The 57,671-nt window shown below is 54.2% G+C and carries 46 protein-coding genes, 1 tRNA gene and 1 pseudogene (1 of these 48 only partly in view); 18 read left to right on the top strand and 30 right to left on the bottom strand.

What is annotated here, in order from left to right:
* The 9 genes from ACR0LN_RS16260 to pdxR all read right to left on the bottom strand — a co-directional run.
* Positions 1 to 166, bottom strand: the beginning of a protein-coding gene (locus ACR0LN_RS16260; RefSeq protein ID WP_480431066.1) for a hypothetical protein. The gene continues 1,166 nt to the left of window position 1, outside the view; the window shows 166 of its 1,332 coding nt (coding positions 1-166); its start codon is at positions 164 to 166; the stop codon falls past the left edge of the window.
* Complete coding sequence (locus ACR0LN_RS16255) at positions 163 to 1,263, bottom strand: BtaA family protein (RefSeq protein ID WP_480431065.1); 1,101 nt, start codon at positions 1,261 to 1,263, stop codon at positions 163 to 165. Before ACR0LN_RS16255 ends, ACR0LN_RS16260 begins: the two co-directional genes overlap by 4 nt.
* Positions 1,256 to 3,712: a PEP/pyruvate-binding domain-containing protein gene (locus ACR0LN_RS16250; protein ID WP_480431063.1), complete on the bottom strand. Its 2,457-nt coding sequence runs from the start codon at positions 3,710 to 3,712 to the stop codon at positions 1,256 to 1,258. The genes ACR0LN_RS16255 and ACR0LN_RS16250 overlap by 8 nt, the downstream gene beginning before the upstream one ends.
* Positions 3,709 to 4,620 carry a UbiA family prenyltransferase gene (locus ACR0LN_RS16245; protein WP_480431062.1) on the bottom strand — a complete coding sequence of 304 codons (912 nt, stop codon included), beginning with the start codon at positions 4,618 to 4,620 and terminating at the stop codon, positions 3,709 to 3,711. Before ACR0LN_RS16245 ends, ACR0LN_RS16250 begins: the two co-directional genes overlap by 4 nt.
* The gene (locus ACR0LN_RS16240; RefSeq protein ID WP_480431061.1) at positions 4,617 to 5,855 is read right to left on the bottom strand and encodes a hydroxymethylglutaryl-CoA reductase; all 1,239 of its coding nucleotides are present in this window, start codon (positions 5,853 to 5,855) and stop codon (positions 4,617 to 4,619) included. Before ACR0LN_RS16240 ends, ACR0LN_RS16245 begins: the two co-directional genes overlap by 4 nt.
* 199 nt (positions 5,856 to 6,054) lie before the next feature.
* Positions 6,055 to 7,056 (bottom strand): HupE/UreJ family protein, encoded by a 1,002-nt coding sequence (locus tag ACR0LN_RS16235; RefSeq protein ID WP_480431059.1) that lies wholly within the window; start codon positions 7,054 to 7,056, stop codon positions 6,055 to 6,057.
* Complete coding sequence (locus tag ACR0LN_RS16230) at positions 7,053 to 7,874, bottom strand: peptidyl-prolyl cis-trans isomerase (RefSeq protein ID WP_480431058.1); 822 nt, start codon at positions 7,872 to 7,874, stop codon at positions 7,053 to 7,055. Before ACR0LN_RS16230 ends, ACR0LN_RS16235 begins: the two co-directional genes overlap by 4 nt.
* Before the next feature lie 158 nt (positions 7,875 to 8,032).
* Entirely contained in the window at positions 8,033 to 9,958 is a 1,926-nt protein-coding gene (locus tag ACR0LN_RS16225; RefSeq protein ID WP_480431057.1) for a DUF3604 domain-containing protein, read from the bottom strand.
* 132 nt (positions 9,959 to 10,090) lie between these two features.
* A complete protein-coding gene (gene pdxR, locus ACR0LN_RS16220) occupies positions 10,091 to 11,527 on the bottom strand; it encodes a MocR-like pyridoxine biosynthesis transcription factor PdxR (RefSeq protein WP_480431056.1) in 1,437 nt (478 codons plus the stop codon).
* A gap of 60 nt (positions 11,528 to 11,587) precedes the next feature.
* Here pdxR and ACR0LN_RS16215 point away from each other — a divergent pair, with 60 nt between their 5' ends.
* The 3 genes from ACR0LN_RS16215 to ACR0LN_RS16205 all read left to right on the top strand — a co-directional run bounded on the left by ACR0LN_RS16215 (position 11,588) and on the right by ACR0LN_RS16205 (position 16,296).
* Positions 11,588 to 12,238, top strand: a complete 651-nt coding sequence (locus tag ACR0LN_RS16215) for a pyridoxamine 5'-phosphate oxidase family protein (RefSeq protein WP_480431054.1) — start codon at positions 11,588 to 11,590, stop codon at positions 12,236 to 12,238.
* A 9-nt stretch (positions 12,239 to 12,247) separates the two neighbouring features.
* Positions 12,248 to 13,021 (top strand): pyridoxine 5'-phosphate synthase, encoded by a 774-nt coding sequence (locus ACR0LN_RS16210; protein WP_480431052.1) that lies wholly within the window; start codon positions 12,248 to 12,250, stop codon positions 13,019 to 13,021.
* Positions 13,022 to 13,110: 89 nt separating this feature from the next.
* Entirely contained in the window at positions 13,111 to 16,296 is a 3,186-nt protein-coding gene (locus ACR0LN_RS16205; RefSeq protein WP_480431050.1) for an ATP-binding protein, read from the top strand.
* Between the two features lie 33 nt (positions 16,297 to 16,329).
* On the opposite strand, the gene ACR0LN_RS16200 is transcribed toward ACR0LN_RS16205, so the two are convergent.
* The gene (locus tag ACR0LN_RS16200; protein WP_480431048.1) at positions 16,330 to 18,564 is read right to left on the bottom strand and encodes a CHASE2 domain-containing protein; all 2,235 of its coding nucleotides are present in this window, start codon (positions 18,562 to 18,564) and stop codon (positions 16,330 to 16,332) included.
* Between the two features lie 225 nt (positions 18,565 to 18,789).
* Here ACR0LN_RS16200 and ACR0LN_RS16195 point away from each other — a divergent pair, with 225 nt between their 5' ends.
* Complete coding sequence (locus ACR0LN_RS16195) at positions 18,790 to 18,966, top strand: hypothetical protein (protein ID WP_480431083.1); 177 nt, start codon at positions 18,790 to 18,792, stop codon at positions 18,964 to 18,966.
* Between the two features lie 304 nt (positions 18,967 to 19,270).
* Here the strand turns inward: ACR0LN_RS16195 and ACR0LN_RS16190 are convergent.
* A pseudogene (locus ACR0LN_RS16190) lies at positions 19,271 to 19,582 on the bottom strand (FecR family protein); the annotation flags it as partial.
* Between the two features lie 560 nt (positions 19,583 to 20,142).
* On the bottom strand, positions 20,143 to 21,225 hold the full coding sequence (locus tag ACR0LN_RS16185; RefSeq protein ID WP_480431046.1) for a tyrosine-type recombinase/integrase: 1,083 nt from the start codon (positions 21,223 to 21,225) through the stop codon (positions 20,143 to 20,145).
* A 1,494-nt stretch (positions 21,226 to 22,719) separates the two neighbouring features.
* Between ACR0LN_RS16185 and ACR0LN_RS16180 the strand changes: the two genes are divergently transcribed.
* Complete coding sequence (locus ACR0LN_RS16180; protein WP_480431044.1) at positions 22,720 to 24,111, top strand: hypothetical protein; 1,392 nt, start codon at positions 22,720 to 22,722, stop codon at positions 24,109 to 24,111.
* A 234-nt stretch (positions 24,112 to 24,345) separates the two neighbouring features.
* On the top strand, positions 24,346 to 24,900 hold the full coding sequence (locus ACR0LN_RS16175; protein WP_170483677.1) for a recombinase family protein: 555 nt from the start codon (positions 24,346 to 24,348) through the stop codon (positions 24,898 to 24,900).
* A 348-nt stretch (positions 24,901 to 25,248) separates the two neighbouring features.
* Here ACR0LN_RS16175 and ACR0LN_RS16170 read toward each other — a convergent pair whose 3' ends face one another.
* From ACR0LN_RS16170 to ACR0LN_RS16145, 6 genes are read right to left on the bottom strand one after another with little or no spacing between them, the layout of a single operon-like run.
* On the bottom strand, positions 25,249 to 26,187 hold the full coding sequence (locus ACR0LN_RS16170) for an HAD hydrolase-like protein (RefSeq protein WP_171212902.1): 939 nt from the start codon (positions 26,185 to 26,187) through the stop codon (positions 25,249 to 25,251).
* Positions 26,151 to 26,966 (bottom strand): phosphonate ABC transporter, permease protein PhnE, encoded by an 816-nt coding sequence (gene phnE / locus ACR0LN_RS16165; protein ID WP_170327399.1) that lies wholly within the window; start codon positions 26,964 to 26,966, stop codon positions 26,151 to 26,153. The genes ACR0LN_RS16170 and phnE (ACR0LN_RS16165) overlap by 37 nt, the downstream gene beginning before the upstream one ends.
* Positions 26,966 to 27,781, bottom strand: coding sequence for a phosphonate ABC transporter, permease protein PhnE (gene phnE / locus ACR0LN_RS16160; RefSeq protein ID WP_170375209.1), 816 nt, complete (start codon positions 27,779 to 27,781; stop codon positions 26,966 to 26,968). The genes phnE (ACR0LN_RS16165) and phnE (ACR0LN_RS16160) overlap by 1 nt, the downstream gene beginning before the upstream one ends.
* Positions 27,778 to 28,572 carry a phosphonate ABC transporter ATP-binding protein gene (gene phnC, locus ACR0LN_RS16155; protein WP_170353305.1) on the bottom strand — a complete coding sequence of 265 codons (795 nt, stop codon included), beginning with the start codon at positions 28,570 to 28,572 and terminating at the stop codon, positions 27,778 to 27,780. Before phnC ends, phnE (ACR0LN_RS16160) begins: the two co-directional genes overlap by 4 nt.
* A 60-nt stretch (positions 28,573 to 28,632) precedes the next feature.
* Positions 28,633 to 29,607, bottom strand: coding sequence for a phosphate/phosphite/phosphonate ABC transporter substrate-binding protein (gene phnD / locus ACR0LN_RS16150; protein WP_170353304.1), 975 nt, complete (start codon positions 29,605 to 29,607; stop codon positions 28,633 to 28,635).
* Positions 29,608 to 29,665: 58 nt separating this feature from the next.
* Positions 29,666 to 30,391, bottom strand: a complete 726-nt coding sequence (locus tag ACR0LN_RS16145) for a DeoR/GlpR family DNA-binding transcription regulator (RefSeq protein ID WP_480431041.1) — start codon at positions 30,389 to 30,391, stop codon at positions 29,666 to 29,668.
* Positions 30,392 to 30,719: 328 nt separating this feature from the next.
* Here ACR0LN_RS16145 and ACR0LN_RS16140 point away from each other — a divergent pair, with 328 nt between their 5' ends.
* From ACR0LN_RS16140 to ACR0LN_RS16120, 5 genes are read left to right on the top strand one after another with little or no spacing between them, the layout of a single operon-like run.
* Positions 30,720 to 31,184 carry an NUDIX hydrolase gene (locus ACR0LN_RS16140; protein ID WP_170375214.1) on the top strand — a complete coding sequence of 155 codons (465 nt, stop codon included), beginning with the start codon at positions 30,720 to 30,722 and terminating at the stop codon, positions 31,182 to 31,184.
* A 58-nt stretch (positions 31,185 to 31,242) separates the two neighbouring features.
* Positions 31,243 to 32,268, top strand: a complete 1,026-nt coding sequence (locus ACR0LN_RS16135; protein WP_170353301.1) for an ABC transporter substrate-binding protein — start codon at positions 31,243 to 31,245, stop codon at positions 32,266 to 32,268.
* Positions 32,269 to 34,485 carry an ABC transporter permease gene (locus ACR0LN_RS16130; RefSeq protein WP_171239143.1) on the top strand — a complete coding sequence of 739 codons (2,217 nt, stop codon included), beginning with the start codon at positions 32,269 to 32,271 and terminating at the stop codon, positions 34,483 to 34,485.
* Entirely contained in the window at positions 34,482 to 35,552 is a 1,071-nt protein-coding gene (locus ACR0LN_RS16125; protein WP_171239144.1) for an ABC transporter ATP-binding protein, read from the top strand. The genes ACR0LN_RS16130 and ACR0LN_RS16125 overlap by 4 nt, the downstream gene beginning before the upstream one ends.
* Positions 35,553 to 36,119 (top strand): histidine phosphatase family protein, encoded by a 567-nt coding sequence (locus ACR0LN_RS16120; protein ID WP_170375217.1) that lies wholly within the window; start codon positions 35,553 to 35,555, stop codon positions 36,117 to 36,119. It begins immediately after the preceding gene.
* 3 nt (positions 36,120 to 36,122) lie between these two features.
* On the opposite strand, the gene ACR0LN_RS16115 is transcribed toward ACR0LN_RS16120, so the two are convergent.
* A complete protein-coding gene (locus tag ACR0LN_RS16115) occupies positions 36,123 to 36,914 on the bottom strand; it encodes an inositol monophosphatase family protein (protein WP_171239145.1) in 792 nt (263 codons plus the stop codon).
* Between the two features lie 507 nt (positions 36,915 to 37,421).
* Between ACR0LN_RS16115 and ACR0LN_RS16110 the strand changes: the two genes are divergently transcribed.
* The 4 genes from ACR0LN_RS16110 (at position 37,422) to ACR0LN_RS16095 (ending at position 41,275) form a co-directional block, all read left to right on the top strand.
* Positions 37,422 to 37,811 (top strand): hypothetical protein, encoded by a 390-nt coding sequence (locus ACR0LN_RS16110; protein WP_170558232.1) that lies wholly within the window; start codon positions 37,422 to 37,424, stop codon positions 37,809 to 37,811.
* Positions 37,812 to 38,041: 230 nt separating this feature from the next.
* Positions 38,042 to 39,448 (top strand): AAA family ATPase, encoded by a 1,407-nt coding sequence (locus ACR0LN_RS16105; RefSeq protein ID WP_480431037.1) that lies wholly within the window; start codon positions 38,042 to 38,044, stop codon positions 39,446 to 39,448.
* Between the two features lie 325 nt (positions 39,449 to 39,773).
* Positions 39,774 to 39,863, top strand: a tRNA-Ser gene (locus tag ACR0LN_RS16100).
* Between the two features lie 140 nt (positions 39,864 to 40,003).
* Complete coding sequence (locus ACR0LN_RS16095) at positions 40,004 to 41,275, top strand: DUF6538 domain-containing protein (protein ID WP_170467186.1); 1,272 nt, start codon at positions 40,004 to 40,006, stop codon at positions 41,273 to 41,275.
* Here the strand turns inward: ACR0LN_RS16095 and ACR0LN_RS16090 are convergent.
* From ACR0LN_RS16090 to ACR0LN_RS16065, 6 genes are all read right to left on the bottom strand, one after another.
* Positions 41,254 to 41,577, bottom strand: a complete 324-nt coding sequence (locus ACR0LN_RS16090; RefSeq protein WP_170467184.1) for a hypothetical protein — start codon at positions 41,575 to 41,577, stop codon at positions 41,254 to 41,256. The genes ACR0LN_RS16095 and ACR0LN_RS16090 overlap by 22 nt on opposite strands.
* Before the next feature lie 137 nt (positions 41,578 to 41,714).
* Complete coding sequence (locus ACR0LN_RS16085) at positions 41,715 to 42,086, bottom strand: cupin domain-containing protein (RefSeq protein WP_170467182.1); 372 nt, start codon at positions 42,084 to 42,086, stop codon at positions 41,715 to 41,717.
* 70 nt (positions 42,087 to 42,156) lie between these two features.
* Positions 42,157 to 45,444, bottom strand: coding sequence for a hypothetical protein (locus tag ACR0LN_RS16080; RefSeq protein WP_170467180.1), 3,288 nt, complete (start codon positions 45,442 to 45,444; stop codon positions 42,157 to 42,159).
* Positions 45,445 to 46,025: 581 nt separating this feature from the next.
* On the bottom strand, positions 46,026 to 47,534 hold the full coding sequence (locus ACR0LN_RS16075; RefSeq protein WP_170352520.1) for a DUF1254 domain-containing protein: 1,509 nt from the start codon (positions 47,532 to 47,534) through the stop codon (positions 46,026 to 46,028).
* A gap of 169 nt (positions 47,535 to 47,703) precedes the next feature.
* On the bottom strand, positions 47,704 to 48,660 hold the full coding sequence (locus ACR0LN_RS16070) for a helix-turn-helix domain-containing protein (protein ID WP_480431035.1): 957 nt from the start codon (positions 48,658 to 48,660) through the stop codon (positions 47,704 to 47,706).
* 189 nt (positions 48,661 to 48,849) lie between these two features.
* Positions 48,850 to 50,201 (bottom strand): IS3 family transposase gene (locus tag ACR0LN_RS16065; protein WP_480431033.1). Its coding sequence is split into 2 segments (ribosomal slippage): positions 48,850 to 49,865 and positions 49,865 to 50,201, totalling 1,353 coding nucleotides; the frame shifts between segments, so codons are not numbered across the junction.
* Between the two features lie 69 nt (positions 50,202 to 50,270).
* Between ACR0LN_RS16065 and ACR0LN_RS16060 the strand changes: the two genes are divergently transcribed.
* Positions 50,271 to 50,420 (top strand): hypothetical protein, encoded by a 150-nt coding sequence (locus tag ACR0LN_RS16060; protein WP_170486479.1) that lies wholly within the window; start codon positions 50,271 to 50,273, stop codon positions 50,418 to 50,420.
* Between the two features lie 352 nt (positions 50,421 to 50,772).
* Here ACR0LN_RS16060 and ACR0LN_RS16055 read toward each other — a convergent pair whose 3' ends face one another.
* Positions 50,773 to 51,891 carry a mechanosensitive ion channel family protein gene (locus ACR0LN_RS16055; RefSeq protein WP_170486478.1) on the bottom strand — a complete coding sequence of 373 codons (1,119 nt, stop codon included), beginning with the start codon at positions 51,889 to 51,891 and terminating at the stop codon, positions 50,773 to 50,775.
* A gap of 302 nt (positions 51,892 to 52,193) precedes the next feature.
* Between ACR0LN_RS16055 and cls the strand changes: the two genes are divergently transcribed.
* Complete coding sequence (cls, locus tag ACR0LN_RS16050; protein ID WP_170486477.1) at positions 52,194 to 53,600, top strand: cardiolipin synthase; 1,407 nt, start codon at positions 52,194 to 52,196, stop codon at positions 53,598 to 53,600.
* Positions 53,601 to 53,603: 3 nt separating this feature from the next.
* Here cls and ACR0LN_RS16045 read toward each other — a convergent pair whose 3' ends face one another.
* Genes ACR0LN_RS16045 through ACR0LN_RS16035 form a run of 3 tightly spaced genes read right to left on the bottom strand, consistent with a single transcriptional unit; the run spans position 53,604 to position 55,243 of the window.
* Positions 53,604 to 54,500 (bottom strand): YegS/Rv2252/BmrU family lipid kinase, encoded by an 897-nt coding sequence (locus ACR0LN_RS16045; RefSeq protein WP_170486476.1) that lies wholly within the window; start codon positions 54,498 to 54,500, stop codon positions 53,604 to 53,606.
* Between the two features lie 16 nt (positions 54,501 to 54,516).
* Entirely contained in the window at positions 54,517 to 54,978 is a 462-nt protein-coding gene (locus ACR0LN_RS16040) for a phage holin family protein (RefSeq protein ID WP_170486475.1), read from the bottom strand.
* Positions 54,979 to 54,988: 10 nt separating this feature from the next.
* The gene (locus ACR0LN_RS16035; RefSeq protein ID WP_170486474.1) at positions 54,989 to 55,243 is read right to left on the bottom strand and encodes a hypothetical protein; all 255 of its coding nucleotides are present in this window, start codon (positions 55,241 to 55,243) and stop codon (positions 54,989 to 54,991) included.
* A gap of 534 nt (positions 55,244 to 55,777) precedes the next feature.
* Here ACR0LN_RS16035 and ACR0LN_RS16030 point away from each other — a divergent pair.
* Positions 55,778 to 56,605 carry a YihY/virulence factor BrkB family protein gene (locus tag ACR0LN_RS16030; protein ID WP_170486473.1) on the top strand — a complete coding sequence of 276 codons (828 nt, stop codon included), beginning with the start codon at positions 55,778 to 55,780 and terminating at the stop codon, positions 56,603 to 56,605.
* Between the two features lie 235 nt (positions 56,606 to 56,840).
* Here the strand turns inward: ACR0LN_RS16030 and ACR0LN_RS16025 are convergent, their stop codons facing one another.
* Positions 56,841 to 57,647 carry a hypothetical protein gene (locus ACR0LN_RS16025; protein WP_170469327.1) on the bottom strand — a complete coding sequence of 269 codons (807 nt, stop codon included), beginning with the start codon at positions 57,645 to 57,647 and terminating at the stop codon, positions 56,841 to 56,843.
* Positions 57,648 to 57,671 lie beyond the last annotated feature (24 nt).

Here is a 57,671-nt window from a genome sequence, read left to right as displayed (position 1 = left end):
GCCAGGGCAGCAGCAACGCAAAAAGGCCGGTGCTGACGTGCATCAGCTTGCGCTGCACTTCGGAACTCAGGCTTGCGGCTTTGGCCAGATGGCGGATGACCATCATCACACCAAGCAGAGCCGCCACCGCGCCCGCTGCCAGCAAGATCTGCAACAGAACGGTCAAGGTCGCACCTTTTCGACAACGAAATCCGAGTAGAAAAACGCCATGTCGCGGGCTTTCAGCTGTGTTTCGATGTCAGTCAGGGTTTCTATCCTGCCACGATATTCTGACGGAACGCGCCGGGGCGCCATCATGTTCCAATAGACCAGCCGGGCATTGGGCTCTGCGGCGGTCAGGATAGCACCGTAGACCTGTCTGAAGGTTTCAGGGGACATATATTCGAAGATGTCGGATAGGTTGAACCCGCTGGCTTTCTCGCCCGTCGCGACAAAAGCCTCCAGCGACCCAAGGCGGATATCCAGACGATCCAGCCGAGATCGGATCGTCTCATAATGCTCGGGGCGCCATGCCATGGGCAGCGCATCGCCGTGGTTTCCCTTGAGGATCCAGTGTAAATAGGGATTTTGCGATGGATCTGTGGCAACCCCTGCATGGCGGATGCGCCGGGCAACATGTTGGGCCGGGCTTCCCTCGACATGGTCAAAAAACGCGCTGTCGCGGCCCATGCGCCCCAAAACGAACCGTGAAAAAAAGATGTTCAGCAAAAGTCGCCATCGGAAGGTGTTGAACCGTGTCTCGAAGAACGTCTGCCGTGCTTCTACAGTGCGGGGCGTGAATACGTCGTTGAGTGTTTGACGTGAATGCACCAGCGGCAAAAGCCACGTTCGAAAGATACGAAAATACCGTTCGAACTTTCCTATGCCTCCGATGCCGTATCTTTCGACTTCCGGTGACAACGCTTGCCAGAACGCCCGCGTTTCGGCGTCTGTGGCGTCCATTGCGCGGGCTAACAACGCCCCACGTCGGTTGCTGGGACGGGAACCAGTGAGCTCGATAAACTCGGGATGGGACAGTACCCTGTAGGCCGCTATCCTGAGTTTGAGGCAGGCGATTTGGGCCGGGGACAAATCCAGTACCACGATACGCGCGGGATCGAGTGTCAGCATGGCCAGCGCGTTATCCCCTGCCGAGCAGATGGACACCAATGTCTGCCCTGCACAATCGCCCAAGGCGCTTGTCAGGACGTCCGCGTCTTCCCACAATTGGGCGTATCGGATGTGGTCGAAATCCGCCTTTTTCTCGATTTCGCTCCTACGCATCGCACCGTTCCACCGCGCCGCTTGCCCCGTCTACCGAGATCATTTCTCCATCTTCGATCCATTGTGTGGCCCCTTTAAGACCAACAACGCAGGGAATACCCAATTCCCGTGCGACGATTGCCGAATGGGACAACAGCGATCCTCGCTCGACAACAATGGCCGAAGCGTTAGAAAACACTGCAATCCAGCCCGGGTCCGTGTGGCGCGCCACCAGTATCTCGCCGGGGTTGAGGGCTTCGTTGCGTGGGTCTCGGATCACTCGTGCCTGCGCCGTGACCTGTCCTGCGGAACACCCCGTGCCGTGCTTCACCCGCGTTGTATTCACCTCAAGATCAGCATTCTCTGACCAGATCGGCGCGATGGCGGGGCCGCGGATTTCGATGCGTTCCGGAGGGTCAGGGCGTCGGGTTGAAGTCTCATCTTCCTGTTTACGCCGCGCAACGATGCCTTTCAGATCAGGCGACAGGCTGTAGCCTTCTACCGCTCCGAGCACCTCATGCGTGGTCAGGAAGAACACATCCCTTTCGGTTTCAAGCAATCCACGCGCGGCAAATTCCCTGCCAATTCCCAAAAATACGCGGCGTGCATAACCAAAAATGCGTGTGCGTTCAAAACGCAGATTCTCGCGGTCACGCACACGCGCCTTTGTCCAGCCCAAGAACCACTTTGCCACATGCCCTTTGATCGGGTTCGTTGGAAACAGCGCTTTCCAATCCGGTTCTACGCCTTCCTGACGCCCGCCTGCGGGACGATCCGCGCTGGCGGCGATGGCCAACAACAGGCTGGTCGGGTCATCGCACAGCGGGATGCTTTCCAGCTTTAGCTCTTCCGTGCAACGATCCCCGAACTTCTCAAGATACGCGTCGACCTCGGCTTCGATTTGCGGGTGGCCGGACAAAGTGGACACGAGTGGCTTGGCCCTCAACGGCTCGGCAAGACCGGTTTTCTGGACCAACGCACCCATCCGGGCAATGCGCTGTGCGGGTTCGGCCGACACGATGTCACCTTGCCCGATCATGAGGTCATTGTGCAGCGCCAAACCATCCTCACCCAACCACTTTTGCAGTAGGTTGCGCGAACCGCCAAAGGCGATCATGCACAGAAAGTCATTGATAAGCGGCGCGTCCCACCGATCCAGAAGGGTACTTTCGATACGGCGGTATTCGGCGGCCAGCTGCGTTGCGTTTGAGGTGTCTACCTCCAGCCCTGCCCGCAACACGCCGTTCAGCCTGCGGTAAAAATCGCGCCGGGTCCGCGGTAGTCGGATGGCCTGCCAGGTCAGGCCGCCCGCGACTTTGGCCAGTTTCGCGTATTCAACTGCCCTGCGCCAGCCAGCAGAATGGGCGGGGGCAAGGGCATCCGTGACCTCTCTCGGCATCGGCTCAGAGACGCCCATCATCGTTTCCATATAGTCGCGGTTAAGCGAGAACCCCGGCAACATTGCCAGCGCACGGTACCAGTTGATCAGATTGTAGTAGACACGCCCATCCACCCGCCCGAGCAAATTGTCGAATACGGTGGGGTTCCGGGCGACGGTCTTCTGGGACACGCCTAACAGCCTGACAAATGCTCGGTAAACCTGGGAATAAACATGCAGAGCAAAGGAATAGGTCAGCGGACTGACGACACCTGGATAGCTTTCAACGATGTTGGAGTTGTCGAAGATGGTGAGCGTCTTGTCGTCAATGGCTATGGGACGAAGGGCCGTTGTGATCGGTCGGGCCTGCAGAATATGAAGTCCCTGTGCATCAATGGCCCATTCGATGTCCTGAGGTGACCCGAACAAGGCCTCGGCCTTGCGTGCAAGGGCTGCGATGGATTGGGCATCACTTAGGGTCAAGTGCGCCGGTGCATCTGGCGCGCTTTCCGGTGTGCCATCCTCCCCGATGATCCAATCCTCTCCATCCGCCTCACCAGAAACAAGGTGTTCCGCAAGGCCATCAATGGCCGAGATCACAACCACGTTGCGTCGGCCGCTGACCGGATCGGCGGAAAATGCAACGCCGGCAGTTTTGGCATCGACCATGCGTTGCACGATGATCGCAGGAGCTTCGGCCCCGCCGCCGGATTTGACCGACCGATAGGTCTCGACCGTTTCAGAGAAACCGGATTGCCAAACTTTTTTAGCCGCCTTGATTACATTGCCGCCCGAAACATTCAGGACGCTGTCATACTGTCCGGCATGGCTGTGGTCCACGCCATCTTCGGTTCGGCCAGAGCTGCGAACCGCATAAGGCCCTGGCCCGAGCGTTCCAAGCGCGCTGATCACAGCTGATCGCAGGCCCTTTTGCGCGACGGGGCCGGATTGACCCATGCGAAATGCGTCATTGGTAATGACAAAGAACGCGGGCGGGGAAAAGCTGTGTTTCGTCAGATGCGACAGGGCTGCAGCTTTGCCTCCAACACGGGAAACATCCTTGGCTTCTGTTTGGGTCACTATGAAAGTCACGCAGTGGCTCCGATCAAGAAGGGCAGGAAACCAGCCGTAGCGTAGCAGAAGAACACCCAAAGCCCTGCAACGGTGTCCATCGTGGCCTGGGCTTTTTCAGTCGGCGCTTGAATGTAGCGATATGCGGCCAGCCCGCAGGGACCCAAGGCCAGTGCCCCGATCACGGCGCTTAGCCAGCCAACTCCGGTTGCAAAGCCCGTGCCGACAAGCAGCGCACAAGACAGCAAAACGCAACCAATCCAGACGAGCGCCGCCTGACGTGGCCCCCACAAAGCGGAGTATGTGTCGACCCCGGCAATTTCGTTTTCGGGTGCCCACAATTTACGCCCAATTTCAAGGACGCAGCCATTTACAAAGGATAGCGCCAGAAACAGCCATAAAGAGGGTGCGGCCCCTCCCGCTGGTAACCATTCAATGCCGGTCAGCATCAGATCAATCAGAGGCATGATCGCCATGTGGCTTAGCAGATACAGAACGGGTCGAGCCTTTAGCCAAACCGGGACGCCGAATTCACACGTCATCGCCGCAAGCCAGATCCAGACCACGCCCAACAACCACAAAAGCGGCGGATGCCAAAGCCAGGCGGCAGCCATTGCCAAGGGAATGGTCAACATCCCAAGACTCAGGACTTCCTTCTCGGATACCAGGCCGCGCGGGATTGGTCTGTCGGGTCGGTAACGCCGGTCGTCCTCGGCGTCCTTGAACTCGTCACAGACCCGCATCTGGAAGAACAGCGCCATCGCCAGCACAAACCCGGCGGCAAAACCGGACCATTCCGGCAACGGACGGTCCGCCAGGCGGGCGGATACGCAAATGCTGGCGGCAGAAAACACAAGCAAAAGCGGGACGGTTTTCTTCAGCGGAAATCGCTCGGATTGATAAACCCAGAATCGGTTCAGAAAACTCATCTTTGGCGGGCCAGACTTTCGTGGGCTCGGGTGAAATGGCCCGCTGCAATTGCTGCGACGATGGAAATCTCACCGCACAGGCACGTGGCTGCGGCGACCTCGGCCAAAGCAGTGCCGCATCCGCTGCCTCTGAGGCCAAGTATGTTCAGCGCCGCGGCCTGACTTGGCAAGCCGGTGCCACCACCAACCGAGCCCACCAGAATGTTCGGAAGCATCACCGAACAGAAAAGGTCGTCACCCCTTGGCTCCATCCTGGTGACGCCCATCGCACTTTCGGCGACGCATGCCGCGTCTTGGCCTGTTGCAATGTAGAACGCCGCCAGCCCGTTGGCGTAGTGGGCCTGCGCGCCAAACTGGCCTGAAAGGTGCGCCCCCAGATTGGCAACGCGCCCATAGGCCAGCATCGCCTCAACCGTTGTGCCCAGCGTCTTTTCCACAACGTCAGATGGAAGCGTCACCGAGGCGCTGACCTTGCGCCCACGCCCCGTCACAAGCCCCAGCGCCGAAGCTTTTTTGTCGCCCGAAAAATTGCCTTCGATATACCAGTCTTCAATTGCTATAGGGCAGTTTTTGGCGACCGTGTGACACAGAGCGTCAGTGGCGATGGTCACCATGTTCTGACCAGCTGCATCACCGGTTGTATAGCGGCAGATCAGGAAAACGACATTCGTGTCTATGAACGGCTCCAGCGATACAAGCTTGCCATGGCGGGTGGTCGCTTCGGCCGCAGATTTGAGCATGTCGACATGCGTGACAACCCAATCGACGAACTGACCAGCCTGCAGCAGGCTTTCGAATACAAACGCCGGTGTTCGTAGCACGCCTTCGTAAAGAACGGCGGTGCTGATACCACCTGACTTGGTGGCGGCGTATGCGCCGCGGGCATAAGAGGCGACCAGAGCGGCCTCGGTCGTTGCGAGGGGGACATGAAAGTCACCGTTTGCGTTCATTCCGTTTAAGCGCAAGGGACCAATGACCCCGACAGGCAGCTTAACCGTCCCAATGAAGTTCTCGATATTCGTGCCGTAGGTTTCTGCGGCCTCGATGGTTGCCGGGTCCGCGATCTGCGCTTGGTCCGCATCGCTGGCCGTGGGTTTCAACTTGTCCCAGAAACGGGCGACCATCTCTCTGGTCGGTTTGCGGGACGGGCGCAGTGTTGCGAACTCGGCATCGTTTGGCGCCATCTGCAGCGGTATTTGATCGGCGTCGAAACGTGCCTTTATGCGTTGAAGCATTTCCCGAACGTGAAACGGAATGATCAATAGTGCGCTCCAATAGATTTTCCGTAAAGAATGGTTGCAAGGTAACAACAGCTCGATTGATATCCAGCCATATTTTCTGCCATCAAGTATTTGAACCGAAACGGTCTCGCATTTGCCGCAGTCGATTTTGTTGTTCGCTTGGCGACACTATTAGGGCTTGCAGTGGCGCATGTCAGAAACCGCTGACACGCTCCACCAGCCAGTAGACGGACACGCAGCCAATGGCATAGCCGGTCGCAAGTCTAAGCAGCGTGTCTGATCCAGATTGTCCAAATCGCAAAACCTTACGACCCAGAAAAATAACAAGCGACAGGGCTGCGATGAAAGCAAGCTGACCGGCTTCTACGCCCAGGTTAAAGGCAAGAAGCGCGACGGGGATATCCTGAGAGGGCAGCCCGATCTCGGACAGAGCTCCGGCGAAACCAAGCCCGTGTAGCAGACCGAAACAAAAGCAGACGATCCATGGGAACTGCTCGGACAACCTGATCTGGCCTTCCTCGCGTTTAATGATTTCCAGCGACAGGAACACGATCGACAGGGCTATTACGGCCTCAACCGGCGCGGCGGGAATTCGCAGAACGCCAAACGTAGCCAGCGCCAACGTGATCGAATGCGCGACGGTAAAGGCCGTGATTGCTCCGACCAACCGCCACGGGTCGCGCACCAGTATGAAAAGTGCGAAGACAAACAGAAGGTGATCCCAACCTTCCAGGATATGTTCGAAACCAAGCTGGAAATAGCTGACGAACACGGACCATGTTGTCGCATTTTCGGGCAGGGTGAGGGTCGGTGTATCTGGTGTAAAGCGCAGTGTCGCGACCGCGGACTCCAAGGGTTGGAGGCGCAGCAGGACGTCGTTGTTTTGTCCCGCCAGCCCTTCTATCGAAACGGTATGGCCTGCAATTTCGGCGTCGCACTCGGCGACCCATGTGGCCACCCAGGCAATATTGTCAAAGACCGGCTGTGTCCCCTGCGATGGAGTGCAAATTTCGGGCAGGACCGCGTCGATACGCATCGGTTGACCGTTCACGTCCGGTATGCGCCAAAGCACCTGCCATGTGTTTGGTGTCAGTTGCCGAAGGTTCAGATACCCCGGATCAAGCGCGTGGGCCGCGCCAATTCGCGGACAGCAAAGCATCAAGACAAGCAACGCCAGGCTTAGAAGTGCCCTCATTCAGTGAACTCCGGCTTCTCAATGCGATATTGCGCTGCAAGGTGTTCAAATTGCGCTTGCGCCAAATCCTCGGCCATTTCGCGACGCCAAGCTATGACAGCCGCCTCTCGAATATCTGACAACGCTGGAACTGACCCGGCGCGGGCGTCCGTGACCCTGACCAGATGCAACCCGTATCCAGACGGAACCGGCCCCGCCCAGACGCCGGCCTCCAAGGGTTCAAGCCCAGCATAAAACCCTGAACCAAACACCGCATCAATGGCTTTAGGGACCGTCAGTGACATCGTTCTGGGCATTAGGGAGTTCGCGCCAACCGTCGACCAATTCTCACCAGCTGCCAGCTGTGACATCACTTTCTCGATCTCTTCTGGCGTTGGGGCATTCCCCAGAAACACCTGTTCGAAGGCCATCTGGGGTGGTGTCGCGAAGCGCGCCGGGTTTGCCAATACGTAATCTTCGAGCACTGAATCCTCGGGGTCGACCGAGGTGGCAATGGCATCGGACAGAAAATCCATCTTTTGGGCCAGTCGGGCTCGGATCACCTGATCCCCACGGTCCAGCCCAAGTTTGCGCGCCTCGCGAACAAGCACCTCTTCGCGTATCGAGGCGTCGACCAGAACCTGCAATTCTTCGGCGTTGGGTGGGCGTTTCCAGGTGGTTTCAAAGCGCGCGATCAACAGGTCAACGTCGTTGTTATCAAAGACAATGACCTCGGCCGGTGTTTCGCTATCTTGGTTTTGTGAAACAAGGGCATACCAGCCAAAGATGGCGGCTCCGATCAGTATGAAATGAAACAGGGGTTCTTTCAAAATGCGCATGAACAGTCCTGATGGCACAGCAAATCAGCTTTCATCCTAGGATTGAGCCTTTGGGCAGGTCAAACGGCAAGCCGGTATAATTACCTTGCATTCCAAAATTGGTGTGGAGTTCCGGGGGCAGAACTACCCGCCCCAAGCAAGGGTATTGCGATCAAAGGTCAATCACTGGCCGGAGTGTACCAGATCGGAGACGAATAGGCGCGTTCCTGATGGGTCAGGAGCGTGTTGTCCGGCAGGTCGATGCCATAGCGTAGCTTGTCGTACAGGACCCAGCGCGGCGTCGGGATCTCCAGAACCCGAGCATAGTAGAAGGCGCGTTCATTCGGGTCGAAATCTGGATCGGTCCAAACGGTGATCAGCTCTGATGTGCCGATCGTGTTGCTCCAGCTTGCACTGTCCAGATCGACGGTGTTTCCGACCTCGGGCAGGTTACCATCCGCGTCCAGTGCGCGGTCATCTGACCACGCGACGTTATAGACCTGTTCCTGCAACGCACCATTGGCGTCCAGCCAACCTTTGACCACCTGAACGCGGTCCAAGTTCGCGCCGACCGGGTCACGCAGGGCACCGATCAGGAATTTTGGCGCGCTGTCTCCTTCACGCGGGCGCAGGTCACTGCCCATGGGGACGCCCTTGGTATATCCGACATCGGCGAGAAAGCGGGTCTCAAGATCACTGTCATCGAAATTCCACCCGCCGAAGAAACGCAGGCCGATTCGAGGGCCGGTCGTGGCATAGGTTTCCCGCCGCTTAAACGCGTCGAAAATGGCCGAGCGCGTGTTCTCGGTGGCCCAGACGGCAGTGTAGCCAGAGGCGACAAGCAGATCACCGGGGATTTCGCCCAGATCGTTGGCGATAAAGGGGTGCTGGATGCGTGTGGCCGACGGCTCTACGCTGACGGACTTACCAAAGAAGTTGTCTTCTTCGGCTGTCGCAAGCGAGGTATGGCTGTCCGTCGCGCCACCCATGCCAAACTTGTAAGGGTTCACGCCGAATTTCTCTTCCAGCATCAAGCCGCGCTTCAGGGCTTCGCGCGCGTATTCACCCGCCAGCATGTCTTCGGTTTTCAGCTCTGTGATGTCGAGGTTGCCGACATCCCAATTCTCGTAATCCGCAAACGGGTCATCCGGGCTGAGATAGGGATGCGCCTCGCCGTCGCCCTTGATTTGCGTGACCTCGTAGTGGGGTTCCCATTTCGCGCGGTTATTGACGTATTCCTCGTCGACCTTGCCGCCGTGATAAGTGTCTTCGGTCGGGAACATCCAGCCATTCGACAAGTTGCCGTTATGGGCAAAGGCCACCGCACGACCACCTGTCTTGGCTTCATATTCTTCCAGCCACGCATACAGCGCCTTGGGGTCGGTGTCGCCATAGGGTGGTTGTGTGACGGGAGGGACCACCTGAAGCGCGCGGATCGGCCCGTCGCGCAGCATCACATTGCGGTGCAGGTTGAACCCTTTGGGCACCGAGGTCCACTCAAACCCGATGAAGGCGGTGAAATTGCCCGGGTCGTTGTGCCGTTCGGCCGCCAACACGATATGTTCCCAGGTAAAGGCAAACGCATCGGCGCCGGGGCTGTAGGATTCCAACAAAATCTCGGGCAATGTCATCTGTGAGAAATTGGTGATGATGTCGAAGGCTGTCTTTCCGGCTTCTTCGCCGCCTGCCTTGTATCCTTCATACCATTCCAGCCCCTTTGGGTCTGAAATGACACCGGGTTTTCCGGCTTGCAGGTCGGGCGCAAACCCCATCAGGTCGGTGTGATCGGTCAGTACCATCCAATCCAGCGGCCTGGCCAGCCTGACTGGTTGGCCCGTGGATGAAATGACCTGTTCCCCCTTGGCAAACCGCCATGCGTCATCGGGCAGCAGTGTGTTGCCGAACGCCCCGGCATCCAGCGACAGTCCCGTGTGTAAATGGGTGTCGCCCCACAATGGCCGTTCCGGGAAGGAACGATTGGCATAGGGCGAGAATGGTCGCTCGGCAAAGGTGCCCTCGGCGGCCTCTTTGCTGGGGACCGCGTCGGCAAAGGCGGCGACCGGAATCGCAAATAAAGTAAACAAACAGGTAGACAGTCGAAGCATGTGAATCTCCCCTTTCACAGACGCTGCGCTTTAAATACTGGGAACCAACATAATTAAATATTCCGTTGTTATGATATTACTTTGTGCTGTTAACCTGTGAAAAGCTAACCAAGCGCCCCAACGGTGGGCTTGTCAGCGGCTGGAATGAAGGATCGCGATCAACTTTTCGGCCGCAGCTGACAGCGTAACTTCGTCAAACGCAGCATAGCCTAGCAACAGGCCCTGCATCTTTTCCGGCAAGGCACAGTGCGTCGACAGGGCGCTGATCCTGAGCCCAGCATCCTCAGCACGCTTGCCTATTTCGGCGTCGGACATTCGACCCGAAAGGATCACCTGCAGTGACACGCATAGGTGCATGCCCGACGAGTCATGCCGCAGGTCGAGCAGATCGGAAACGGGGGCAAGCGCCTCAAGCAGGTGGCTTTGACGCCGCGCATAGATGCGTCGCATGCGCCGCAGATGCATGGCGAACTCCCCGATGTTCATGAACGTGGCTAAAGCTGGCTGCGGGATCAGCGAGGCCCGAGGCCCAACACGGCCAAGATAGGCACGCGTTTCGGGCAACAGGCGTTTGGGAACAACCATATAGCCGATCCGAAGCGCTGGGCTGACCAGTTTGGAGAAACTGCCCAAGTAGATCGTGTTGGTCAGACCATCCAGCCCGGACAGAGAGGGCAACGGTTGCCCGCGATAGCGGAATTCGCTGTCATAGTCGTCTTCGATGACCATCGCGCCCGTGTTTCGCGCCCAGTCCATCAACGACACGCGGCGCGACAGTGGAAGGCTGACCCCGGTTGGATAATGCCGGGATGGGGTGACGATCGTGGCGTGAATACACTCTGGTATCCGCGTCGCATCCAGCCCGTCCGCGTCAATGCGGATTGGATTGCCGGTGTTTCCGGTGTCGGCAAGGATCGTATGCAGTTTGGGCCAGCATGGGTCTTCGATCGCGATCTGTTTGCCGGAACCCAGCAGGCCATGGAAGATCACCTCGAAGGCTTCCCGTGCTCCCGACGTGATCACGATCTGGCCAGGATCACAGTTCAGGTGACGCCACGCGGCAAGGTGATCCGAGATCGCCTCGCGCAGTGGATACCATCCCAGCGGGTCTGGACGCGCCAAAAGCTCTGGTGTCGGGGTGCGCCAAGCGCGCTCTAGGTGGCGGGCCCATTGTCTGTTTGGCAATAAGGATTGATCCGGCAGGCCGGTTTGAAAGGGTCGCCAGTGTTCGGTCGCCGGACCCGCTGGGCGAGGCGTGGGCTGCGGCTGCGACAGGTGAGTGATCTCGTTGGCAATAAAAGTGCCGCTGCCTTGTCGGGTAACCAAATATCCTTCGCTGATCATCTGGTCATAAACAGCTTGGACTGTGGTTCTCGATATCGACAACTCGGATGCGAGGGTGCGGCTGGCGGGCAGGCGGGCACCAACCAAGTCAGGAGACGCGGATATAAGAGAGCGCAACGCGTCAAGCAGCTGCGCCTGTAGCGATGTTTTGAGCGACGCATCCAAGGAAATCGCAAACAGGCCGCGATTTAAATTGGACTTAGAAAAAAGTTTCGAATTGGACATTTCCTAAAAACCAATATCCGGGCATCAGAACTACAGCAAGAACAAACCCGAGCTATTGAGATGACCGAGACACTGACAGTCACCGACAGAAGCCGCCTGCGTCGTTCGCACGAGCGTGGCCATTTCGACCGCGACACAATCAACGCCATTCTGGACGCGCAACCCATGTGCAGCGTGGGGTATGTCATTGACGGCAAGCCCTTTGTGACACCGACGCTGCAATGGCGCGAAGGCAACCATGTCTATTGGCACGGGTCTTCGGCCAGCCGGGCGCTGAGAAACTCTCGCGATGCACAGGTCTGCCTGTCGGTCGCAATTCTGGATGGGTTTGTTTTGGCTCGGTCGGGCATGCACCATTCGGTCAACTCTCGGTCCGTCACGCTGTTTGGTACGGCGGTCAAGATCGAAGACCCTGCGGAAAAGCTTGAGAAGCTGGGCCGGTTTGTGAATGGCCTGTTTCCGGGGCGTTACGAAGGTTTGCGGCCCGACCACGCGCAAGACCTGAAGGCAACGATGGTGCTGGGTATGGAGATCTCAGAAGGCAGCGCCAAGATCCGCACGGGCGGCCCCATAGATGAGGAAGAGGATTACGACCTTCCCATCTGGGCGGGGGTTATCCCGGTTCATACCTCGGTCGGTGATCCGATCCCTGATCCTCGGAACATCGAAGGCGTGTCGGTGCCCGAGCATGTGCACTCTTTTCGGCTGTAGGATGGGAACATGACAGACCTGTCGGTAAATCTGAACGTCGCGGCCCTGCTGCGCACCCGGCGAGAGCACCCCTGGCCGGATATTGTGGACCTTGCGCGGATCGCTCTGAACGCTGGTGCCGCAGGGGTGACGGTGCATCCCCGGCCAGATGAACGGCATACGCGGCCTGACGATGTGCGGGCATTGCGGGTTTTACTGGACGCTGAATTTCCTGACCGAGAGTTGAATGTCGAAGGCTACCCGGACGCGCGGTTTCTGTCGCTGGTCCATGAGGTGCGCGCGGAGCAGGTTACGCTGGTGCCCGATGACCCGGCGCAGGCAACAAGTGATCACGGCTGGGATTTCCAAACGCACGGGGCGATGCTTGCCGATGTAGTGGCCTCGCTCAAGGTGAACGGCCATCGGGTGTCCTTGTTCGCTGACCCAGATGCACGCCAGATGGCCGATGCAGCCCGAACGGGTACAGATCGGGTGGAGCTGTATACAGGCCCGTTCGGCAGCGCCTACAGCGATGCAGCCACAGAGGCGCGCGAACTGGACAATCTGGCCGCAGCTTTGACCGCTGCCGAAGCGCAGGGTCTGAAGGTCAACGCGGGGCATGACTTGACGGTCAGTGGGACAGCCAAGCTGATCACGCGCATCCCTTCGATTGCCGAAGTGTCCATCGGTCACGCACTGTTCTGTGATGCGCTGACCTTTGGGATGGCTGAAACGGTGCGTCGGTATCTGGCGTCTTGTGCGGCTGGTTGCGAGGCACGTTCCATCACCCCAGAATCGGCGTGACATTTTCACTGCTATTTGATCATGCCTTTACGGCAATTCGCCTGCGGATACTGGCGAGGAAAGATACCCTGTAGTACACCCATGCTGGTATGGGGAATATTGCGAATAAACCAAAGCGGGAACAAGCGGATAGCGAGCAGCGGCGCCAGGCGTCGGTGCTGTTTGCCGATATGGTTGGATATACCTCTATCGTTGCCGGGCTGGATGAAGAAAAGGCTCTGGCCTTTGTGCGTGTGGTCTATGACACGTTGGTCCGGGCGGTCGAAGCCCATGGGGGCACAGTGCGCGACTTTGCCGGGGACAGCATCATGGCGTTGTTTGGAATCCCCGATGCGACCGAGGACACGGCGCTGCGCGCCTGTCGTGCCGCGCAGTCGATCCATATGGCGTTTGACGACTCTGCAGATGAAATGGAAGCGCGATTTGGTGTGCGCCCCCAGATGCGCGTTGGGATCAGTTCGGGCACAGTACTGATGGCAGCTGTACAGGGTGAGGGCAGTCAGACCACGGCTGTCGGCAGCACTGTGAATCTGTCGGCCCGCCTGGAAAACCTTGCGCCCTCGGGGGGCAGCCTGATCTGCGATACGACACGGGGCTTGGTCGAATGGGTTACGGATCTTGGGTTTTTCGGCGAACATCAGATCAAAGGTTTGGCCACCCCACAAAAGCTGTGGCAACTGCAAGGCGTTCGACCAGATTCCTCGCGGTTTGATGCTTCACTGGCGCAGGGCCTCAGCAGCTATGTGGGCCGCTTGGAGGAACTCGGCACGCTTTCCTCCGCGCTTGAGCAGTCCAAGGCAGGCAGGGCTGTGATTGACTTGGTGGCCGAGCCTGGGCTGGGTAAAACGCGTCTGGTCTTCGAATTTCTGCAGCGCCTTCCCGCAGATCAAGCCTCGGTTCTGACTGGGTATTGCTTTGTTGATAGTCAGCAGGTTCCATTTCTGCCGTTTATTGAAATCGTCCGAAATTCTTTCCGTATCGGCGATGCGGACAACCCGCTGCGGGTTCAGGTGAAACTGGAGGCGGGCCTGAAGAAATACGGGCTGTTGTCGCACCAGAACCTGGGTTTGATGTTGAATCTGTTGGGGCTGGTCGCGCCCGAAGGTGCCCTTGAGGGGCTGGATGGCGTTCTGATTGGCCTTCGCACACGCGCGTTGCTGGCAGCCCTGCTGAAACGAAAATGCCGGCGCGACCGGGTCATATTGCTGATCGAAGACGGCCATTGGATGGACAGTGCCTCGGCCGAGCTTTTGGCGGCAGTCGTCTCGGACCCCGATGTTTCGAACCTGCTGATCATCCAGACACGGCGCCCGGAATACACACCGGGTTGGCTGGGCAAGTCCGGGGTTTTGACATTGGCGCTGGGGCCGCTGGAGGTGCAGGAGTTTTCGGCCTTGGCGCGAAACCGTCTGGGCGTGGACGCTTTGCCTGAAGGTTTGGTGGAGCAACTGGCTGACCGCGCTGGAGGCAACCCGCTTTTCGGTGAAGAAATCCTGAGTTTTCTGCTGGAGCAGGGAATACTGCGTGTCGAGAATGGTCGTGCGCAAATCAAAGCGGATATCAGCGAAACCGGGCTACCGGTAACCATGCGCAGCCTTCTGACAGCCAGAATTGAACGATTGGAGCCTGAAGACCGCGCTTTGCTACAAGCTGCAGCGGTTATCGGCCGCCGGTTTGATCCCGGCTTGCTGTCCCAGATCGTGGAAAACGCAGCCCTGACCGGCGCAGTCTTGCTGCGGTTGCAATCGCAGGACGTTCTGTTCCGCGAGGCAAATTCCTCGGACTACATCTTCAAACATGCGTTGTTGCGGGATTCGGTCTATCAAAGTCTGGTCCCATCGCGCCGGGCCGATCTGCATTTGGCGATTGCCGACGCCCTGTTGGTGCGCAACGCCAACCGACTGCAAGAAGCTGCCGAGGTTCTGGCTTATCACTATGGCAAGTCGTACCGCTCGGATCAGGCTTTCAAATACAGCGCGATGGCCGGTGATAAATGTCTGGGCGTGTACTCACTGGACGAAGCCAACCGGTTTTTCATGAGTGCGTTAGACCTGTATCAGGCCGACCCAAGATGTGCCACCGAGGCGGAATTCGCTGGGTTCATGGCCAGTTTCGCGCTGTGTTCCAACATCTCATTGCGGGTCAGGACGATTATCGAGCTTGCTGACACCGTGCGACCGGTTCTGCAAAAAGCGGGCGACAGCCAAGACCACGCGCTTTTCTTGCATCACTATGTGTCGTGTTTGGTGTGCAACGGAAAGTATCACGAGGCGCACTGGGTTCAGCAGGAACTGACAGACATGGCCAGCCGTCTGAAGGACCCGACCTCAACAGCCTATGCCTTGGTGAATGAGCTTTCGGTTTCGATCTATCATGCGCCAATCGACAGTGATCTCTTCGAAGCTAAAAAGCGCGACGTCGAAGCCGCGCTGGGTAAGATCGACGATGCCTATATTCGCAACTTCTATCTTGCCACGGTCGGGTGGAATGAGCTGACCCGAGGCCGGGTTGCGCGGGCGCATGCCGCATCGGGCAGGATGATCGAACTGGGTGAATCCAACAACGATCCGCGTGCCTTGGGCTATGGCACCGCGATGAAAGCGCTGATAGCGATGGTGACGGACGATTATGAGTTGGCGCTGCAAATGGCCGAGAAGGCCCGCGCAGCCTCACAGGCAGAGTTCGAACTGGCCATTGCCGAGGCGGCGAGGGTCGGTGCTATGGTGCCGCTTGAAAAGCCGGGCGCGGTGGAGGTGGTTCAAAACCACATTGCATCCTGCACCGAGAAAGGTTGGGCCTTGTTCACCTTTGGTCCGGCAACCATGCTGGGGGTGGCTTATGCCTTGAATGGTCAGATCGCAGCCGGACTGCGGCAAGTTGAATGGGCCATTCAAAAGCGCACGGACGAAGGCACGCAGGTCTCGGCCGACTGGGCGCGTCTGTTTCTGTGCGAGATGTATCTTGCAATTCTGACTGGCGAAGGGGGCGGGTCTCTGCGTGTTCTGTTGCGGAATTTCCGGTCTATATTATGGGTCATGCTATTTGGACGAAAAAAGCTGATCTCGATGATCGAGCAGGTGCGCAGTAACCCGCAATTCGATCCCAAAGGGCACTTCATCGCGCGCTGCGATATGATCATTGGGCTGTTATACAAAGCCAAGAAAAAGAAGGCTCAGGCCATAGATCACCTGAGCAAGGCGCGGGTCATTGTGGAAACGGCAGGGCGGACGCCGATGCTGACGCGCATCGACACGGCCCTGGCCGAATTGGCATAGCGGTGCGCATTTGTTTGCCTGCAGATCGCACACTCAGGCGGGTGAACTTCTCTCCTGCACATGATGGCTGAATACCAACTGGTTTGATTGAGTGTCGGACCGGAAATCCGCCGCCCGGCCGGATAGGGCAAAATAAAACCTCTGCAGACCCGGTTCGATGTGCTGTGCCTGGGCGACGCAATCGTCGCACATGCGTTCGATCAGGTCATAGGGCTGGCGGTCGCGAATGGCAGCAACCAGCTTATTATGTGTCGCTTCAAGTTTCTGAAATGCGGGGGTGTCGAGCGTCTTTTGGTCGCCCACCAGCACGTAGACGGGTTCCAGGTCAGTTCTGCCTTTGAGGTCGACAAAGCCGGCCTCAAGCATGGCCATGTCATGGCGGGTTTTCTCATAGACCGCGCAGGACACGAGAATATCATAGTCCACGTGACGGCAACTTTGCTCGATCCGCGCGGCAACGTTCACCACGTCTCCGATGACGGTGTAATTGAACCGGCTTTTTGAGCCGATATTGCCAACGCATGCCCGTCCGGTGGCGCAACCTGTGGCCAGCGCTATTGGCGGTCTGCCTTGCATGACGTCCGAGGCATTGAAATTCACCAGCGCCTTCCGCATCAACAAAGCGGCCAGCGCCGCGCGACAGGGGTGGTCTTCGACCGGTACCGGAGCATTCCAAAAGGCCATGACCGCATCGCCAATGAATTTGTCGATAGTTCCGCGCTCGTGCAGTATCTGGTCACCTATTTTCGAGAATAGTTGGTTCAGCAATGTTACCAAATCAGTCGCTGATACAGATTCGGACAAGGGGGTGAAACCTCGGATGTCCGAGAACATCACGGTGATTTCCTGCGTCTCGCCACCCAGTTGCAGCCGATGTCCCGACATTTCCATTTCGTCCAGAATCTCAGGCGCAACGTAGTGTGAAAAAGTCTGCCGGATCGCGCGCTTTTCACGCTCGGTTGAAATGAAAAGATAGCCTGCCAACAGCCCGAAATTGGCCATGCCACCCAACAGGGGAAACGTCACGTCGAACAGAACCAGTTGGTTCTGGAAGGCCAGCCAACTGCTGCCAAGAACGACCGCTGCCGACACGCCGCCCGCAACGAACGAAGCGACTGCGCCAAATCGGGACATAACGGCCGTAACAATCAATCCCAGGCTCACGAAGGACAACAATTCAAGCGCGGCGGTGACATCTGATCGGCTCAGCATTTCTCCGGTCAGTATTTGTTCCAAAAGCTGCGCATGGATCGACACCCCTGGAACCGATTCACCCAAAGCCGTCTGGTGCATGTCGAACAAGCCAGCAGCAGAGGTGCCAACCAAAATAATCCGGCCCTCGATTTCTGCGCGCAGATCAGGGTTGTTCGGTGTTTGCATGATGTCATTCGCGGACAAATACAGGTTTGGGTCGTCACGCCTGTACCTGACCCAGACCTCACCGTTTTCCGTGGTCGGCAGCCTGAATTCGCCGACCTCAACCGCAAGCATGATCCCCGCTTCGTCCTGTGATCCCTCGGCAATAATGACGGGCTCATCCAAGGCCACCCTGAGTGCCTCGATCCCCAGCCCCGGCAGGGTCCCATCCGGCCCACCCCACAGGGCGGGTACCCGCCGGATGATACCCATGCCACCCAAAGGTGAGACATTGACGCCGCCGATACCAGCAGCGGATCGGTCCAGCGGAGGGGCAGGCGGCGTCCAGTTAGGAACGCTGACCAGACCGGCGGTTGGGGATTCACCAATTTCGATTATGCCCGCCATGGGCGTGACGGGCCTGCCCTCAAGCGACGGTCGCGCAGCAGCGCCCAGAACAACGGGCCAGTTGGCAATCTCCAACGCGAACAACACATCGTTGTCCAGCTTCTTAGCGCGACGCTCGATCGTCATTATACCTGCCAGCGCAGGGTCATTTAGCAGCCGAGACGGAGAGAACCTGTCAGGCTCGATGAATAGCACATCAAAGGCGATGGCGGCGGCCCCGTATTCGCCCAGACTTTTTACCATCTGTGCAAGCAAAGTTCGGGGCCAAGGCCATTGCCCCCAGTTGGCCAGTGACTGTTCGTCTATATCGACAACACGCACCGGTAGTTCCGGATTAAATTCCCTTGGCGACAGGCGTTGAAGAATGTCGAAATAGATCAGCCGCGTCATGCGCACCGGGTAAGGATCGAGTGCCCTGATGAAGCATCCGAATAAAATCAGCCCCAGCCCTACAAGCTGAAAGGCCCGTCTTCGCCCTGTTCGCTCCTTGGGCTTCCCGGTCACATTTGCCTCCGACTGCATTGGGCTTATGCCGCTTGCAGATTAATGCGACGCCGCCTTTCGCTAAGCACTTATCTGGAGCTCATCTTTGTTACTGGCGGCGGCGCCTTTATCATCCGGCCTTTCCTTTACTGCCTTTCCCTTTGCCCTTTCCTTTTCCTTTTCCTTTCCCTTTGCTGTTGTTGCGCCCTTTCCCTTTGCCCGGATTCCCAAAGCCCGAAGCGTTTCTTGTCTGGCCGCCGGGATTGGTGCCGTCTTGATGACCGGACCTATTGGTTTTTGCCTCGGGCTCTGCTGAAGGTGGGTCATCCGAAGGCGGGTCTGCCGATGGCGGTTCTGCTGACGGTGGGTCTGCCGACGGCGGGTCTGCTGATGGTGGATCTGCCGATGGCGGGTCGCTTCTAGGCTCTGGTGCTGCGGCGGCTTGGAAAGCGACCTGCTGGGCTGCAACGCGACGAGGGACCGGAGCTTCCGCCTTTTCTATTGGCAAAGGAACAGCTTCCGCAGCACATCCAGCAATGTCCACCTGCAGCGGAGGTTGCAGGCCTGTTTGTGATTGAATGAAAGGGAATCCGTTTTTCAAAGCCAGTTCATATTGGTTCTGATCCACGGGTCGACCGACATTGCCACGTTGGGATGTGGCGAACAAACTACATTGGCGCCCAGTCGATCGACACGAGCCTTGCGTGCTGCACATTTGAACCGTGCCTTCCAAAACAAGCATGGCGCTCTGCGTGCCAGGAACGACCCAAATATCAAAGGTTGTGCCGCGTACTGCCATCGTCGCTGAAGGCGTTTGTATGGAATAAGCTCGTTTCCGGCTTTTGCCGGAAATAAACCGAAAGCTGCCCCCTAGCGCCTGAACCGCAAAGCTCTTGGCCTTTCGGTTGCTACGCAGCATCGTCACGTCCAGTGTCATACGCGCGTTGGGACCAATCGCAATTTTGGTTTCATCCGCAAAAATCAATTGGACCAGGCCGGTGCCATCTGTGGAAATGGAATCGCCGGACGCCACTTGCATACCGGCCTTCAATGGTTGTGATTTTCCAGCGCGCGTAATCTCAGCGCCCGGCTTTATGCCAATAACTTTTCCTATGTTGGCCAAAACCTGCGAAGGCAGTAGCAAAACACAACAGATTACGAGTAACGATTTCAACCAAGCCAAACCAAACTTCCTTCCCCCAAAGGTAAGTGCAGAGCGCTTTGCGCTCACCGCTCGGTTTGTGCCTCAATGAATTCGACAAACTGAATTTAGAAAATAAGCTTATACAAATATGCCTTAAAGCTCGCCTGCTTGGCAAGTTATCAGTGTGAGGGATAGAAAAAACGGGGTGAGTGGCGGGCATTTTGACAGAGAAAGTTGGATAGAAAATCCGTTTGTAGTCGAGCGAAAATCCTCCGTTTACAGTCCCGAGCAGGTCCCGATGATGGCGCGGATGAAATACATTTCAGAAAAATGACGAGGGCATAGAAAATCGCCTTGTATCCGGGGCGCAGGCAAGGATATACCCGCCAGCGGAGACGTGGCCGAGTGGTCGAAGGCGCTCCCCTGCTAAGGGAAAACTTGGTAAGAATATTCCCTTATTTTACAATACGTAAGCGGGAATCTAGTTCGATGTTGCCAGATTTTTGCCGAAAGTCCCACCCATGTTCAAGCAGGCGATCCGCTAAGTCGTCAGGTGCAATCTTTCTATAACGATTGGCCATTTCGCTCTTTGCCCAGCCCCCGAGGTCCATGAGCCCACCGAAGTCTCTTGTCTGAGCGTAGTACCAAGTTGCCCAAGTATGCCGGAGAACGTGTGGTGTCACATCTTTTCCAAGGCCGGCCGCATCTCGGGCCTTGTTAAACGACGCTTGCATTTGGCCGCCGCCATTCTTTCTCAACTTGATCGGTTTTCCATATGGCGTGCGGAACATGCGTCCCGACTCGGGCAACTCCCCCATTAAACATACAGCACGGCTAGGTAGCCGTACCAAGCGCTCACTCGATACAGTTTTACCTGCGCCGTCCTCCTCAGCAGGAATAAACTGTTGAGAGGTTGCTGGATTCCAATCATTAATGTCCGCTGCAAAGCACTCTCCTGTTCGGCACCCAGACCCCAAAAGGAAAGCAATCTTCTTGAGTGTATACAGTTCGGGCTTGTCGTGGCGCGGCAGGGTAAGTTGGGCGGCGGCTTTCAACAGCGCCTCAGCTTCTTCTGGATGGAGCCAGCGAACTCGCTTGTTATCTGTGGACGGCCTTTTCCGCTCTCCCCTGGCCCAGCGAACTACCGCGGTGATCGGCACACGCACTTGGCGTCTGCGAGTTTCGGGAACTGCGTTGGGGTACAACTCCATGGCACAGTTCACGATTTCCAACTCTCCAATTTGATCAATTGTTGTGTACTTGCCGAAATACCCGATGAGTTTTGGCAGGAAACGTGCTTCACCACCATCGTCGACGTAGCCCTTTGCCGCCTCCCAAAATGGCACCTCTTTGTTTGTAGGAATAGCTAATTGGGCCGCCCATTCCTCTTTATAAAGTTGCTGGGCCTTAGCGCGAGCTACGCCTTTGAGGCTTTTGTCACGGATGCCAAGGCGTCGGCGAATCCGCCGCCCTTCGATTGAAAACGAGACCGCCCAACCTTGCTCCGTCCACTTCGGTTCCCAGTCTTTCTTTGGCATTTTAAAGCCTCTCTCAGTTCCTCAATGTGTTCCGGGTAAAACACCTTTTTGTTGCCGCGCCGTTCGTAACATTGATGCTTTGCTAGAATGTCTGTCAGACTTCTTCGTGAAATCCCCAGAGCTCGGGCTGCGTCTTCCATGCCGGCTGGTTGTACTATCCAGTTTGGGCTTGTGTTCATCTCTGCGCGTCCTCCACGGCTCTGAGTGAAAACCCAATCGGAAGTGTTCTGCCTTGGTCTATGTACCGACTGCCTGTTAGCTGATTTTCGATCATTCGAGCACCGATTGAGTTTCTTCTGCTCGCTTCATCGATACTTTCGGTATGCAGTCAAGAAAAATTATTATTACAAAACATGAACTTGCGTCTACTCCAGGTTGACTTTTCAGATTGAACTGCTGGGGTCAGGAGGGCGCCTCAAAACACATTTTTGCTGCGTTTTGAATTGGCTGCGCGTTTCTTTGCCGGAGTTTAAGTTGACACCTCCGATATGACCTCGGTTGAGTGGAAAATTTCATTACCATAGGGCGAGTCACGGAAGCGTGATGTATGTTTCACCTGCGATGCAGAGACGAGTACCTGCGCCGACGTTCACAGATCAAAACAGATACATCTTCTGTCCGTACGTCAGAACAAAATGGCAAACATACAGAACAACGCAGACCTCGTGTGCGCTGTGAAAGAACTTGTGGAGAAATGAGAGCATTGCTCCCTCCCTTGGTTGTTGATTTTAAAAGTGTGTATAGTGTGTATAATGATTCGACTGGCGCGTCAACATTTGACGCATTGTGTGTATAGTGTTAACTTAAGGTCATGGAAAAACTCTCAGAAGAACCGCCCAAAAGGCTACAAATACTAATGACTGAGGATGAGCTGGCGCTTGTTCGCCAGTACACACATCAGAACGAGATCTATGGACGATCTGCCGCGATCAGAGCGCTTGTTCAGGCGGGCTTGAAAGCGGAACAAGCGGCTGGTCGCTTTGATCCAAACCGAAAATAGGTGCCAGAACAGGCTTGTGAAAAATGTGTTCCAACCTGTGGAATTTGGTTTCTTTTCGATGACGTAATGGGGGGACGATCAGAAATTTAGTTTTTCACTCGTTCCCAGAACTGCCGGCATACAGACTCATTGCCGCCGTCAGGTTTCTTAAATTTTCGCAAAACTCCCAATCCTTTAAAAAGTCTGAAACCGCGTTCGTGCCATGTCCTTTGTTGCGAGCGGCGGAAGCAAATTCACGTCTTGAACAGACGTGAAGGCAGCACTGGTCGCAGGAAATTGCGGTCAGAGGCACGGAGTCAAATAAGCTGAAAACGGCAACCGACCTTTGGCCATCGAGCTGAAGGGCAAAGGTTGTGAAGAAGAACAACGCGGGCAGATCCCGCGAACAGAGAAAGTGTGCTCAGAGCAGAGGTGATCACCGGAAGCGCAAGCGGCAATGCAGGCAAGCGAAGCGGATTTATGGCCATGAAGTGCTTCGGCCAAGAACACTAAGGATGGCAGGGAAAAAGGTGGGCTATCATGGCGGCTTTCGACTTGGTCCAGGCTCAGCAAGGTATCGGGAAATGTCCGCCATGGTGGCTGAAATGGCAGCCGAGGTCGGTCACGACCTATACCGGCCCGGCAAGAAGAAAGCAGCACAACTCCTGTTGGGCTTGCCCGACAACGAGTATCTCGCGATCTGCTATTCCGCATACAAGCACGACAAGCGGCTACCGTCCGTTGCTTTAGTTGATACGACACAAACTGCCGCCAATCTTCAGTATCATTATGAGGTCAAAGTCAAAGGCCAGGCGCAGTTTGCTGCTCTGACATTTCCTGCCTTGGAACGCCGAGTCTCAATCGATGGCTATGAATCCGGTTTGGCGTTGGCATTCAAACGAATGAACAAGCTAAAGAAGGCCCTCAAGAAATCCGGACTAGGTGAATTTGTATACGCACAGCTAGAAGCACCCTTCGAACCAAAGACAGAGACCTTTTATCTCCATTTCCACATATTTTTGACGTTCGACTTCGGTGATCAATGTCGTAAGCAGGCATTGACGTTCATCCACGAGAACACGCCTTGGCTGCAAAGTAAGGCGGGGGTCCAACTAAAGCGCATTGCCGACGGAGATGTTGCACGGTTCATTCGATATGGCACGAAGCCGAGCGTGACCGTCTATGAGATTGCCAAATCAGAGAACATGAGGGTGTTTGAAGCCTTCCTAAATGTTTCTAAAGGCAGGAGACTCACGAGGACAGAAGGGGCACTCAAGACGACACTCAAGCAGCTCAAAGACCAGGGCCGGCGAACAGTATTTCATAAATGTGAGCGGACAGGCCAGTCTAATGTGGCCTTGGTTGAGAAAGGAACAATGAAGGATCTTGAGAAACCAAGCCCCGGCGAAACAGCTACTGTCGAAAAACCCAGCTCTCCTAGAAAAAACATCTACTGTGGGGCTTGTCGGCCGGTAACTTCTCCTGAGGGACGTTTGCTTGCTTTCGGTATGGTACAGGACTTTTGTGAAGACAGCTTTGACATTGGTGCGGGAGAAGGTGTTGCCGGCAGTTTGTTTGAAGCCAACAGAATCGCCCGTAGTTCATGGGAGCGAAATACGGGCAAGTGCTACGATCTGAAGGAGTTTCTGGCTCCAATCACAGATGACATCATGCGGCTCATAAAGGACGCAGATGTACAGAGTTACACGGTAATCGTATCCCCCAAAATTCTAGCGGCACTACGGGAAATTAAGGAAGAGCGAAAATCGGGTGTCCGGCGGGCAAAGCCAAGTTCTAAGAGTTACGCTCCTGAAACATCATTTTGGAGCAAGTTGAAGTTCTGGGGTTCTAAACTTGTTGCTGGGGTCAGTCGGATACGTGTCCCATACCTTGATTGGATACGGTAATCAAACGTCAACGGCGACTAAACAATTCTTTGGAAAGTGGTTTGTAGGCGATAGCGTTAGGGCTCCTGTTCGAAAGTCGGTATGACTTCTGAGTTCGCCAGGATTGTCTCACACAACCTTGGTTATGTGACAGCAAACCGCCCAGCGTAAATTCTGGTGAAAACAGTCTCGCATACATTGTCGTGACATTGAGACAGCGACATCTCAATAGGACCTAAGATTGGAGTAAGACAGTTGCTGATTGGGTATGCAAGAACATCCACCTTGGAGCAGGGCTATGGACTGGAAGCGCAGATTGAGGCTTTGACGAAGTATGGAGTCCAATCGGATTTCATCTTTTCAGAAAAGGTATCGAGCCTTTCAGATCGTCCTGAATTGCAAGCAGCGTTGCGAAGCCTTCGTGCCGGCGACAAGCTGGTGGTAACCAAGCTGTGCCGTTTTGCGCGTTCGGTGACGCACCTGGGGAGGCTTTTGCAAGTGGTGGAAGCCAATGGCGCTGACTTGGTTATCGTAGACATGGGTGTGGACAGCTCGACTGCGACAGGAAAGCTCATGCTGAATGTTCTGGGCTCAGTTGCTCAGTTCGAGCGAGAAATCATGCTGGAACGCCAGAGGGAAGGCATTGCGAGGGCCAAGGCAGATGGAAAATACAAGGGTCGTGCTCCAACGGCCCAGAGACAGAAAGAGAAGGTATTGGCGCTTAAGGAAGCTGGCGTCCCCGTCGCGCAGATCATCGATCAGCTGAACATTTCCAGAGCCAGTTACTATCGTCTGGTTAAGGTTCAATAATTCTTGGCCACTCTGAAACAAATTAAGCGGTTGCTGGGAAGAATCGAAATGAGCGTCGGTGGTTCATTTATTCGCTCGCCGACACGTGACCTAGATCGCTAAACATGGGCGGACTGCCGCCATTCGCTGCTCTCTCAACCAACGGCAACTATGCGCAGAAAGCGGGCTTTGCAAAGTTCGGAGTTCGGCCCAATCCGGACGTGAGTTTAGAGTTAAGTTGTTGCGGAGGGTTCTCCAAAGCTGCTGTTCACACGCGGCGCTTCGTTCACATGGTCGGCATGTGCGCAACGCTGATTCACCCGACGTTCGACCTAACAGAAAGATGGGTCTAAGCGGAACGCCCTAATATCAAGGCCGATTTACAACAAAGCTCGGCACTATCCCTGCCTTCATGATCGCTGTTTCAACATCATGCCCTGCGAAGAAACCGAATCCAGAGATGAGCGCGGAAGCTATGCCTGCATTTCGTGCACCTAGAATGTCGGTGTGCAGGCTGTCGCCAACCATCAGAACCCGGGATTTGTCGATGTGCCCCAGGCGGCTGAATGCAAGATCATAGATGTTGGCGAAAGGTTTTCCAAAGAACTGAGGGGTGACGCCTGTCCGGTCTGCTAGCCGGTGCGCGAAAAGACCGGGTTCTTTGGAGAAACCGTACTCGCGCGGAGCGACAATGTCAGGATTGCCCACCAATACCGGGCGGGGACGCTCCAGCAAAGCGGCCTCTAACATGGCTTGTCGCGTTTCATTCCAAACAGCTGACCCAATCATCAAAAATCCGTCTACGGTTTCGTAGGGCTTCGGGTCATCCTCCAGGTAGGATAGTTTCAACTCCTCCAGATCGCGAAGGCCGGCACTTGGAGTTGCCATCAATCCCCAATGTAACTCATTTTGGCCGTTTAGCTCAGACAACAACGTGGCCCGACTGGTGATCACGTCTTGTGGCGCGAAGTTGTAGCCAAGCCCATAGTATTTCTCGATAAGAGTTGTGTGGGGAAACCCTGCAGCATTCGATACGACCAGAACACGTTTGCCGGCGGCTGTCAGCGACCTGACCCGATCTGGTGTATCTGGGATTGCCGTATCACCAATATTGAGAACTCCGAAGGCATCGAGGAGGAACACGTCAAACTCGTGAGCGATATCCTCCAGCGTGTCCACCTGACGATAGCTCACTTCAGTAGATCTGGGTTGCGGAAGGCGATGTCTTACAGCCTCGTAGGCCTCAAAAGCCTCTTGCGCAGAGAAACCGGTCAAATGATGGCCCCTCTTACTTTCGCCGAAACCCATTCGCTGATCATAACCGCGACCAGAATTACAATCAGGATCAGACTAACTTGCGGCCAAGCCAGTACGTTGAGCGAAGCCGACAATTGCAACCCGATACCCCCGGCTCCAACCAGCCCGAGCACCGTGGACTCGCGGATGTTGATATCCCAACGGAAGACGGCAATGCCCGCGAAAGCGGGTAGGATTTGCGGTACGATCCCATAGGCCATGACCTGCCAGCGTGAAGCACCGGTTGCTGTGATTGCTTCGACCTGCGTGTGATCAATTTCCTCAATCGCTTCGTAAAGAAGCTTTGCGCAAAACCCGATTGAACGAATGGCGATTGCTATGACACCGGCGAACACTCCGGGACCAATAATCGCGATCAAAAGAAGAGCCCAGATCAACGAGTTTATAGAGCGGGTCGAGACAATGACCAACAAGGCAATCGGTCGGATGAACAAGGCCGATGGTGTGGTGTTGCGGGCCGCCAAAAAGGCAACTGGCACTGCCATGCACAGGGCAATTATGGTTCCCAGGGTGGCAATGTTTAGCGTGTCCCAAATCGGGCGACCCAACTGGGTGATGTAATCCCATTTAGGAGGCGTTGCACGGGTCCAAATATCGTTGGCGATGCGGGGCGCATCCCAGACGAAAAACCAAGTCGTCGACTCTGAGATCAGCTGCCAGCAGTAAACAAAGATCGCTACGCCCAGCAACCAGCCGAACCAACGGACTAAGCTCTGACCCGTTGTCCGGCGACGCCAGATTTGCGCATCGTCGCGTTCAAGTATCGGCATTACTGAACCCTCGCTCGAATAATTCCCGAAAGGTATTCAAGTGCCATCACGATGCCGATGATAAGAATGAGAATGGCTGCCGCAGTGTCGTATTCATAGCGGTCGAATGCGGTGTTCAAAGTTGCACCAATCCCACCAGCCCCCACGAGCCCGAGGATCGCGCTTTCTCTGAAATTGATGTCGATCCGATACATGGAAAGGCCCACAAGTCGCGGCATAACCTGGGGCTGAACTCCATAGTTGATCCATTGTGGCCAACGCGCTCCAGAGGCCTTAATCGCCTCAGCCTGAACCTTGTCCATGGCTTCGATATCTTCGGCCAGAAGTTTTGAGAGAAACCCGATGGTGGCGAAAGAAAGCGTCAGAAATCCGGCCAGCGGGCCAAAGCCAAAGATAGCCACAAGCAAAATGGCAACGATAATCTCTTGCAATGCCCGACTAATCGCGACAATGCCTCGGCAAATCATGTAGATTGGCAATGGCGCGATATTGCGGGCAGCCCCCAACCCAATCGGGATCGAAATCAGGATGCCCACGACCGACGCGGCCACGGTCATCACGATACTTTCCAGAAGGCCGCTCCAAATATCTGTCCACCGTGAAATGAAGTCTGGGCTGGTGAACGCAAGCACAAACGCCCAACCTCGATCCAACCCTTCATAGACACGGCCCCAATCAACTTCGATGGTCATGAACGCCGCGATCAGGTAGGCGAAAAAGCCAAGGAGCAATGCCCAGCGGAGTAATGGGTTTTTGACAAAGGCAGGCTTACGCCAGCCTTTTCCCAGCATGTCGTCTAACTCTCGATGGCTCATTCTGCAGCCTCGACATCGTCATCTTCGTCCACTTTTTCGATGGTTGCTTCCCAATCTTCTTCCCCATAGATCTCGGTCAGCTTCTCAGGGGTAAGGCCTGTGGGAAGCCCATCATATACAATTTCGCCAAATCGGAGTCCTACGACGCGGGGAACAAACATCTGAGCGAGCGCCACATCATGGATATTGATAATGGCTGCCAATCCACGTTCCTGACATAACTCGGTGATGAGACGCATAATCTGACGGCTGGTCTTTGGGTCCAGCGAAGCAGTTGGTTCATCGACCAACAGCAGTTTTGGGTTCTGTATCAGTGCCCGGCAGATGCCGACCCTTTGGCGCTGACCGCCAGAGAGTTCGTCCGCCCGTTTATCCGCCATGTGCAACAGCCCCACCCGATCGAGTAGCCGGAAGGCTTCGTCCACATCCGACTGCGGATACCGCCGTAGAAAGCTGCGCCAGAACCCCACATAGCCCAACCTGCCGGACAATACATTTTCCATCACTGTCAGGCGTTCGACCAAGGCATATTCCTGAAAGATCATGCCCATTTCGCGGCGTGCCTTCCGTAATGCCCCCGATCCGAGTTTGGTCAGGTCCACATCATCCAAAAGGACACCGCCGCTTGTAGGTTCAACCAACCGGTTGACACAGCGGATCATCGTCGATTTGCCCGCGCCCGAGGGCCCAATCAACGCAAGAACCTGTCCTTTTGGAACCTCAAGATCGATTGCCTTCAGCGCCTGATCCCCGGTCTTGTATGTTTTCGTTAGCTTCTGAAGACGCAGCATGAAATGCCCCAGATTAGGGTGAACGGCGGGCCCATTCAGGCCCGCCGGATTAGTGAAAGGTTATTGGCAGGCGTAAGAAACGCCATTTGCTGCGTCGATTTTACGAATGACGTCCCAGAATTCCTGATAAGTCATCTCCAGGAATTGGCCTTCGTTTGATTTTGAGAACTCAGCTTCAAGTGTCGTCCCCTCCCAATCGAAATTGAAGAAGGCATTGCGGATCTTTTCCTGCAGCTCGGGTGTCAGGTTGTAGACGGTGCCAAACCCAGTGGTCGGGAAAGTCTGCGACTTATAAATCGTAATGACATCATCCTCATTGATCACGTCACGAGAGATCATCCGCGATTTAACCGAGTTCGCAATTGAGGCCGCTAAGTAGTCTTTGTTGGCAACACCTAGGATCGAGTTGTCGTGCTTGCCCGAATAGACAGGCTCAAAATCGCGTTCGGGCAGAAGATCAAAGTCGCTTTTCAGGATCGCGGAAGGCGCTTTGAATCCCGAGTTCGATGTGGGGGATGTAAAAGCCAGTTGCTTTCCCTTGATGTCTTCAACCTTTTCGATGCCCGAACCCGGATAGGTGATGATTTCCATCTCGTAACCAAAATTACCGTCCTTCGAAGCCATTATTGTGAATGGACGGAACCCTGCGCAGTTTACCGCAAGTGGGTTGGAGCCGGTGTTGAATCCCGCAATATGCAGGCGCCCTGAGCGCATCGCCTCGATCTGAGCTGCGTTGTTCTGGACTGGAAAAAAGACAACGTCCTTGCCCGTTTCTGCTTTCAAATGGTCGAGAAAGTCTGACCACGCAGTTTTGTATACGGCGGGATCTTCAACCGGCGTGTAAGCAAAGATCAAGGTGTCTGGATCTATTTGCTCGGAAGGATCTGCAGGGATATCCGCGATCAAATCCCCGTCGGCATCACAAAAACGCTCGTCCAAGTCACCGCGTGGACAATCCTGCGCCGACGCTATTCCACTCATCGACATGAGTGCGATTGCAGATGCCCCAAGCAATAGTTTGATATCGATCTTCATGTTTTCCTCCCAGTCATGTGCGGTGCTTTTTGTCCGCTGTTAATCAATCATTTTATGTCTACCCGGCGACGAGAACGTCGACCTCGGCGCCCTCAATAGCGTTACGCAATTCTCCTGTCGGTTTTTTGTCGGTGACTATGGAATCCAAGTCGTTAAGGCCTCCTACTTGAGACAAGCCTTTCCGGCCGAATTTCCCGGAATCAACAAGAAGGTGCCGTTTCTCGGCACGCATCAGCATCACCCTCTTTACTGCCGCAAAACCCCGCACTGTTTCTGAAGGACCATCCGTCGAGAACCCAGAGGAACCGATCATGCACCTGTCGACGTTGAAACGGGACAGAAATTCCAGCGTCTCGGTTCCGATAGTTGCAGACTCAGTTGCCAAGTATTCCCCCGGGCATAACAGGACTTGCGCAGCCCCATGGCCAAGGGTCATAGCTACAGGAATGGAATTGGTGATTACCGTGCAAGGGGTACCAATATAAGCCAGTGCACGTGCCATTTCGATTGTGGTCGAGCCGGAATCGATCATGACCGTTTCGCCGCTCTGGATCAGTTCTGCCGCAATGGCACCTATCCGTTCGCGTTCTTCAACCTGAGCGTTCGTTCGTTCATCCAAACCCGGATAGTGCCCTTGCGCTGCGGCTGAGGCCCCCCCGTGTGCCCGCGCTATCAAGCCGTCATTCGATAGAGCATCGAAATCTCTACGTACCGTCTCGTTGGAGACGTTGAACCGCTGTGCCAGTTCGTTGATGCGAACGTGCGGGCGCAGCTTCAGCTCCAACAATATCTGTTGGCGCCGGTCGGATTTCTTTACCCGGCTCTGGTTCTTTTCAGACATTTTGCCGCGCGTTTTTGTTTTGGACATCCGACGACCCGACTAGGCTTCGAAAGCTACTTTTGTGGGCTTTCGGTCATATTGCAATATTTTTTGTTGCATAACCCTCGGAAGGTTGTGAGAATTCGAGCGAACACAAGTATTTCAAAGCGCAAAGCAAAGATGCACAGGCTGATCAAATTCAGAATACGAGCCAAGGCAAAGCGTTAACCGGCCAACCTGCCAATCAGACAGCTTCCTTTTGGTTCTTGATCGTGTGGCATTGAGGGGCGGCATGGGCGACAGCGAGACGGCAGATCAGATTGCGGCGCTTCCGATGCGCTGGGATAAGAGTGGCAAGTTGCGCGTTCTTATGGTCACTTCGCGGGATACCGGCCGGTGGGTTATCCCAAAAGGATGGCTAATAGAGGGCAAAAAACCATGGCATGCCGCAGAAATAGAAGCTCAAGAAGAAGCAGGCGCAGTCGGCACCATATCGAAACGGCCAATCGGTCATTTTTTCTATGATAAACGATGCGAGGGGCGAAGCAGCGTTCGCTGCCGCGTTACCCTTTATCCTCTGGTCGTCGAAAAGTTGAAGCGACGCTGGAAGGAAGAAGGTGAACGAACGCGTCATTGGTTCTCACCGGCAAAGGCCGCAAAGCTGGTTCAAGAAAGAGACCTGTCAGAATTGCTGGATAATCTAACAGACGATCCAGAACTCAAAACTGTCATAAAGAAACTTCGAAAGGCTGCATGAGGAAGGGCATGAAAGAACCGGGAAACCCGGACGCATTACGCTCATAGGGAGGAAAAATATGAGGAAATTGACATCCACTGCGGTTGGATCGGTGATTGCCCTGGCTGCGTCACTGTCGGCGGCACAGGCCGATAAATTGACTTTCTATTGTTCGGCACAGGAAGACTGGTGCCAACTCATGGCGCGAAGCTTTGAAGATGCGACTGGCATCGACGTCAACATGACCCGGAAGTCGTCAGGTGAAACCTTTGCACAAATCCGCGCCGAAAGCTCGAACCCGAAAGGGGACGTTTGGTGGGGCGGTACCGGTGATCCGCATTTGCAGGCTGCCGAAGAGGGCCTGACGATGGAATACATTTCGCCAATGCGTGACCAACTTCATGATTGGGCGATATCCCAGGCAGAAAGCGCGGGTAACAAGACGATTGGCATCTATTCAGGCGCACTCGGCTATGGCTACAACGCCGATCTTGTCGCTGCCAATAACCTGCCCGAACCTGCCTGCTGGAAAGACCTGCTGAAGCCCGAATACAAGGGCCACGTTCAGATGGCGAACCCGAACTCATCAGGTACGGCCTATACCACGCTAGCGTCGATGGTGCAGATCTTCGGCGAAGATGAAGGCTTTGAGTTCATGAAAGGTCTGCATTCGAACATCAACCAATATACCAAGTCTGGCTCTGCGCCCATCAAAGCCGCTGGTCGCGGTGAGAACACCATCGGTATCGTCTTTATGCATGACGCTGTGAAGCAGGCCGTTTCAGGATTCCCGATTAAGGTCGTCGCACCGTGCGAGGGCACAGGATACGAAATTGGCTCGATGTCGATTATTGAAGGAGCCCGCAACGAAGAAGAAGCGAAAAAGTTCTATGACTGGGCGCTGTCACCCGAAGCCCAGAACCTTGCTCTTCAGGTCAACGCGTTTCAAGTGCCATCGAATAAAGGCGCAGAAACTTCGGATAGCGCGCCTGACATGAGTCAGATCAAGCTGATTGACTATGACTTCAAAAAGTATGGTTCCTCAGACGAACGGAAGCGTCTGTTGCAGAAATGGGACGAAGAGGTTTCGACTCTGCCGCAGTAAATGACTGACCGGACTTCAAAAACGACCCATCCGGTCCTGATCTTCTGGATCGCGGCCGGGTGGGTCGGATTCTGCCTGTTGCCTTGGTATATGGTCGACGGTGGCCTTTGGTCGTTCGAGTGGCTTTTGGACGGCTACCCATTCGATGAGGATTTTGCCCCTGCGGCGTTTCTGATTGGGCAGGGTGAAAAATTTTGGCTCGCTCCGCTCCTGATCGCACTCGTCCTGCCGCTATTGGTGTTGAAGCGCCCCAAATCTGATCCACTTTACGCCAGAATACTGATCCTGTCAGGGGCGCTTGGCTTCGGCTGGCTGATCGCTCAGGGGTTCAGCATTGGCATCAGAGGCTTCAACTTCCATTGGTTGGAGGCGATGTTTGGCGAACTTGGCGACCGTCAGTTTGGAATGGGCTATGGCGCAATGATATGTGCCTCAAGCTTTCTGTTCCTGCTTACACAGGGGATCGCGGCAAGAGGTGCCATTAACGGCGACGTCTTCGTCGTCAGCGCCATCGGCGGCGTGATTACAATTGTCACAGCCTTCGTCTTTTTCCCCATCGCCAAGATGCTTTTCGCTGCCTTCGTCACCGAAGATGGCGCCTATTCTATCGCGGTATTCTTCTCGAAGTTTTTCGATGATCGACTGTGGGGGCTGGGGTGTTTTCAGGGAGCGCGTTGTGGCGCCGCCTGGAATTCACTGTTCCTTGCCATCCTCGTTGGTGTCATCACCACGGTCCTGGGGCTTTGCTTTGCACTGGTCGTGACGCGCTCAGGTTTTCGCCATAAACGCGCGCTGCGGGCTCTGACCGTTCTGCCAATAATCACCCCGCCATTCGTGATCGGCCTGGCGCTGATCTTGCTTTTTGGCCTTTCTGGGTCGGTCACCCGGTTCATTGCCGAACTTCTCGGCACCCAGCCGACACGCTGGCTGTACGGAATGCCAGGCATCCTGATCGCACAGACACTCGCGTTCACGCCAATTGCGTTTCTTGTTCTGATAGGTGTGGTTGAAGGCGTCTCTCCGTCGATGGAAGAAGCGGCTCAAACGCTCCGTGCCAGCAGATGGCAGACATTCAAGACGGTTTCCTTGCCCCTGATGCGGCCCGGGCTTGCAAACGCATTTCTTCTGGGCTTCATCGAAAGCATGGCCGATTTTGGCAACCCACTTGTATTGGGCGGCAATTTCGACGTGCTTTCGACCGAAATATTCTTTGCCATCGTTGGCGCTCAATACGATCAAGGCAGGGCCGCAGTTCTGGCCATGGTGCTGCTGTTCTTTACTCTTTCCGCCTTTTATGCGCAGCGTGTCTGGCTGGGGAAGAAAAGCTACACAACCGTCACCGGCAAAGGGGATGCCGGCGTTCATCCTCTGATGCCAATTGGTCTTTCAGTTCCGGTACTACTCATCGCTCTGGGCTGGGCGCTGTTCACAATTGTTGTTTATGCGATGATCATTTACGGAAGTGTCGTCGAGTTGTGGGGTGTCGATAACTCGCTAACTATCAAACACTATGTCACCGCATTCTCCGTACGTTTCGAAGAAGATAGCATTCGCTGGACCGGAGCCGCTTGGGACAGTTTCTGGACCACCATAACGATCGCGGCCATTGCTGCCCCATTGACTGCCGCCGTAGGTCTGGTGACCGCTTATCTGCTGACCAGGCAAAGTTTTGCAGGCAAGAACGCTTTCGAATTTGGAACAATGTTGTCCTTTGCTATCCCCGGAACAGTGATAGGCGTCAGCTACATCCTAGCCTTCAACGTTCCGCCAATTGAAATCACGGGTACTGGTGTCATTCTCGTTGTCAGCTTTATCTTCCGAAATATGCCGGTTGGCGTTCGTGCGGGGATCGCGAGCATGTCGCAGCTTGACCGCAGCCTTGATGAATCCTCGCTGACCCTTGGTGCAAACTCGTGGCAGACGTTCCGAAACGTCATCCTGCCGCTATTGCGCCCTGCGATACTTGCTGCGCTTGTTTACAGTTTTGTCCGTGCCATGACGGCGATCTCGGCTGTCATCTTTTTGGTCAGCGCAGAATATGACATGGCGACCAGCTACATTATCGGTCGGGTCGAGAATAACGACTATGGCCTTGCGATCGCCTATTCGACGACGCTGATCTTTGTGATGCTCGCGGCGGTCGGTTTACTGCAACTACTCGTTGGCCGGGTCCAGATTGGTCGACGCACGCAACACGGAACGGAGGCATCGCGATGACCGACGCCAAAATCGGTTCCAAGGCCGCCCCGGTGCGCTTTGAGAACGTGTCGAAAGTATTCGGTAAAGACGTCGTCGCCGTCGACAACATCAACCTGCATGTCGATGCAGGAAAACTCGTCACACTGCTTGGTCCGTCAGGCTGTGGGAAAACAACGACTTTGCGCATGATAGCCGGGTTGGAAATGGCAAGCTCGGGCAAGATCCTAATTGGTGATCGGGACGTGACCAAATTGCCTGCCACCGACCGCGACGTATCCATGGTTTTCCAGTCATACGCGCTTTTCCCTCACATGAGCGTGCTGGAAAACGTGATGTATGGCCTCACATTCTCAGGCTTTGCAAAGGATGAAGCCCGCGCCCGCGCTATGTATGGATTGGAACTGGTCGGTCTTCAGGGGTTCGACAATCGTCTTCCCTCGGAACTTTCAGGGGGCCAACAACAACGTGTTGCCGTCGCCCGCGCGCTGGTTCTTGAGCCGCAGGTTCTGCTGTTCGACGAGCCGCTGTCCAATCTCGATGCCAAGCTTCGCCGTCAGGTGCGAGAGGATATTCGGGCAATCCAGCAAGATCTTGGTTTGACAGTTGTTTACGTGACCCACGATCAGGAGGAGGCACTGGCAGTCTCGGATGAGATTGTCGTCATGCGCAACGCAGCGATCGCCCAAATGGGCACACCACGCCAGCTTTACGATGCCCCGAACGATCGTTTTGTCGCCGATTTCATAGGTGAGGCAAACCTATTGGATTGCCAAATCGTCGATATCAATGGCGACGTGGCAACGATAGAAATAGAAGGCTACCGCCACACGCTGCCACGTCGCGGTTTGTCCGAAGGAAACGCAACCATTGCAGTGCGACCCTCGCGTCTGGTTATCGGCTCAGACCAAGGCATAGCAGCCAAGGTGGCGAAGGCGACCTATGTTGGCGTTCGAATGGAATATACGCTGATCGGTGCATTCGGTCAGGTTTTTGCCGTACACGATGACGTCGATGCGCCGCTTGATCCCGGCGCCGAAATCAGAATGGGTTTTGCTGACAAAGGGCCCGTTCTTTTGCCGGATTAAATGCCGAAACTCATTATCATCACACACCCCGAGGTCTCTATCGATCCTGCCGTCCCGATAACTGAGTGGGGCTTGAATGCTGTGGGCCGTAAGCGCGCTACTGAATTTGCATCCAGTGGAATCTTGTCCAACGTCACTCAGATATGGACCAGCGACGAGCGGAAGGCCCGCGAAACAGGCGAGATTCTTGCTGCACCACGAAAGCTATCCGTGAAATGCAATTTGGATCTTGGTGAGAATGACCGCAGCGCAACCGGTTACTTGCCGCTGAAAGATTTCGAAGCCGCGGCAGATGCTTTCTTTGCTCAGCCGGAAAGTAGCTATCGCGGTTGGGAACCAGCGATCGAAGCACAGATACGCATTCTTCGGACAGTCACTAAGATTATCCGGTCGCATAATGCCGGGGATCTTGCAATTGTAACGCACGGAGCAGTGGGCACACTGCTTTGGTGCGCACTCTCGAATTGTTCGATAGACCGCAAGCACGACCAACCCTCACAAGGCCATTTCTGGCAGGCAGATTTAGCTACGCTCAAGCCTGATTCATGTTGGGTCTCTTTGACGTAGGAGCTAAGCGTTCCAAGCGTTCTCTGCGATCTCACGCAACGTCTCGAACACATCTGGTGTCCCCACGATCACGCGCCCGCCGTCTCGGATCATCTCATCGGCGTCCTGATCCTCGACAACGCCACCCGCTTCCGAGACCAGCAATTGCCCAGCCAGACAATCCCATGCATTCATGTGCTCCTCCACGTAACCCAAAAGGCGCCCGGCAGCGACGTAAGCCAATGAAAGCGCTCCGCTGGCGTTTCTGTGAAACATCGCCCCGTGCTCGATCAGATCCTCGATAACAGGTAAGACATGATGGCTCTCAATCCGGTTCGAGTATCCCACAGCCACTGTTCCATCTTGCAACGGCACTCCTAACGCGACGCTTATCGGTGATCCGTTAAGTGTCGCAGTTTCTCCGCGAGTTGCGACAAAAGTTTCATCCACGTTTGGATCGTGGATCACACCAATTTCCGTTTGGCTCTCAGTGACACCAGCCAGAACAATAGTCCATGCAGGAATACCGTTCACGAAATTCGTGGTCCCATCAATAGGATCAATAACCCAGTCAAAGCCACTCTCTCCCGCTACCGCGCCATGCTCTTCACCGTATACGCCATCTTTGGGCCACGCCTCCGCGATTCTTTGACGAATGAAAGTCTCGACGTTCTTGTCCGCCTCGCTCACCCAGTCCTGAGCGCCTTTTTGATCAACAATAAGATTGACCCGATCTGCAAAGAACTTTTTGGCAAGTAGCCCAGCGTCCTCGCAGACTTCGGTGGCAAAGTCTCTGCGTTCTGAAAGTCGAGACATAGGTGCTCCTTTTTCGGTTGGAGAGTTGCTCAGCAGCATTGTAGGCCAAGCGAAGACTAGACAACCAGATAGTCTTTTCGTTTGCTTCAGGTGCCAATATTGGCACCACAAACCTTGAGTTCCGAGTGTCTACGATCTGCTCCGCGATCAATCTCCCGATCAATAGTTCTCTAATTTCTGTTTGCATTCGATGTAGAGCCGACTTGCGGTAGCGCAGCCAAAATCCTGAAACACCCACACTTTGAATGTCAGCTTACTTTCCGGCGCTCAAGTTGGTCTCTGCGCGCAACAAAGGTCGGCTCCCCATTCGAACCGCAGATCTGAAGTTTCCGCTTTGGGCTGGGAGCAGTCGTTAGACGGATTTCGCACCAAAGTCAGCTAAGGGCCGTCAGTTCTTGCAACTTCGTCGCCGGAAACTAACACGTTTGGCCCATCGACCCTATTGCTCTATGCGTTCTCCCGCTCATTTTCCTGATTATTTCCAAGGACAATTAAAAGGAGAAGCAGATGACCTACCTGACGATGACAGAAGCCAAGCTAGAAAGTGGAACAACCAAGAACCCGATATTGAAGGCGATCAAGAGGGGTTCCGTTCGCGCCTACAAAAATGACCTGGGACACTGGCAAATTGATCCGAGAACGTTTGCCGACTGGCTGGCATTCAGGGCACAGCCCTTTGAGTGTCACTCATCACCAAACGCCCATCATGTGGGATGCTGTCACGAAAGTTCGGTGAGATCCAGGATGAAGGCAAAAGTGGACCATTTATCCGCTATAGAGTGCAAAAACTGGGCTTACTTCCACTCGGCGCCATGTGATGCCCGGCAGGATGTCCTGAACGTAATCTTCGGGATACGGCAGCAAAGAGATCTACTGTCAGAGCTCCTAAATACATGAATGTTACGTATTTCTTCCAGGCTGTATTGAGAATGCCGGCAAGGAAGATTAGATTTAATCTATGAACAGCATTCTTGGCCCCTCCTCCAGCGTTATACGGGCTCTCTCACATCTGCCCTCTTGAGAGAAGCTGTTGAATGCTTGGCGACTGTTCCACATTCCGACAAGTAATATACCGCTGAATTTAGCCGCTCTCTCAAGCCAATAAACTTTGCCTTGACGAGATTAGAATGCGATTTACCGACAAAAAGCCACCCGCCAAACCCTCATCCAACGACACGCAAGCAAACGAAATCTGTCCGGTCGTGAGCGAGACCCTAGACGAATGGGCAAATGCTGGAAACCTTGCAAAGAGCCAACTTTTGAATTGGCTTTCAGCCCTAGAATTCAATGATCTTGCAGAGTTAAAGAGCGCCATTCTGGCTAGTTCCGAGCTTTGGGAACTGCAAGCGGCTTGCCTCAAGTCCGCTCGCAAAGAAGCACCCTGGGCTTTCGAGGAATCCGCCAAGTATCACGACGAATGGGCAAGTTTTCGGAGCGAGCCTGGTTCGAAGTACATGGCAAACTGGATTGCAGCATTCAATGATGTCGAAGCTTTCCGGAATGCGGGGAAGGCTTGCTTGAAATTTCTCCCGATTTCGGTGCTTCAATCGGCCATCACAGACCGCTCGCCAAAGAATGACGAAGAGGCCCTCATGATCGCAGCGGAGAAACTGCATCTGAGAGGTCTTGAGAGGGCTGCAAAGAAACGGAGGAAACAGGAAGCTAGGTATGCGCTGCAGCCCCTCTCAGAACTGCCCAAAACCATCGAGAGAGCAGCTAAAGAAGGTGGAGTGCTGGATGCCTTTCGTCCCAAACATTTCTACATCCTGACCAGGCAAAACTTGGAAAACCTCACAAGCTTGAAGACTCGGTTTCCCAACGCCGAAGCAGCAATTGGCTTGGTGTATGATCAGCTCTATCGGCACTGGCAGTTTGGAAATGATCGGTTGCAAATGCGGCCTATCATCCTCGCCGGCGAACCCGGCGTTGGAAAAACCAGATTGTGCCGTGAGATCGCAGAGGCCTTGAATATTGACGTGACTATCAGAAGCGTTGCGGGTCATGCTGACGCAAACATTTTTGGTGTAAGCGCCGGCTGGTCAACTGCAATGCCCAGTGTCATTACAAAGGCGGTTTGCAGTGCAGGAGCGCTCAACCCGCTCATCATGATCGACGAGTTGGACAAAGCGTTGCCAAGCCACAATGGAAGTGTTTGGGCAGAACTTCTCGGGCTCCTCGAAAATACAGAAGCTCAGACGTTCTACGAACGCTTTCTGGCCACAAACGTGAATGCGTCCCACATCTGTTGGCTGTTCACAGCAAACGACTTGAGCAAGCTTCCTCGACCATTGGTGAGCCGTTGTCTGGTCGTTCGTGTCGACGGTCCCAGCATTGAACAGGTTCCTAGTATCATTCAAAGCCTGAAAGCTGACTATGCGCAGGAACTGGGGATTGACGCGCGCATGTTTGGGATGACTCTGGATGACCATGACTGGTTGTTGAACACATGGCCCGAACATCAATCTATCCGCGTTCTTTCAGAACTTTTGAGAAATTTGATTGACAGATCTCAGACTCTAATTGCCTCGGTCTAAAAGGCAGAAAGTGTGTCGACACACATCCGTCGCAGATGGGGTAAATAAGGAACAGTCTGAGATATCCTGTGCGGGTCATCTACGAACAACCAACAGAGAAGGAGACCTGATTGACCGCTGGACATGCTGGTCAGTGGAATATGGCTGCGTAGACAGAAGCGAAGAACAAAACTTGAATATTTGTTGCCAAAATCTTGCCTCTTACGTGCGCGCAATCACGCTTTGTTCTGCTTGGTTTGCACTTTCTGCGGCATTCCCACAAAATTCAATCTCCCATCGTTTTTAGCCTTGTGGGCATGGTGAATAGGGTTGTATACGCGTCGACGGAGACGTGGCCGAGTGGTCGAAGGCGCTCCCCTGCTAAGGGAGTAGGCGGGAAACCGTCTCGAGGGTTCGAATCCCTTCGTCTCCGCCATTATCCAGCAAGAGCCTGCCTCTAAATCACTGTAAATAGTTGATTTTCAGCTGGATTGACTGACTCCCCGCTTGAGGCTGGATGTTTTTTGCTGCACATTTTGCTGCACAAATCTCTTCATGCTTGGAGGCTGTTGAACTGTGAATGTTAAACTCAGAGGCTCTATTTACTGTATCGTTAGGCGCGTTCCACGCCGTTTCGCCAGCGTCGAAGAACGAAAAACCGTCTGGATCAGCCTGAAAACCGATTCACTGAGTTTGGCAATGGAGAAAGCGCCATCTGTTTGGGCGAAGATGTTGGATAGCTGGGAAGCTCGCCTTGCCGGCGACACCGTAGAAGCTGAAAAGCAGTTTAGCGCAGCACAAAACTTGGCTAGATCGAGGGGGTTTCGGTACTTGGAAATGCCGAAGGTTGCTGAGCTTCCTCTCGAAGAATTGCTGAAACGAGTTGAGGCGATTCCAGTTGTGCAAGGCAGCCCAGACACGTTCGAAGCGAAGGCTCTGTTGGGCGCCGTTGCTGCACCGGAGATTTCGGTTTCCCAAGCGTTGGAAATGTATTGGTCCCTCGCCAGGGATAGGACACTAGGTAAAGACGCTGATCAGATTCGCAGGTGGAAGAACCCACGGAAGAAAGCGGTGAAGAATTTCATCGCGGTCGCCGGAGACGTGGCAATTTCCGAGATCACTCGGGATGATTTGTTGGATTTCCGGGAGATGTGGATTGAGCGAATTGAAATGGGCGAAGTTACACAGAACTCTGCTAACAAGGACTTCACGCACCTAGGTGATATTCTAAAAACAGTTAACGAAAAAAAGCGACTTAAGATTGATTTGCCTCTGTCTGGTCTGAGTTTGAAGGAACCAGAGAGGCGATCTCGACCATCATTCTCCGACGATTGGATTCGTAATCGTATTTTGTCTGAAGGTGCTTTGAGTGGATTAAACACCGAGGCGCGGTGCATTTTGTTGGGTATGATCAATACAGGGTATCGACCTAGCGAAGCCGCAAATCTGGACAGGGCTCGCATCCATCTTGAGGGTTCTGTTCCCTACATTGAAATCGCACCGGTCGGGCGACACTTGAAGAACAATGCCTCCAAGCGAACTATTCCTCTTGTTGGCGTTAGCCTTGAAGCGTTCCAAGAATGTCCGAACGGTTTTCCCAGCTACAAAGGCAAAGCGTCACTTTCTAACACAGTTAACAAGTATTTGAGATCCAATGGTCTGATGGAGTCCGATAGACATGTTATGTACTCACTCCGTCATGCATTTGAGGATCGAATGATCGCGGCTGAAGTTGATAACCGGATTAGACGCGATCTCTTCGGCCATGCTCTTCAAGAACAACGATATGGTGATGGTGCTTCGCTTGAGCACAAAGCCCGCATCCTTCAAGAAATTTCCTTCTTTTGAACAATGGCCAACGCCCTTTCCACCGGGCAGTTGGCAAGCTGTTCCTGCATCTGACAAAGTTCATGTTCAAGCCGCTCCATTATAGGAACATAAGTTGGGTCCTTGATCACAAGAAGCGCAGCCTTTTCGAGCGCGGACGTCACACGAGCGATTTCGCGAACTAACGTTCTTTCTGCCTTTCTTTTTTGAGGACCAAACTTTTGACCGTCGCGAGCTCTGTTGGTGTATTTATTAATTGCCTTGAGATCCGAAAAACTGCGGCTGGCAGGGAAACTATTTGCCTCGTGAAATTCTACATGCATCGGGCTATGCCTCTGTTTTTGTTTGCCCGATTTTTAAGATCTTTCGATTTATCTGACGTTAAAGAATTTGTGCGTTGGCTCCAAATCTGGACGCCCTAGAAAAGCGGGCGAAACTCAATCATGTGGCCGGTGCACCGTCAAAACCCGTCCGCTTTATGGCCGAAAAACACCTTTGTCACGTCTTCGATGATGTCCCAGACCACCCGGCTGCCATCACGCACAAAGAGACTGTCGCCCGGGCCCAACTCTTGAACCTCGCCACTGGTCAGGTTGGTCATCCGGCATCGACCGGACAGGATGGTCATCAGTTCATCGCCTTGCTCGGTGCATTCAAAAACGCCCTTGGTGCAGCGCCAGATGCCCGTGCGCGTCGTATGGCCTGGCCCGCCAGCATCCATGCGGCCTGATGCCTGCGGGGAGCCTTCTTTGATCTGATATCCGCTTGCGGGATTGTCGAAAGGCCAGTGCTCAAGAGGACCGACATCGTCGCCTAAAACATATTTGATCATTCTATTTTCTCCCGCAGGCTAACCGTTTGAGAACGGTCCTCTCGGCAACGATGGCGGTTTCTTTGGAGTCCTACAAGTTGAGAACGCGGAACTCTGAGATCTTCAGGAACCGCTCCAGTTTTTCCCGCACCTGACTTTCCGGGGCAAACACCAAGGCCTCTTTGCTTGGTGGCTTCTTGCCCGCCTCAACCGTTGGCCAGAACTCGATACGGAGAGGGAGGCTCTCACCGTCAAATCCCCCATATGGTTCTATACTACATGGATCTTTTGACAGAAGCTTCGCGCGGTTTTTGTCGGTGGCGGCAACTTGTCTGGACCGCCAGAACTCAGGCATGTACCGGTTGCAATCGGCCGGTGACTGGAAAATCAGCCCGTATTTCGCAATGGCCTTGTCAACCTTGCTGCCTCCCTTCTTGAAATCCAGCCATTCTACGATCCTACCTACGGTTACGTTCGCCACCACGGGTGACATCAAGAAGACCTCCTTTGGCTGGGTATTGTGGATTAGTCTGACACGATCCATTGCCTGCTCGATCTCGGCTTCGCGTATCTGTTGCAGAATGCGGTCTCCCCAAGGGTCACGATGTGCAAATACATCTATTGAATGGCTGCCTTTTTTCACTCTGATGCCGCGGCGTTGCTTGACGTAGTCACCCGGCTGGAATTCTTCTCCCGCTGCGGAGGCATAGGCTCTGGCAATGCGTTCGACATCCAAATGCCCAGGTTGTTCGCGACCAATGACGATAGCCTGGTTAAACGCTTCCCACTTGTTCTGACCCCTGAGCTTGCCGAAGTGGCCAGCCCGTCCGGGGCGGTCAAAATCCAAGGAAGCAATCACGTCTTTTGTCCCGAACACAGCGGCACTCGGGTATCGCGCAACCACGCCATTTACAAAGTCACGCAGTGTATCGTTTTGCGTTCTAATACTTCCGTAAGTGCGCTGTTTCTCCTGTGCTTTCAGGCTCAACCTGCGCTTGGAAAAATTGCAGCCCAAAATTTGCATGACCTTTGCGTTTCGTTCCACCGGGTAGTGATGCGTTTCCAAATCCGAGCCGAACAGCAGACGAGACAGATCAGCATTTGCTGTGCCATCCAGATACAAAAACGGGCGTCCGGTGATATTTTTCAGATTGCGCAGGCGAACCGCAGTATAGCCTGCCTGATGCTGCGCCGGACGCGCTCTTTCGACATCAGCAAACACGGCACTTGAGGTGGCCAAACCGCTTTCCATATCGGCCAGCAGGCATTCGCATAGCATCTGAAGACGCCTTGCGTGGCTGGCCTTGCTACTATTAAGGCGACTGCCGATGACACCAAGCTGGGCCTCACCGATGGTGTCATCCTTGCATGCGAAAAGAGGCCTTAGAGCCCGGTTCGTATTGCCAGTTTTTAGCTCCTCCAGATGCCTGATGGCGGTTCGCAACAGCTCAGGTGAGACGCCCAGATCGCGCAGTCGCTCCATTTGAACACCCGCTCCGGTTCCAGCCACAGCCAGCAGGGCTGACTTCACTGGAGAAATCGCCTGATCTTGCAGGACGATGGCATCCCCGATTTCAACGCCTCGTTGGTTTTGGTTTTTAGCAGGCGGCAGAAGAGTTTCAGTCAGCTCAATGAGCGACACATGGGCTTCTTCCTTCCCAAAATCGCGCGGCCGCTCATCAAAAACGGTAAGATCTGGCAAAGTTTCTGCTGGCAAAGGAAGATGACCGTATTCATGCGGGGCAAAGATCACCAAGCCAGCTTTGGTCTTCAGCTGTGCTTTGATGTCAGCTTCCTGACGGAGATAGCCACAATCCATCTGAAAAGGGCATTTCTTGCAGAGGGTGGATCGGATCGAAAAGCCAAGCTCCGACAACTTCCTCGCCGTTGGATAGATCCGGCACATTTTGACGGTGTCATTGTCGGCCTCTGGATCGGGTCGATTGCGCCCCTTGAGGGAAATGGCTGGCGGAGCCGATGCGGGTGCATTTCTCTTATAGTCATTGAAGGCTTCTTCTACCTTCTCGTGATCTGGCAAAAGCATCAATGACACCAAGCCTTCAGTGCTGTGTAGAAAGCCAGGCCGCCTATTGCGGCCAACTAGGGCAGCGGTTTTGCCAACCCCCTGCGCCCCGGAAAGCAAAACACGGGGTGGACTATCTTTGCCTTGCGAAGGGTTGCCTGGGCTTTGCTTGCGAAGAAATGCCAAAGCTTCGTTTCCCCAGACCTCAATAGTCTTGGCATGCATTGCGATGGCTTGGTCTTTTGGGATCGCGCTATGCGGATAATAGGGGGCGGGTTCCTCCGCATCTGAGGCCCCACCTATTGGACGCGCCAGGCCATCCCGAAGCCCGTTTCTTACGGCTTCCTCATATCGGTCGTGCCCGGTTTGGTGGGCGGCCTTCAGAAGCCTTTCAAGCGCTTCGGCTTCACAGATTTCGCCAGCACTGACAAACCCTCCGATGAGTTGGGATTCATTATAGATGGATGTGTTCCGATCCGTTCCTCTGGCAAGCTTGGCACAGGATTTCGAAAGCTGCGCTTCGCCTGTCTTGGTAGTGATTGTCTTTGCTGAAGAAGAATTGGCCTTCGAAGGCAAGGATTTGGAAGGCTTTCCATTCCTTGTCTGGCGTTTGCTTCTCTTCACTTCTTTTGGAAACGCTATCGAACTCGTGTCCAGTCTTTCTTGCTCTTTCCTTATGATCCCAATCCTTGGCGTTCCTTCCAATGGATCGGGAACCCCGTCAAATACCGGGGCTGCGATGTAGTTTGGCTGTGCAATCCGAGCCAGACTTTCGTCGCTGCCAACCTGTTCAAAAAGGTGGTGCCGCTCATGTGCAAGGAGGGGGCGATCTGCAAGGCAGTAGAAATGGAATTTGGCCAGATGGTCTTTGCCGGCAGTCGCAGCACTCGAGGATGCTTGCCAGACAACCGAGAGATCCTTGAGCGCAGGCAATCCATGGCAGATATTGCGCCAGGTCCATTCGGCCAGGGCCTGCGGATCTCCCCAGTCCAGGTGATCTGGGCGTTCAACATCATCGATGTCGAAATGTAGCCAGGAGCAGCCAAGGTCTTCGAGAGTTGGATTCGCGCCATTTCGTGGTTTGGCCAAACGGCGGATTTTTTTGTGATGGCGGACCTCTTCCTTCACAGATCCAGACACCGCAACCTTTTGCACTGATTGAGAGAGTTCGGAGATTAGGGCAAGAAGGTCTTCAAAATCCGAAACTTCTCGCTCTTCAAATGTGAAGTTTCGTGCCCGGCTCGAGTTGTCTACGCCACCTTCATGAAATCGTTTTGTTTGAATACGTCCTGGCCGGGCTTCCAATATTGTGAATTTGGCAGGCTGGTATTCTTCGGAATGTGTTTTCTGTTTCAAATTGACTGCTCTTGGATCCGCAGGACGGAAAGCGATCAAAATGAATTGGTGCTGAAATAGGTCTTTCGTTGGTCACTGCACATTCTCCGGCCCGGCGGCTCTTGCTGTTGGCCGGCGGGATTGCCGGCACGCGCACACTCGGACATCTGGGTTTCGCCAGAATTAAAGCTGGGAGGTTTCCTGGGACCGGCTGAAATTCGGGCGGATTCAGAGCGAAGGAACTGGATTTCTAGGATCAAAGGTTAACGAAAGATTAAGAAATGGGTTTTGGGAGAGGGACATACCCTGACTTACCCCCCCCTATTTCCGTTAAACAGAAATAGGGGGGGTAAGTCCCCAGCCGTTCACTTAAGTTGTGCCCCCGACGCCTCGTTGGGGGTGTCATTTTGTGGTCAACTTCAGAAAGCTACAAAATGTTGTGGATTCGACGAGGAATTGCTTTTCTGCCGGTTGCCACGAGAGCAATAGATACTTCGCGATTGTGAAAGGTCAGATTCCTTGGTGCGCTGCGATCACAGTTGTCCAGGAAGCCCACAGTTCCCTGCGGGCTTTCAGAACTTTTTTATCCAACGATTTGAAAATTAGTCAATTTTCGCAACATCGTCGGGTTTCCAAGTTTGGTCGAAGAACTCGATACCCGTTCCAAACAGTCGCACAGCTGTCAGGAAGTTTCTTCCCTCAACGGTCTTGATGAAATTGGACTCAGGAGCGCCGTCTGGCAGCGTCGGACCGAAGTAGAGATCAACCGAACCATCATCATTCTTCTCGTAATCGTTGAATTGATTGATAGACGGCATGAACTGGTCAGTTTCCGGCATCGTCCCATCGGTTACGTTGTAGAGCGTTACTGCCCAGAACAGCTTCGCCGGAATACCCGCCGGCAGATGTAGCTTGTAGTGGTGGCTACCATTCAAGAATTCGCCGTCCGCGTCTCTGGCAGTAACCGGATATTTTGCACCACCATTGATAACGCGTTTAACCATTGCTGGTGACGTGCTGTATGCAAATTGCATAAAGGCAGCCCTTTGGTCGATGTCGAGGTAGCCGTCCTGCATAAACTCGGCGGTAGCTCCAGACCAAACGCGTTCATACTGTCTGTCATAGTAATAGAAGTTACGGCCATCCGGTCGACCGACCTGCCTGGAGGCAAAGATCATCTTTGGTGCAACTTCCATCGCCTTGTTCAAGGATTCCATTTGCTTGGCAGTTGGATTAAATGGCTCACCCTTCTTGATGCCGAGGGAAGCCAAAACACCGCGAGTAGCCGGCGGAATGGCCGAGTAAGGCTCATGGTCCACGAACTCTTTCATTTTCGTCCAAAAGTCGAAATCGGTTTCATACATCATGTTGAGGCGCTTGCCCGAGGCGTTCGGGAACTCCATTGCCGGAATATCCTTCTCCACTTCCCAAAGTGGGTAAATACGAATTTGTTCCGCCGTCGCGACCGCCTCGGAGGGATCTGGACCACCATCACCCTGCTTCATGATTGTGCGAAAGAAGATAAACACGTTGTATGTCGGAGACTCGAACGTGTAATACCCGCCATTCGGAACCGGGCCATCGTAGTTGGGTGGAAGAAGGAGATACAGTCCGCCTTTTCCGCCATCTGGACCAGCGGCGCCTACGTCCGTCAACGTTACTTGGAAGAAATCTGTGAGCATGCTCACTGTATTGGGTGGAGCCGCAACAACCAATGGGCCGGTTTCTTTGAGATCTGCGTAACCCATTGAATAAATAACGTCAGCGTTAGGTGTCGGAACCCATGCGCGGGAGTCCATTCTTTCTTTCCAGATCGGAATGACGTTGTAGCCCGCTCCAAACACTGCCTCAGACCCATCGCGCAGGCCAATGGTGTTCATTGCCGGTAACATGTCGTAGTAGGCCTGAATCGCTCTATGATAGTAGAGTTCGTCTACCAATTTCTGCGCCTCAGACTCCTCAAGCCAGTTGCCATTGTTGATTTGCTGCATCAATGGCGGAAGCTCCGTTGAGACAGTGTCCTCATTTGCATGGGCCTTGGAGGCGCTGGCGCCCGCCGCAATGAGGCTGAGGGCAATTGCCGCCGATAAATGATTGGTAAGAAGTTTCATGTATCTCTCCTAAAAAATTTGATCGGAATTCTTGTGGCTGAAGGCGCCGCTGCGCAACCATCAGACTACTCGACAATGGTGGCCTCTTTGGCTGTCAAAATCACGCATCATTCTTATCCAAAATCTGCAAACATCTCTTGAGACTGGGTTTTTGAGACTAAACTTCCGTCTAATTGCGATGCAGTGTTTCCGATGGCAGGCAGCCGAACAGCCGCTTGTATTGGTTCGTGAAATGCCCTTGATGGTGAAAGCCGTAAGTCGCGGCCACGCTGCCTATTGTAGCCCCATTCGAGATCGCGCCTTGCAGTTCGCGATGCACTCTATTGAGCCTCATGCGTCGCAGCCAGGTCGCAGCTGAAAGGCCCGTGACATCTTTGAATGCATAGTGAAGTGTCCTAAGGCTGACACCATAATGAGCGCAAAGAGTGGTCAATCCTATGTTTCCGGTCACGTCGGATAGAACCAGATCTGTTGCGTCCCCCACCAGTCTGGCCAGTCTGGAAACCCGGTGTTCCTTTAGGCCGCCGCCATTTGACTTCACCAGCTCCCAAAGGAACAACTTGATAAACTGATCGGAGAGACGCTTAAGAGCGGCTCTGTCGTCGGAAAAATCTGAGATAGCCCGGTCAATGAGCGATTGTCCCTGATGGCGTAAAGAAGCTGCACCTGCCGTCGAAAGGGTTGAGGCCCCATGCAAGTTGCCACTGATTTCGCCTTTCCCAGATAGCGCCGATGAAATCCGGAACACGTCGTTTTCAGGAACTCCGAGCACCAGCGCGTCGTAGAAATTGGAGGAAATCAGATCGCCGGCCTTGTTTGGTGCTTGCATGAGAACTGTGTCCACGCCCGCTTTCTGGCCGATCCAGTTTGCATCTCCTTGCTGATCGAACGGCAAAGCAAAGGCAAAAGCCCCAGCTGGGGCTGTTCCACGGTAGCGAATTTTTTGTCCCCATCGAATTCTGAGGATCTGGGACTCATTAACCTGCGCCAGCTTGAGGCCACCCTCGAATTGACCGCCCGACAACTGGTCATACTCCTGATCCCAGTTGACGACTGCGTCGCTTAGCTCTTCAAAGCTTTGCGTTTTAAGGCTGAACGACTCAACTATATCATCGTGGCTTTGCATCCATCGAATCCCAACAACGATACCTAACTGACGCAAGGCTACTCAGATGTCGCTTCGACTCCAAAAGGGTTATTCTTTGACGCCCTTCGGCAAAGACACGCTCTCATGCGAAAGGTGTCCGTCGTCAGGGATATTGGGACAGATTTCTGCCTGAGCTAAGAGAGGATCTGGCGCATCTGGTTGTTTTGATTATGCGGCGGATTTGCGGTGAAGCAAGCGCCGGGTTTCGATTGTCTTCCGTTTGATCCTTTCTCGTTGTTTCAGAATGGTGTGGCCGCGCCCGAAGTAGACATCAGCGGGCGTGAGGTTTTGCAGGCTCTCGTGATAGCGCCGGTGGTTATAGTGATCGACAAAGGCATCGATCTGCTGCTGAAGGTCGCCGGGCAGATAGTAGTTCTCCAATAAGATGCGGTTCTTGAGAGTCTGGTGCCAGCGCTCGATCTTGCCTTGGGTCTGTGGGTGATATGGCGCGCCTCGAACATGATCCATTTTCTGATCTTCCAGCCATTCGGCAAGCTCACCAGAGATGTAGCTGGACCCGTTGTCGCTGAGCAGGCGCGGTTTGTGCAGCACGGTTGCCTGATCACAGCCCGACGCCTGTAGTGCCAGGTCCAGCGTGTCGGTCACATCCTCGGTCTTCATCGTCGTGCAAAGCTTCCAGGCGATGATGTAACGGCTGTGATCGTCCAGGATCGTACTGAGATAGAACCATCCCCAGCCGATCACCTTCAGATAGGTGAAATCGGTCTGCCAGAGCTGGTTCGGCCGTGTCGTCTTGTCGTGGAACTCATCTGCTGCTGACAGAACCACATAGGCCGGGCTGGTGATCAGGTCGTAAGACTTAAGGATGCGATAGACCGAAGCCTCTGACACAAAGTACTTTTCCGTGTCGGTGAATTGCACGGCCAGTTCGCGCGGCGACAGATCGCTTTCCTTCAGAGCCAGGTCCTTGATCTTCTCACGCATCGGCTGCGGAATGCGGTTCCAGACCCGTGATTGCTTGGGACTACGATCCTCAAGCGCCTCAGGACCACCCGACAGATACCGGTCATACCAGCGATAGAAGGTGGTCTTCGGGATGCTCAGCTTTTCCAGAGTGCGCTTGGTCGGGAGATGCGAACCTTCGACGAGGCGGATGATCTCCAGTTTTTCGGATGCGGGATACCTCATTCGTCGTCGCCCCCATCCGCGATCATGCTTTTTTTGAGCAACCGCAGTTCAAGAGCCTGTTCGGCAACCACTTCTTTCAGATCGCGGGCCTCACGGCGCAGATCTTTGACCTCGGTCGATGTCGCTACACGGGCCGTGTCGCCTGCCAGACGTTTCTTGCCGGCTTCAAGGAACTCCTTGGACCAACTGTAGTAGAGGCTCTGGGCAATGCCTTCACGGCGGCACAGCTCTGAAATACTGTCTTCGCCCTTCAGGCCGTCCAGCACGATCCTGATCTTCTCTTCTGCTGAATATTGCTTACGCGTCGCGCGGCGGATGTCTTTTACGACCTTCTCACCGTGGCTCTGCTTGGTTCCGGGTTTCTTTCTCATCTCCACTCCTTGGCGGTTACGATGAGCCAGAAACCCTCTCTTATCAAATCGACCTAAACTGTCCCATTGGTGCTGACGTCAGACAATTTGCTGGCCCTGTACCCCGAAGTCAGTGTCTTTCTGATCGGCATCGTTGCTGGTGTGCTATTGGTCAGTGAAGGCGCGGGCTACGTGAGATACGCATATGGCCTTAAGAACGACATTTCCATGTCCCTGTGAAACGAGGTCATGCCAATTCTATTCTGATCACGCTACCAATCGGGTGCAAAGCGAAATCGCACAGCAATACTTGTCCCAACGCGCGGGGCGTAGCCTGACAATAAAATTGGCTTACTGGTCCATTTCAAACCCAAACTAGGCGACTCACAACGAAAGCGGACTGTCTCAGCTACAAAGAAAAACCAATTACCGAACCTTATGCAACCGTAGTAACCGGAGGCGTACAATGAAGCTGCTCGAAAAGCCAAGCTGACGATATCCAGATCCGAACTAGAAACTGAAACCAAAGAAGTTCAGCGGTAGTTTGAACAGAAATCAGAAAACGAAAACTGATCGTTCGGTAAACTCCAAACTAACCTGTCAGAGCGTCGTGGCTGTGCAGGTTTATCGTCTGCGTCGGATAGGCAAGCTCTGTATTTGCCGCCTGTACTGCCTCAAGGATCTTGAGCGACAGACGCTCATTCACCTGAAGGAAATTGTCATAATCAGGGTTGATTGTCCAAGCATAGAAAATCAGCGTTACGGCGCTGTCCGATAGTCCTTCGACATAGACATGTTGCGGAGCATCCTCTGACAACTCAAAATCTCCACTGGTCGTCAGGTGCTCCCGCAACGCATTCCGAACTTGCACGACCTGAGCCTCGGTGCTGCTCAATACCAAAGGTATGGAAAGCATGACCCGCCGATGGTGGCGATGCGAGAAATTGAGAACAACCGCATTGGACAACTCGGAATTCGGGACATAGCGGGGAATCTGATCGAACCCCCGGATAAGGGTGGAACGCAGGTCGATGGCCTCGACCGTGCCGACGAAAGATCCGTCGATCTGGATTGCGTCCCCGACTGCAAAGCGCTTCTCGCTCATGTTGTTCATACCTGCGACAAGGTTGCGGATCAGGTCCTGCGTCGCAATGGCCAGCCCGGCCCCCAACACACCAACCCCGGTCAACGCGGCACTGATGTCGACCTGCCAGACTTCCAGAAGGGAGGTGATACCAAACAGAAGGATGCCAAAACGGGCAACGCGCTCCATCCACCCGGTTTCCATTCGGACGTCCGAAAAGCGGTCGCTTTGAAGCAGGGATACAAAAGGTCCACTTAGGTTGTACCAACCGGAAAACACAGCAATCACGGCCACCGAAGCCAGAATTCGCCTGAACAGATCGACGGGCATTCTGGGAAAGTTCAAAACCTCCATAACCCCAAAGACGGCAAAGGTCACAAGGAGAACCGATGTCGTTCGTGTCAATTCCTGCACAACACTGTCCGAGATATCGATGGACAACCGCTTTAGTAAGGCCGAAATCAGCGCCATGATCCAGCGGGACAAAGACTTCCGACAGAGGACGACAACCACAAGGAAGACCACCAAGGCAACGACAACGCTCAGGTCCAAGCCGTCCAGCCAGTGATCAAACCGGTCGCGCACTTCGACAAAAGTGTCCATTGACGGGATATCACTTTCTTCCACCTGGGAAACCACCTTCCTTCATTGACCTGGGCAGTAAGTAAGCCCAAACCAGAGCTTGTTTCGTTCTCAAAAATAGCATCCAAAACTCTTTACGAATACTACAGTTCTTTCCGGAGAACCTGATTAACACTTTCGGTAAAACCGAAATGGGTACACGGACCAAAAAAATGTCCTCGCAAAAGCTCCGAGAATTGGCAGAATTCCCTCACTGTTGCATACTCAAACTCAATTGATTTTTCCGCGCCGAACGTCCAACCCTCAAACCTTGCGGTCAGTTGGCGCAAGCTGAAGAGGGCCCAATTGTGTCTACAATTCTGATCCTGTTGCTGATCCTCCTGGAGGCCACTGCCATCTGGTTCGCTTGGCGGGCGATCTCATCGGCCCGAACGTCTCAAGGCGCCGTAGGTTGGGTTGTTTTCCTAGTTACCGCCCCATATCTGGGCGTTCCGCTGTATCTGTTTCTGGGTCATCACAAGTTCAGTAAATACCTGACCGGGCGCCGAAACAGCGAAGAGGTGATCGAGGGCATCAAGACTTTTCGCGAAGCCCATGCACCTGAGGTTCCCACCGAGTTTCCTTCCGAGGCATTGGAAAGAATTTCGGAACTCCCTGTAGTGCGTGGCAACAACATGCGCATTCTGATTGACGGGAACGAGACATTCGATGCGATCTTTGAGGCCATTGACGCTGCGCAGAACTATATTCTGGTTCAATTCTACATCGTGCACGATGACGAACTGGGGCGGGTTTTGCGGGACCGCCTGATCGCCGCTGCAAAACGCTCGGTCACGGTTCTGTTCATGTGCGATCCGGTCGGCAGCATCAAATTGCCTAACACCTATCTCAACGAGCTTCGTGCGGGCGGCGTTCGCGTGGTGGATCCCAGTCAGATGCGGGGGCCGAAAAACCGGTTTCAACTCAATTTCCGCAATCACCGCAAGACTGTGGTCGTGGACGGAACGGTCGGATTTACTGGTGGGTTGAATGTTGGAGACGAATACATGGGGCGAGACCCGAAGTTCGGTGACTGGCGCGATACGCATGTGGAACTTCGCGGTCCGGTCGTTTCGCAGTTACAACTTGTTTTTGTGGAAGACTGGCACTGGGCAACCGAAGAAATCCTGATTCCGGACATGAACTGGGAGGCAGGTCACATGGATGAAAACATGTCCGGCTTGATCGTGCCAACCGGCCCCGGGGACGAAATGGAAACCGGCGCCCTTTTCTTTTTCACGGCCATCGCAAATGCAAAGAAACGGATCTGGATCGCCTCGCCGTATTTTGTACCCGATGCCGATGTGCTCACAGTCTTGAAGCACGCCGCTCTGCAAGGGGTTGATGTACGCATTCTGGTTCCGGAGGTCATCGACCACAAAATCCCTTGGCTAACGGCCTTCGCCTATTTCGACGAAATTCGGCAGGCTGGTGTGCAAGTCTGGAGATACCAATCAGGCTTCATGCATCAGAAGGCTCTGGTCGTGGATGACACCCTTGCCGCGATTGGCACCACGAATATGGATAACCGCTCTTTCCGCTTGAATTTCGAGGCGATGGCCGTTTTCTTCGACAGCCGTGCTGCCAATGCGACCGCCTCCATGTTGGAAAAGGACTTTGAAAGGTCGTTGGTTCTGAACAAAACACTGGCGGAACAACCCCGGCACATCCGCGTCGGTGCCCCGATTGCAAGGTTGTTCTCACCGGTGCTTTGACGGTCAGTAAAAGGCGTCAGGTAGCGCGAATTTCAGCCTTCGAGGCAGAACCGAGATTTCGAATGTTGTATCCACCATCGGTTCCCCATCAAGATTCAAATGAAACGGCTTTTCGGTTTCCAGAACCGCCTGCTTGAAACGACTGCGCTGAACAAGTCCTGCAATCGGGTCGGTCAAGTCCGGCAAGCGTCCGAAAGGCAGTTTTTCCGGAAGCAGCCCATCGGTTGTCAAAACCCCCAGATCGAGCAACCCGTCGAACATGTCAGCTTCAGGTGTGACCTCAAACCCGCCTCCGGCGTAACGGTTGTTGCCTATGACGAGGGCGGAAATGGACGCCGAATGCGGCTCTGACCCATCTAGAGAAATCCGGGCCTGCGTGGGCTTCAGTTCCGAAAGCCGCGCCAGACCAGTCAAAGTATAGGCCAAACCGCCCAGATGTTTCTTGACCTCCTTAGGGGTCGTCGCGGTGATCATCGCCCCAAAGCCGCCACTGGCGACGTTCACGAAAGGGCGACCGTTGATCAGCCCGACATCAATCGGCCTTGCCTCACCCGTTGTCGCTCGCTTTAGCGATGTAGTGAGATCCAATCCATCATCACCGTAAGATCTGGCAAAGTCGTTGGCGGTGCCAAGGGGGATAAGCCCCATCGTTACGTCCGGCCCCGCATCACACCGCAGCAGGGCACTAGTCACAGCGTTGAGCGTCCCGTCTCCCCCTCCTGCAACAAAGTGAGTCGCCCCTTTAGCCAATCGCTTGCGGATCAACTTGCGCAACTGTTTGCCTGACCATGGGATAGTGACCTCGATGCCGAGTTCCTTTTCCAGAGGCCGGACCGCCGCTCTGACGTCAGGGCGGGCGGCAGATTTCCGGTTAAGAATGAGCAGCGAGCTACAAACCATTTTATCCAATCTCCGCTTAAGTCTTGAGGTTCTTGATCACAGCTTTGGCAACCGATCCCGCCAGCCCCGGAGCAAATGTCCCGAGTGGGTCCCGCGCCATCTTCTTGAGCGCATCCGCGGCAGACCTGGCTTCTTCTGCTGCAACGCGCAATTCGGCTTCGATGTCCTCCAGCGCCATGTCGCGAACCTCGGCCACAGGGGCGGTCTCCTCAGCAACCTTCGAGTTGTTGGCAAGCGCTACCAAAAGAACGGCAAGCGCCAAGTTAACTAGTGCGACTATCAGTGCTGCCGCTGGCCGAGAAATCATGTCAGACAAGGCAAAGAACGCTGCAACATTGAGCATGATCAAACCCACCCCGGCGGCAATGCCCGCCGCTGCCATCAAGCCGGTCTGCCGTCGGAGCACCGCAAGATGACGCTGTGCAATAAGGCGCTCGGAGCGCAGGACGATTGAGATGTTTCTTGAAATTCGGTTCATATCCCGTCTCCTATCTTGAGCGACCGATCAAATAACCCAGAGCAAACACTCCAAGCGCAAGCAGTATCGTCTTTTTGTGCGGAACGTCGTCGAACTCGGCCAAGAGATCGGCGATGTCCTTTTCCAAGTTTGGGGGTTCGGCCGCTTCTTCCTTGGCTTCGGTTGCCACGGCTTCCGATTCAGGGGCCGCAACCAACTCTGGTCGCTCAGCCAGTTGCTGACGCAATGCTGCAAGTTCCATCTCAAGCTCGGCTTTAGTAGCCATTATGACTTATCCTCCAACGCTGACTTAACGATTGACTAAGGACACATTCCACAACCCGCCAGGTCCAAATTGTTCGAACCACCCAGAAAGGCAAAAAAGTCTTCTTGCGCAAAAATTGTCCCCGCGGACACGCTGAATATGCAACGCCAAATAGTGTCCCGGATCAAGTGAGATGGCTATTCGGTTCGTGTAATGGAAAACTTGGTTGGTATCCTGTCCACTGGGTCCATATTGTCCTTTGGAAAGCTCCTGAGCCAGACCCATGGTCTGCCAATCACAAACCTGTTGAGGATGTTCAGTCGAAATTTCTGAAAATTGGCGCAACACGGAGATGTAAAAACCACCTTGTCTGGGGCTCCTCCATCGCGCTGCTCTGGACTATTCTGAACTTGTTGAAGACGCAGAAAAAAGCTTTGCTTTGTCCGGTCAGACGATCAACGTAGACACAGCATCTGAAATTTTTTCGTTGATACGGACCTAAGGGTGCCCGACGAGACAGCGTGATCCAGCACAGGGATAGGCCGAATAGATCCCATGAAACGCATTCTGCATCTGATGGTTTCGACAGCCGTTCGCTTTGACCGCAACGATGGGTGGGCGCACAGCAGTCATATTGCTCTGTCAATGCTGCTGGCCTTGTTCCCATTCTGTATTTTTGCACTTTCGCTCGCAGGGCAGCTCCACGCCGACATCAGCACGCAGGAATTGGCAGATTTCGTACTTGGAGCTTGGCCTGACGACCTGGCGGAACCAATTGAGCGCGAGATTTTGGCCGTTCTGGAAGCAAGCGATACGACCAAAATTACCTTTGGCGCTGTCCTCGCCGTTTTCTTTGCTTCGAACGGTATTGACGCCATTCGTAAAGCGGTCTCAGGCGCATACTACGAAACAGATACCAGACCGATGTGGTACACACGCCTGATCTGCATCCTATTTGTACTTTTTGCAGCTTTCGTTCTTAGCCTTGGGGGTCTTTTGACCGTCGCACTACCAGCTTCTTTCAGCTTTGTAGAAGAGTCAGCACCCGAACTGTATTCGGCGTTGTTTTCGAGCGAAATCCTCAGAGGAACAATCGCAGTTATGTTTCTAACCTTGCTAGTCACGGCTAGCCACATTTGGCTTCCGCAAACTCACAGACCTTTGAGACGCGTGTTCCCTGGGGTCTTTGTGACCCTCGTATTGTGGGGGAATTGTGGCTGGGGGTTCTCAATCTACATTCGTGATATATCAACTTACAGCGCAACATATGCGGGGCTTTCCGGCATCATGGCGACTATCGTGTTTTTGTATCTTATGGCGGCCGTGTTCATTTTGGGCGCTGAATTTAATGCCCAGAATGCCGAAACGGAAAGCTCCATCTGACATTTCGACCTATTCGAGTCCCGCCTGGACAACACGCTTGCAGTGATCTCTAGCACGTTTTTCACGCCACGCAGCGTTTCTATCGTCACTTTAGCTTTGAACTGATCCGTCAAACTCCGGGGCTTCGTCAATTTCGTATCTTTCCAATGTGGTCCGATACAATTTCGCCAGCCGTCTGATTTTCACAGACCACTTATGACGGTTCAAAGCAGTTCTCTTTTTTAAGTTTGGAGGATCAAAGAAACTGCATGTTTAGGGCGAAATAGACCTGCATCTTTGGTTGGCCAGCGCCCTTGTCGCGAACCGACCATTGCGGTTCTACAAACAGGTTGAAGACGGTCTTGTCACGCTTGACGACTTTGCCCAAGCGAATGCCCAGGGGAACAGAGTAGTTGTTGTTGCGGAAGTTGTATGTCCAGATAGGCGCACCGCCCGTGTACCAGCCGTTGCCCAACTGGTAGAAGGCAAAAGGCTGGAAGGCGCCCAAGCTGACACGGGGCCCGCCTTTTGTATCGCCAACCCCTCCACGCCAGGTCAGCAGGTATCCGTACTGGAACTTGGGCGATGTGGCATTGAAATAGACATTGGCGATGCCCAGCTGCCATTGATCCGATCCCAGCCGATTGTCGGTCGCCGTTGGCGCGACAACCTGCGGTCCTACCGCAAAACTGATTGCCGGGTTGCCGGTATCTATCTGGTAGGCGGCAAAAATGTCAAAATCACCGATCCCATTGACGGTCGATCCCCCGGTGCCGACCGGGAAGCTGTTGTACGGCAGCGAGGCGCGGATCAGCCATTTGGAATTCCCCCATTGCACGGGTTTGGCATAGCGCAATACAAACTGGTTTCCCGATTGGTTTCCCGGCCCGGTGAACTCGTCGATGTAGTAGTTCTGAATGTTGAACGCCGTTATGTCGGCCAGCGGGTTGTTTGCCTGTGCTTCTGCGTTCTGCGCAGCGGCTTCTTCCGAGTGCAGAGCTAATGCAGTCAGAGTGGCAAGAACCAACACCCTGAAAATTGAAAAATACCTAGAAGAAGTCATATACCAATTCCTTTCCAACAGGGT

This window comes from Ruegeria sp. AA6 (assembly GCF_056542865.1).
This window is presented reverse-complemented; position numbering and strand designations above follow the sequence as displayed.

Coding starts and splice junctions, on each gene's coding strand:
- ACR0LN_RS16240 (WP_480431061.1), bottom strand. CDS start 5,855: ATGCTTCAACGCATAAAGGCACGTTTCGACGCCGATCAAATACCGCTG.
- ACR0LN_RS16085 (WP_170467182.1), bottom strand. CDS start 42,086: ATGATCAAATATGTTTTAGGCGACGATGTCGGTCCTCTTGAGCACTGG.
- ACR0LN_RS16110 (WP_170558232.1), top strand. CDS start 37,422: ATGACCTACCTGACGATGACAGAAGCCAAGCTAGAAAGTGGAACAACC.
- ACR0LN_RS16105 (WP_480431037.1), top strand. CDS start 38,042: ATGCGATTTACCGACAAAAAGCCACCCGCCAAACCCTCATCCAACGAC.
- pdxR (WP_480431056.1), bottom strand. CDS start 11,527: ATGTCCAATTCGAAACTTTTTTCTAAGTCCAATTTAAATCGCGGCCTG.
- ACR0LN_RS16130 (WP_171239143.1), top strand. CDS start 32,269: ATGACTGACCGGACTTCAAAAACGACCCATCCGGTCCTGATCTTCTGG.
- ACR0LN_RS16125 (WP_171239144.1), top strand. CDS start 34,482: ATGACCGACGCCAAAATCGGTTCCAAGGCCGCCCCGGTGCGCTTTGAG.
- ACR0LN_RS16180 (WP_480431044.1), top strand. CDS start 22,720: ATGGCAGGGAAAAAGGTGGGCTATCATGGCGGCTTTCGACTTGGTCCA.
- ACR0LN_RS16205 (WP_480431050.1), top strand. CDS start 13,111: ATGGGGAATATTGCGAATAAACCAAAGCGGGAACAAGCGGATAGCGAG.
- ACR0LN_RS16170 (WP_171212902.1), bottom strand. CDS start 26,187: ATGGGTTTCGGCGAAAGTAAGAGGGGCCATCATTTGACCGGTTTCTCT.
- phnD (WP_170353304.1), bottom strand. CDS start 29,607: ATGAAGATCGATATCAAACTATTGCTTGGGGCATCTGCAATCGCACTC.
- ACR0LN_RS16230 (WP_480431058.1), bottom strand. CDS start 7,874: ATGCGCATTTTGAAAGAACCCCTGTTTCATTTCATACTGATCGGAGCC.
- ACR0LN_RS16255 (WP_480431065.1), bottom strand. CDS start 1,263: ATGCGTAGGAGCGAAATCGAGAAAAAGGCGGATTTCGACCACATCCGA.
- ACR0LN_RS16245 (WP_480431062.1), bottom strand. CDS start 4,620: ATGAGTTTTCTGAACCGATTCTGGGTTTATCAATCCGAGCGATTTCCG.
- ACR0LN_RS16025 (WP_170469327.1), bottom strand. CDS start 57,647: ATGACTTCTTCTAGGTATTTTTCAATTTTCAGGGTGTTGGTTCTTGCC.
- ACR0LN_RS16225 (WP_480431057.1), bottom strand. CDS start 9,958: ATGCTTCGACTGTCTACCTGTTTGTTTACTTTATTTGCGATTCCGGTC.
- phnE (WP_170375209.1), bottom strand. CDS start 27,781: ATGAGCCATCGAGAGTTAGACGACATGCTGGGAAAAGGCTGGCGTAAG.
- ACR0LN_RS16045 (WP_170486476.1), bottom strand. CDS start 54,500: ATGGTTTGTAGCTCGCTGCTCATTCTTAACCGGAAATCTGCCGCCCGC.
- ACR0LN_RS16215 (WP_480431054.1), top strand. CDS start 11,588: ATGACCGAGACACTGACAGTCACCGACAGAAGCCGCCTGCGTCGTTCG.
- ACR0LN_RS16040 (WP_170486475.1), bottom strand. CDS start 54,978: ATGAACCGAATTTCAAGAAACATCTCAATCGTCCTGCGCTCCGAGCGC.
- ACR0LN_RS16135 (WP_170353301.1), top strand. CDS start 31,243: ATGAGGAAATTGACATCCACTGCGGTTGGATCGGTGATTGCCCTGGCT.
- phnE (WP_170327399.1), bottom strand. CDS start 26,966: ATGCCGATACTTGAACGCGACGATGCGCAAATCTGGCGTCGCCGGACA.
- ACR0LN_RS16120 (WP_170375217.1), top strand. CDS start 35,553: ATGCCGAAACTCATTATCATCACACACCCCGAGGTCTCTATCGATCCT.
- ACR0LN_RS16140 (WP_170375214.1), top strand. CDS start 30,720: ATGGGCGACAGCGAGACGGCAGATCAGATTGCGGCGCTTCCGATGCGC.
- ACR0LN_RS16235 (WP_480431059.1), bottom strand. CDS start 7,056: ATGAGGGCACTTCTAAGCCTGGCGTTGCTTGTCTTGATGCTTTGCTGT.
- ACR0LN_RS16210 (WP_480431052.1), top strand. CDS start 12,248: ATGACAGACCTGTCGGTAAATCTGAACGTCGCGGCCCTGCTGCGCACC.
- ACR0LN_RS16070 (WP_480431035.1), bottom strand. CDS start 48,660: ATGCAAAGCCACGATGATATAGTTGAGTCGTTCAGCCTTAAAACGCAA.
- ACR0LN_RS16115 (WP_171239145.1), bottom strand. CDS start 36,914: ATGTCTCGACTTTCAGAACGCAGAGACTTTGCCACCGAAGTCTGCGAG.
- phnC (WP_170353305.1), bottom strand. CDS start 28,572: ATGCTGCGTCTTCAGAAGCTAACGAAAACATACAAGACCGGGGATCAG.
- ACR0LN_RS16035 (WP_170486474.1), bottom strand. CDS start 55,243: ATGGCTACTAAAGCCGAGCTTGAGATGGAACTTGCAGCATTGCGTCAG.
- ACR0LN_RS16185 (WP_480431046.1), bottom strand. CDS start 21,225: ATGCCAAAGAAAGACTGGGAACCGAAGTGGACGGAGCAAGGTTGGGCG.
- ACR0LN_RS16075 (WP_170352520.1), bottom strand. CDS start 47,534: ATGAAACTTCTTACCAATCATTTATCGGCGGCAATTGCCCTCAGCCTC.
- ACR0LN_RS16030 (WP_170486473.1), top strand. CDS start 55,778: ATGAAACGCATTCTGCATCTGATGGTTTCGACAGCCGTTCGCTTTGAC.
- ACR0LN_RS16090 (WP_170467184.1), bottom strand. CDS start 41,577: ATGCATGTAGAATTTCACGAGGCAAATAGTTTCCCTGCCAGCCGCAGT.